The sequence below is a fragment of the Mesorhizobium sp. M1338 genome, from assembly GCF_040318045.1.
Taxonomy (GTDB): domain Bacteria; phylum Pseudomonadota; class Alphaproteobacteria; order Rhizobiales; family Rhizobiaceae; genus Mesorhizobium.
The window spans coordinates 1-55,608 of sequence record NZ_JAMYLL010000026.1 but is presented as its reverse complement, the minus strand read 5'-3'; the positions used below and the strand labels follow the sequence as shown (position 1 = coordinate 55,608).

Sequence of the window (55,608 nt, the reverse complement as noted above, 5' to 3'; positions counted from 1 at the left end):
AGTGCAACTCGATGCGCGGCACGCCGGTATGGTCGACATCGGTCTTCGACAGCTCGACCCGGTTGGAGACCAGCGGCGCCTGTTCCCAGGCGACATAGAGCTGCGCCGCGCAGCGCAGATTCTGGCTAAGCTTTGAAGACATCCATTCGGCCATGTTGGGTGCCGTGCAGGCGAGATCGGCGATCAGGTTCTTGACGCCGGGATACGGCGTTTCGATCAGCCTGATGCCGAAATTCATGATCCGCAGGCGCTCCATGGCGGCAAGCGTCGGCGAGAAGAAGGCCTCGTTGGCGGCATCGACCTCGAACGCACCATAATCGGCCAGGATGGCGTTGCCGCCCTCGAAGGTCGGGTGCTCCATCCAGTAACGGCCAAGCGTGGTCGCATTCGGCACGACGCCGCCGTTCGAGCGCTGGTTCGACCACAAAAGCAGCCGCGAATTCTCCAGTCCGCCCGTGCAGACAATGAAATAATCGGCGCTGAAGAAGCCGGCATCCTGCCCGTTCGACCACAGCCTGGCGCCGGTCACGCGTCGGCCGTTGCCGGCAAGTTCAGTGGCACAGGTGTTGAGCACCACGGCGATGTTGCTGGCTTTGTCGAGTTCGTCGCCGAATTTCTCGGCGAAGCGCACAGCCGGGCTCTTGATCAGCTGCACCCAGCGAATGTCGTCGGAGATCGGCATGTCCGGCCGGAGGGCCGGAAGGTCGAGAATAGCGCGCACTTCCGGCAGATAGGGCTCGATGTCGGCGCGGCGGATCGGCCAGCCCGTATCGGGCACCCAGGCCTTCGGCTCGAAATCCTGTTTGTCGAGCACGCGGCACCAGCCGGCCCAGTGGTTGGAACTGCCACCCATGAACCGCAGCCGGGTGATGTCGAGATCGAAATAGAAATCGCCGACCGTGGTGCCACGGTAGAAATCCTGCGACTCGTCGCTGAACTCACGCGAGCCGGCCTCCATCACCACCACCGGAATGCCGGCGGCGCCGAGCTTGCGAGCAATGGTTGTGCCGGCCGGGCCGGAGCCGAGGATGCAGACCTTGGGGGTGAAGTTCGCGGCGCGATACGCTGCGTAGCTGTCGAAGATCATGCCAGGTCGCTCCGCTTCAGGATCCAGCCATTGACCTCGACGATCTCGTTCGGGTCGGCCCGGGATGGATCGGCGCGGGATGGATCGGCATGCGAAGCATCGGCGTCAGGCAGCTTGCGGAACAGTGACAATGCGGGCAGTGCGATCATCAGCGCCTGCATGAGCGTGCGGCGTGATATTCTTTTGATGAAGAAACTCATGACCGGTCTCTTGGATGGGGGCCTCGGCTACGCATGGACGTTCCGGAACGACAGTTTCCCTGAGCGACACATGCATCGCTGCGGAAGCCAGTATCGTGCCAAGCTTCACTACAAAGCAGCGAAAACCCCGCGTAGACGGTGCAACCGAGTACAAACAGGGTTAGAATTTCCTTAACGGTCCAGCGTATCGGCCGCCTGATCAGGCCGCTTCGGAAATGTCCGTGTCGAGGATCGTCAAGTTGCGGCCCTGGTGCTTGGCCTGGTAGAGGCGCCGGTCGGCGGCGCGCATCAGATCCGATACGCTGACATCCTCGCCACAGACGGTGCCGCCGATGCTGACGGTGAGCGGAATGGTCCGCTCGTCGACGGGCCGGAAGCGGATCAGCTCGACTTCACGGCGAATGCGCTCGGCGATGCGCTTGGCCTCCTGCTCGGTGGCGCCGATCAGGAAGGTACCGAACTCCTCGCCGCCGATGCGGCCGAGCACATCGCCGCTGCGCACGCCGCGCTGGATCGCGCTGGCGATCAAAAGCAGCGCGTCATCGCCGGTCAGGTGGCCAAAATTATCGTTGATTTTCTTGAAGTGGTCGGCGTCGATGATCAGCAGCGCGCCGCGATCGGACTTGCGGCGCGAACTGTCGAGCGCGGCAAAGAAGCTTTCCCGGTTGAGCATGCCGGTCATGTCGTCGCGGCTCGCCTTTTCGGCGAGGCGGCGATGCGCGGCGGCGAGCTGGGCATGCGCGCGAGCTAGCTCGCGATGCGCGTTTTTCAGCCTGTCGCTTTGCCAGAAAGTGCTTGCGCTGGCGGCCCATGTCAGCACCAGCGGACAGAGCGTGGAGGTCAGCCAGATCGTGCGGTTGACCGGAAATCCCATCGCCGGAACGATGATCAGCGTCAAAAGGAGAGAGGCCGCCACAGAGGCGAAAGCAACGGCGGCGGATCTCAGAATTATGCTGTTCATCGCTTGCTCCCACAAGACCGTCTCTGTGCCAGCAAGCCCTGAAGGCCACCTTTCCCGGATGCATAAAATTTGAATCGTGAGGCAATTTACGCAACCTCAGCGAGCAGAAGTTGTGGATAAAGTCTCTTTCAGGCTGCCCGTTTCATGCCATAAGGAGCGCATGACCACGCTCCCCGACCCCGCCCGCTTCGCCCATGTCACCGATTGGGTGTTCGACCTCGACAACACGCTTTATCCGCATCATTCGAACCTGTTCTCGCAGATCGACGTCAAGATGACCGCCTATGTCGGCGAACTCCTGGCGCTGCCGCGCGACGACGCGCGCAAATTGCAGAAGGAACTCTACCGCGAATATGGCACGACGCTGAACGGGCTGATGACGCGCCACGGCATCGACCCCGACGATTTCCTCGAGAAGGTCCATGACATCGATTACTCATGGCTGGTGCCCGATCCCGTCCTCGGCACCGCCATCCGCCAGCTTCCGGGCCGCAAGTTCATCTTCACCAATGGCGACCGCAGGCATGCCGAACGCACCGCGCGCCAGCTCGGCATTCTCGACCATTTCGACGCCATCTTCGATATCGTCGCCGCGGGGCTCAATCCCAAGCCGGCACGCCAGACCTACGAGAAGTTCGCCGAACTTCATTCCGTCATCGGCCACAATGCGGTGATGTTCGAAGACCTTGCCCGCAATCTTGCGGTGCCGAAGTCGCTGGGCATGACCACGGTGCTTGTCGTGCCACGCAATTTCGAGCCGACCTTTTCGGAAATCTGGGAGCGCGACCCGGCCAACGAGGATGATGTCGATTTCGTCACCGACGATCTCGCGACGTTTCTCACGGCGATTGTGGAGGAGGGGGTAGGGAATTGAAGAATTGAAGAACTGACGAATTGGGGAATCGATCCGGAACGCAGAGACCGCAATCCCCCTCATTCCTCAATTCCCCAGTTCTCCGATTCCCAGCCCTATTCCCCTAACTTATAGAAGCGGCTGATGATCCCCCAGGCCTCGTCGGCGGTGTCGACGAAATCGATGATATCCTGGTCGCCGGGGCTGATCGTGCCTTGCTCGGCGAGGAAGTCGAGATCGATCGCCCGTTTCCAGAAGGATTTTCCGAACAGGATCACCGGCACGCGCTCCATGCGTCCGGTCTGGATCAGGGTCAGCGTCTCGAAGAACTCGTCCATCGTGCCGAAGCCGCCGGGGAATACCGCGACAGCCTTGGCGCGCATGACGAAATGCATCTTGCGGATGGCGAAATAGTGGAAGTTGAAGCAGAGCTCCGGCGTCACATAGATGTTCGGCGCCTGCTCGTGCGGCAGGACGATGTTGAGGCCGATCGACGGCGCGCCGACATCGTCGGCGCCGCGGTTTCCCGCTTCCATCACGCCGGGTCCGCCGCCGGTCACCACGACATATTCGCGGTAGTGTGATGTGGCCGAATGCTGCGAGCAGAGGCGGGCGAATTTGCGCGCCTCCTCGTAGTATTTGCTGTTTTCCTCGAGGTTCTTTCTCTGCGTTTCGTTCTTGGCCGCCCAGGCCTCGCCGCCGGGCTCGGGCAGGCGTGCGCCCCCAAACAGGATCACCGTCGAACGGATACCGCGCTCGGCCAGGATCATCTCAGGCTTCAAGAGTTCCAGCTGCAACCTGACCGCGCGCAATTCGCGCCGCGTCATGAAGTCTGGATCGTTCCAGGCGAGCCGGTATGTTTCGGCACGCGTCTGCGGCGTATCCGGCACGCTCTTCGACCGCTCCAGATCCTCGTCCGAATGCGGCAGCGGGGTCCACCCCGCCTTTTCCATAGGAGTCATAATTGCCTTACCCGTCCAAATTTTTCAGTTGCGCCGTCCCATGGCGCAGCCGCGATTGACCCTCATTGAGCCTTAACATAAGCAGGTTCCGCAAAAGTGTCCGACGGTTTGCGACAAGAACCTGCTACAGCAAAGACCCAGGCAGGCAAAGCCTGCCAGCGGTCCGCGCGCCTTTCAAAACAGGTTAAGGCGCAGCCCCTTAACAGCTTGGTAATGGAGCGAATTCATGTCGAAGCCCGATCTTGCGAGCCTCGAAAAGACCATTGAGACGGCCTTCGAGGAACGCGACACGATTTCGACGACGACGCGCGGCGAAGCGCGCGATGCCATCCAGTCGGCGCTCGACCTGCTCGACCGTGGCACCGTCCGCGTCGCCGAGCGGCAGGCCGACGGCAAATGGCATGTCAACCAGTGGCTGAAGAAGGCCGTGCTGTTGTCGTTCCGGCTCAACCCGATGGAAATCATCAAGGGCGGCCCGGGCGAGGCCGTGTGGTGGGACAAGGTGCCGTCGAAGTTCGATGGCTGGGGCGCCGTCGACTTCGAGAAGGCGGGCTTCCGTGCCGTGCCGTCGTCGATCGTGCGCCGTTCGGCCTATGTCGCGCCGGGCGCCGTGCTGATGCCGTCCTTCGTCAATGTCGGCGCCTATGTCGATACCGGCACCATGGTCGACACCTGGGCCTCGGTCGGCTCCTGCGCCCAAATCGGCAAGAACGTGCATCTGTCCGGCGGCGTCGGCATTGGCGGCGTGCTGGAGCCGATGCAGGCCGGCCCGACCATCATCGAGGACAATTGCTTCATCGGCGCGCGCTCTGAAGTGGTCGAGGGCTGCATCGTGCGCGAAGGCTCGGTGCTCGGCATGGGCGTCTTCATCGGCCAGTCGACCAAGATCGTCGACCGCGCCACCGGCGAGATTTTCTATGGCGAAGTGCCTCCGAATTCCGTCGTCGTCGCCGGCTCGCTGCCTGGCAAGCCGTTTCCGAACGGAGAGCCGGGTCCAAGCCTCTACTGCGCCGTCATCGTCAAGCGGGTCGACGCCAGGACCCGTTCCAAGACCTCGATCAACGAATTGCTGCGCGATTGATCTTTGCGCAAAGCGGGCGCACCTTCCGCCGGCGCGACAATCCGTCGCGCTGGTTCAACATGGAGGGGTGACATGGACTGGAAATATCTGCTGACGAGTTTCGACGGCCGCATCAACCGGGGCAAGTTCTGGGCCGCGATTGGAGTTTTCATCGTCATTGGCATCGTTGCCTTTATTCTCGATGCGATGCTTGGCACACGCATCACCACGGCCAGCGGCGCCCAGATCGGCATCGTCGGCATTCTCGTCGCTCTGGCCTCGATCTATTTCGCACTCGCAGTCTACGCCAAGCGCTGGCATGATCGCGGCAAGTCGGGCTGGTGGAGCCTGATCATGCTGGTGCCTTTCATCGGCCCGATCTGGTTTCTGGTGGAATGCGGCATTCTCGAAGGCGCCAGGGGCGCCAATCAATATGGACCGGATCCGCTTGCCTGACAGATCACTCACCTGGCTTTTCTTCAAAATATCGGGCCGCGTCAGCCGCGCGGCCTATTTTCTTGGCGGGTTGCTCGTCGCCATCATCCAGGCCTTCCCGCTCTATCGCTTCACGCTGGTGCCGGAGGGCTCGCCCGAGAGCAACATGTGGTCGTTCATCTTCTTTGTCGCCTTCATCGCCTCGCTGTGGTCGAACATCGCGCTGGCGGTTAAACGGCTGCACGACCTGGACAAGCCGGGAATTGCCGCGCTGATCCTGTTCGTGCCGGTGGTCTCGATCGTCGCCTTCCTTGTGTTGTGCCTGTTTCCAGGGCAGCCTGGGCCCAACCGCTATGGCCGGCGCACCAACGAGCCGGCGCAACACTGAGGACCGATCGGACATGCGCTACCGCACGCTTGATCCGAAACTGATCGTCGGGACCGCCGAGCGGCTGGAAGAGCGGATCGCCGACCGTTTCCCCGATGCGGGATTGCGTGGCGTCGCCGCCGAACTGGTCTCGCTGTCACGCGATCTGGCCAAGGCGGCCAAGGTGCTCGAAGCACCGATCTGGTGGCTGCGCGGGCTCATTGGCGCCGCCTTCGTCGCGGGTGTGCTGGTGTTCCTGTTCGTCGGTACCATATTGCCGATCGACCGCATTTCGGGAACCCACGATGCCCTGCAGTCGGTGCAAGGCATAGAGGCTTCGATCAACACCGTCATACTCGCTGTGTTGGGCTTACTTGCCCTGATCCGCACCGAGGAGCGTATCAAGCGCAAAAGAGTCTTTCGCCAGCTGCACGGCCTGCGTTCGCTGATCCATGTCATCGACATGCACCAGCTGACCAAGGATCCGGCGGCCCTTTCGGCCGATTTCAGGCCGACGGTGCATTCGCCGGCGCGCATCACCAATGCCGCCGACCTGGCGCGCTATCTCGACTATTGCTCCGAAATGCTGTCGATCACCGGCAAGATCGCCGCGCTGTTCGCGCAGTCGGTCAATGACGACATCGTCATCGACGGCGTCAACGACATCGAGAACCTGGCGTCCAACCTGTCGCGTAAAATCTGGCAGAAGATCACGTTGATCGACGGCCGGCCGGCGGTACAACAATCTGTTCCGGCGCCAGGCCCGGCGAGCCAAGCCGCTCCGATTCCGCCGCGCGCACCAGCGCGGTGATCCGCTTGACCATCGGCGCCGGCGTGCCGGCTTTATCCGCCAGCCGCAGGATCGCGCCCTGCAAGTCGTCGATCTCCGTCGGCCGGCCGCGCTGCAAATCGTCCCACATCGACGAGCGCGCCCGCGGGTCGATCGCCAGCATGCGCCGGGCCAGCAGTTTGAACAGCCAGTCCGGCAGCCTGAGCACCTTCGGCAGCAGGGATGGCCGCAAGCCGGCAATCCGCGCCGGCTCGATGCCGGATGCTTTTATCGCCTGCAGCGCCTCGTCGATCTGACGGGCCAGGATCAGCCGCCAGCCCCGATCGGCCAATTCGGTTGCCAGCGGCAAGTCCGACAGCGCCACCAGCGCGTTGTTCAAATTCATCAGCAGCTTGCCCCACAGCACGGCCTTCATGTCGCCATGGGCTTCGACCGCAAACCCTTCGACACCGAGCAGGCCGACCAGGCCGGCGTCGCCGTCTTCGACCATCACCTTGCCGTCGCTGGCGCGGTGAACGCGCAGCGGCAGTTCGCCATCCGGGGACTGCACGACATTGAACGGCACCATGCCGGCCAGCACCGTTCGCCCGGCTAGCCCGGCGCGCAGCCTTTCGGCATTGTCGACGCCATTCTGCAGGCTCACCACCACCGCATCCGGGTGGGCATGGGCCTTGATGAGGGTTGCCATATCCTGCGTCGCGCCGCTCTTGACCGTGACCAGGATCACGTCGGCCTGCGGCAGGGCAGCGGCCGGATCGGCGGTGACGGCAAGCGCCTCCGGCTTGATAGAGCGATCGCGGCCCTGGAGGTCGCTGACCCGCAACCCGCCCTGCCGCAACGCCGCATCGACACGCGGCCGGGCCAGCAGAATCACCCGGCGCCCGGAGAGCGCCAGGCAGCCGCCGGCATAGCAGCCGATGCTGCCGGCGCCGGCAATGACGATTCTTTTGTCCTGGTCTGCCATCCTGTCGCCCGCACCGGGTCGCAGCTATACGACATGAAAACCATAATATCGGCGGTATCGCCAGCCATGAGGCTGGCCCCTATGTCTGGCCGTGACAGGCCCTCCGCTTTCGACTATCGCTTTTGCCATGACGCTGCCGACCGATCCCGCCGAAAACCTCGCCGCCCTTATCCGTTGTGCTTCGGTAACGCCCAACGAGGGCGGCGCGCTGACCGCGCTGGAGGCGATGCTGAAGCCGCTCGGCTTCCTGGTCGATCGGCCGGTGTTTTCCGAAGACGGCACGCCCGATATCGAGAACCTCTATGCGCGACGGTCCGGCAACGGCCCGCATCTGATGTTCGCCGGCCACACCGACGTGGTGCCGGTCGGTGACGAAGCCGCCTGGACGCATCCGCCCTTCGCCGCCGAGATCGCCAATGGCGAGATGTATGGCCGTGGCGCGGTCGACATGAAGGGCGGCATTGCCTGTTTCATCGCCGCCGTGGCACGCCATGTCGAGACCAATGGCGGCCCGAAAGGATCGGTCTCGCTGCTGATCACCGGCGACGAGGAAGGCCCCGCCATCAACGGCACGGTCAAGCTGCTCGAATGGGCGGCTTCCAGGGGCGAGAAATGGGATGCCTCCCTTGTCGGCGAGCCGACCAACCCCGATACGCTCGGCGACATGATCAAGATCGGCCGGCGCGGCTCGATGTCCGGGGCCATATCAGTCAATGGCCGCCAGGGCCATGTCGCCTACCCGCAGCTTGCCGACAATCCGGTGCGCGGCTTGATGAGCCTGGTCGACGCCTTGCTGCATCCTGTGTTCGACAAGGGCACCAGGGATTTCCAGCCGACCAATCTGGAGATTACCTCCATCGATGTCGGCAATCCGGCCACCAATGTCATCGCGGCCAGGGCGACCGCGACCTTCAACATCCGCTTCAACGACACCTGGACGGCCGAGACCCTGCAGGCCGAGATCCACAACCGGCTCGACCAGGCGGCCAGGCGCAAGAAGTACCGGCAGGCCAAGAAGACTCCGGTCGACTATGAGCTCGTCTGGCGCGACAGGCCGAGCCATGTCTTCCTGACCCGCGACGACAAACTGATCGAAACGCTCTGCGGCTCGATCAAGTCGACGGTCGGCAAGGAGCCGACGTTGTCGACTTCCGGCGGCACGTCCGACGCGCGTTTCATCAAGGACTATTGCCCGGTGGTCGAGTTCGGGTTGGTCGGCAAGACCATGCACATGGTCGACGAGCGCGTCGCCATTGCCGATCTCGAAACGCTGACGCAAATCTATCAGCGCTTCATCGAAGACTGGTTCGGACAGGACTGAGCAACATGCTTTCGGCGGACGAAACCCAAGCTTCGCTGACGGGCGCCTGGCGGCTGATGCTCGGCAAGCCCGACGGATTGCGCCTGCTCGACCTGTCGGCCGATGGTTTCTGGAATTCGTTTTTCGCCATTGTCGTTGCGGCACCGGCGCTGATCGTCGGCTGGGTCGGCATCGCCAATGAGATCGGCGATCCCGACGCTTTCGTGGGGCGCTTCAGCATGCTGGTGCGTCTGGCGACGGTCGACATCGGCTCCTGGGTGCTGCCGCTGATCGTTCTGGCCCTGGTTGCGCCGCGCGCCGGGATTGGCGGCCGCTTCGTCCACTATGTCGTCGCCAGCAACTGGGCTTCGGCCATCACCGCCTGGCTGATGCTGCCCTCGGCGCTGATCAGACTCTTCCTCTCGTCCGCGAGCCAGGTTTCGAGCCTTGTGTCGCTGCTTTTGTTTGCCCTGTCGATGGTTCTGACCTGGCGCATGACCAACGCCACAATCGGCAGGGGCGCAGCGACCGGCACCGCCGTTTTCGTCGGCATGTTCATCGCCTCGCTGTTGGTGCTGTTCGGGCTGCAGACGCTGCTCGGCATCACCGTGCCGGACGATGTCGGGGCTCAGAGCCTTTCCGGGTTCGTCTCCGGGTAGTCGACCTCAGGATAATCGACGCCCCGATAATCGACGCCGATGAGAAACAGCCCGTCGGGTGGTGCCACCTGGCCGCAGGCGGCGCGGTCACGCGCCTCGAGCGCCGCTTTCATGTCGGCCGCGGTCCAGCCGCCGTCGCCGACGCGCTTGAGGGAACCGACCATCGAGCGCACCTGATTGTGCAGGAAGGAGCGCGCCGAGGCCCTTACCTCGATCACGTCATCTTGCCGGCTCACATCGAGCCGCTCCAGCGTCCTGATCGGGCTGTTCGCCTGGCACTGGGTCGAGCGGAAGGTGGTGAAGTCATGTCGCCCGAGCAGGACCTTTGCCGCTTCGTGCATGGCGACGGCGTCGAGCCGCTTCGGCACCCACCACACCTTGCCCTTGTCGAGCGCGGCCGGCGCGCGGCGGTTGAGGATGCGGTAGAGATAGTGGCGGCCGGTGGCCGAGAAGCGCGCGTCGAAACCGTCGGAGACGACCGTCGCCTTGAGGACGGCGATGCGCGCGCCGGCCGCCTGCAGATGGGCGTTGACGGCATCGCGCACCTTGTCGGTGGGCCACGCCTTGGCGAGGTCTACATGCGCCACCTGGGCGGTCGCATGCACGCCGGCATCGGTGCGGCCGGCGGCGCGCAGCCTGACCGCTTCGCCGCAGAATTTTTCGATCGCCTGCTCGATCGCCTGCTGCACCGAAGGCTGATCCGCCTGGTGCTGCCAGCCGGCAAACAGGCTGCCGTCATATTCGATGTCGAGGCGAAAACGCGGCAATTTGCACTCGCCTAGGCGGCGAGTGCCGAGCCGAAGGCCGAGGCGTAGACCAGTCTGCCGGCTTCCGGGGCATCGCCCCAGGCCAGTGCCTGCAGTGCCTCGCCCTGATACTCGCTCTCGAACTTTTCGGCGCGTGCATGGCTGTAGCCGAAACGGCTGTAATAGGCCGGATCGCCCAGCACCACGGCCAGCGTCTCGCCGCCATCCCGGAGACGGATATGTGCCTCGCGGATCAGCGCGCCGCCGATGCCGCTGCCATGGAACGAGGGCTCCACCGCCAGCGGTGCCAGCGCCACGGCCGCGAAGTTCTTGCCGCCGCTCTGGACGAACAGCCGGGAAAACAGGATATGGCCGACCACCTGGCCGTCGTCTTCCGCCACCAGTTCGGCAACGGCGTCGCCGCCGGTCACCAGCGCGTCGACCAGCCCGGCCTCCGCCTGCTGGCCGAAAGCGTGCTCCTCGACGAGGCGAATGGCCTCGCGATCTCGCGGCGTCGCCGCGCGTATCGACATCATGCTCATGAGAATTTCATTCCCTTTTCGATCTTGGCCCCGCGCAGGAATTCCGACGCGGCGGCGGGCCTTCCGCCCGCCCGTTGAACTTCGACCAGCCTGATCGCGCCTGTCCCGCAGGCGACAGTCAGCCGGTCATCGAGAATTCCTCCCGACTCGCCCAAATCTTCCGAAAGCGACAGGCCTTGCGGTAGCGTCGAGCGAAGCAGTTTCAGCCGTTCCGGGCGGCCGCCAATTCCTATCTCCGACCAGGCGCCGGGAAAGGGCGACAGGCCACGAATATGATTGTGGACCTCGCTCGCCGAGCGAGTCCAGTCCACGCGCGTCTCGGATTTATCGATTTTCTTGGCGTAGGTCACCCCATCCACAGCTTGTGGGGTAAATGTCAGGGTGTTCCTTTCCAGTCGCGCTAGCGCTTCCACCATCAGGGCTGCGCCGACACTCATCAACCGATCATGCAGATCGCCGGCAGTCATATCGGGTTCGATGGTACATTTTTCAACCATTCCGACCGGGCCAGTGTCCAGGCCCCCTTCCATGCGCATCACCATCATGCCGCTTTCCAAGTCACCGGCCATGATGGCGCGCTGGATCGGCGCGGCGCCGCGCCAGCGCGGCAGAAGCGAGGCATGGCCGTTGATGCAGCCAAGCCGGGTTGCGTCCAGAATCGCCTTCGGCAGCAGCAAGCCATAGGCGACGACCACGGCGACATCGGCGTGCAAGGCACGGAAGGCGGCCTGCTCGGCCTCGCTCTTGAGCGATGTGGGCGTGCGCGTCTCGATGCCCAGCCGCTCCGCCTCGCGCTGCACCGGCGACGGCGTCAGTTCCAGTCCGCGCCGTCCGGCGGCGCGCGGCGGTTGCGTATAGACGGCGGCGACATCGTGACCGGCCTCGGCAATGGCGTGCAGCGTCGGCACCGAAAACTCGGGCGTGCCCATGAAGATGACGCGAAGGGGCATTTTTCTTTCGATATCCTGTCTTCTGCTCGCGCCGTGAGCCGGCTCAGGCACCCGCTTCAAACGGGTTTATGATCTTCAGGTCAAGGCCGTCAAAGTCGCGGGCGACCAAGTTCGCTTTTCCTTTCCGCTTCGATTTTGTCCATGATCTCGGCGTATTCATCGCCAATTGCGCTTTCAGCGACGAAAGCCGAGCGAATTGTGTGCCGCCAGTTCGATTTCGCGTTTCAAAGGCTCGGGAATGTCTCTGATCAGGAAGTCGGCCATCGGCATCTCCATTTGGTGCTGTGCCGCCGACATCAGGCCTGGAGTGGACTCCAGCCCTATCCCACCAGCTTGCCCGGCGCCTTGTCCCTGGCGAGCTTCTTGAATTTCTTCACCACCATGTCGCGCTTCAGCTTCGAGATGTGGTCGATGAACAAGACACCATTGAGGTGGTCGATCTCGTGCTGCAGGCAGGTCGCCATCAGGCCCTCTGCCTCCAACTCCTGCAATTTGCCGTCGCGATCGAGATATTTGACTCGCACGGCGGACGGGCGTTCGACCTCGGCATAATAATCGGGGATCGACAGGCAGCCTTCCTCGTAGACGGACCGCGCATCGGCGCTCTCCAGGATTTCCGGGTTGATGAAGACGTGCGGCGCCGGCTCTTCGTCTTCCTTGGCGAGATCGATCACCAGCATGCGCAGCGGCTCGCCGATCTGGATTGCGGCCAGCCCGATGCCGGGGGCGTCATACATGGTCGCCAACATATCGTCGGCCAATTTGCGCAAAGGTGCGTCGACGCGCTCCACCGGCTTGGAAACCTGGCGCAGGATGGGGTCGGGAAGGATGATGAGCGGCTTGATCGGCATGGCGTTCCACCTAAGACCTCCAGCGAAAAGCGTCAACCGCCGGGCTTGAGGCTCGTTCACGTTTTGATCTGTGTCAGCCGTGCGAATCATCTATGCTGTCCACATGAATGATCTGACCACCATCCTTTCAGAACCTGTCGCCCGGCTTGGCGCCACCACGATCACGCTCGGCCATGCGCTGGCCTTCGGCGCCTTTCTGTTCCTCAGCCTGTTCGTGGCGCTCGTCATCGCGCTATGGCGATCGGCCAAGGCGCGCGCCGTCGCCGCGGCCGAAGCCGCCGACCATGCCCGCGATGCCGAAACAAGGATGGCCGGCATTCTGCAATCGCAGGCCGAGATGCAGGGCCGCATGGGCGCCATCGCCGAAGTGTTCGGGGCACGGCAGGCGGAATTGACGCAGTCGATCGGCCAGCGTCTCGATGCCATGACCGGCCGCCTCGGCCAGACCATGACCGAGCAGACCAAATCGACGCATGAAAGCCTGGCCAAATTGCAGGAGCGGCTGGCGATCATCGATGTCGCGCAAGGTAACATCCAGTCGCTCGCCGGCCAGGTCGTGCAGTTGCAGGCGATCCTCTCCAACAAGCAGACGCGCGGCGCCTTCGGCCAGTCGCGCATGGAGGCGATCGTCGCCGACGGCCTGCCGCATGGCGCCTATGAATTCCAGGCGACGCTGTCGAACGGCAGCCGGCCCGACTGTCTGGTGAAGATGCCGAACGGCGCCCCGTCGCTTGCCATCGACGCGAAGTTTCCGCTGGAAGCCTGGAATGCCATCCGCGCCGCAGACGGCGCCGACTTGCAGAAGGTCGCCTCGCAGGCCTTCCGCCGCGACATCGAGATCCATGTCCGCGATATATCGGAAAAATACCTGATCCAGGGCGAGACCCAGGACACCGCCTTCATGTTCGTGCCGTCGGAATCGGTGTTCGCCGAGATCCACGAGAATTTCGAGGCGATCGTCCACAAGGCGCATCGCGCCCGTGTCGTCATCGTCTCGCCGTCGCTGCTGATGCTGTCGATCCAGGTCATTCAGGCGATCCTCAAGGACGCCCGCATGCGCGAACAGGCGCACCTGATCCAGGGCGAGGTCATCCGGCTGATGGAGGACGTTGCGCGTGTCGACGAGCGTGTGCGCAAGCTGCAGGTCCATTTCGGCCAGTCGGCCAAGGATATCGACGACATCCTGGTTTCGACGTCGAAGGTCACCAAGCGCGGCCAGAAGATCGAGGCGCTGGAATTCGGGGCGCAACCCGACGGCGATGCCGCCGCGGACGCAGCGTCACGGGCTCCCGCTGCGAAGGTCGACGCGGGCCCCCGCGTCGCCGATTCGAAAACCGGACAGCTCAGACTAAGGGTCGTCGAAGGCGACGACTGAGCGACGGCGCCGGATCCGCCCCTACTGCTCTTCCGTGGTCGTCATACCCGGGAATTCCGGCAGCCAGGGCAGCGCCGAGCGATGCCAGCTCTGCCTTCTCGGGACCAACTGTTCACGTTGCCGCGCCGTGCCGACCCGGATGCCATAAACCTTCGGCCCGTCGCCAACCGATGTGGCGTAGAGATGCGAGCCGCACTCGCCGCAAAAGCCCTGCGCGCGCTTGGCGCCGCTCGATCCTGTCTTGATATAGACCTTTGGCGCACCCTTGGTGATCCGGTACTGGCCTTCCGGCGCGCCCACGGTCACGCGAAAAGCCGTTCCGGTCAGTTGCTGGCAATCGATGCAGTGGCAGATTCCGGTGTTCTCCGGGTCGACCTCCGCCTCGTAGGTGATGGCGCCACAATGGCAGCCGCCGTCGATTTTCATCGTCGTTCCTCCAAAGTCTCTTTGATCTTAGCAAGGCAAGACCGTGAGGCAATGGCGCGGCGCTAGTCCAGCGCCGGATCGGACGCGGTCTCGATCAGCTTGCTCCGCTTTTCCCATGTGCCGGTGGTCTGCGGCTTGACGAATAGCCGCGTGATCTCCGGCATCTCCTTTTTCAGCCGCGCCTCCAGGCGCTCGACGCAAGCTTCGATCTCCGGCGCCGTCAGATGATCCTCGAACTCGATACTCAGGCCGGCAACGATCTCCGCCGGCCCCATATGGACGGTCAGGACGCCGTTCGCCTGCCGCACCGCCGGATCCTGCTGGGCGATCGCCAGCACCTGTCTCTGCACTTCGGGCGACGCCGGCTCGCCGATCAGCAGGCCCTTGCTTTCGCGGGCCAGGAAAATCGCCGTCGCGCCAAGGATCAGCCCAATACCGATCGAGGCGGCGCCGTCGAGTTCCGGCTTCTTCAGCAGTTCGGCCGCCAGGATGCCGGCAAAGGCGACGATCAGGCCGAGCAGGGCGGCACTGTCCTCGAACAGCACGGTATAGACGCTCGGATCCTTGCTCGATTGCACTGCCCGCAGCCAGCCCTGCTCGCCCTTCTGCTTGCGGAACTCCTTTAGCGCCACCAGCCATGAGCTGCCTTCGAACAGGAAAGAGAGGCCCAGGACGATATAGTTCACCTTGACGTTGGCGACCGGTTCCGGCGCCATGATGTGGATCACGCCCTCGTAGAACGAGACCCCGGCGCCCACGGCAAAGACGAGAAGTGCGACGATGAAGCTCCAGAAATAGAGTTCGCGCCCGTGACCGAGCGGATGCGTGCGGTCAGCCGGACGGGCGGCGCGATGCATGCCGTAGAGCAGCAAGCCGCCATTGCCGGTATCGACCATCGAATGCACGCCTTCCGACAGCATCGCCGAGCTGCCGGTGAAGAAGGCGGCGGCAAACTTGGTCAACGCGATGGCGAGATTGCCGGCCAGCGCCGCGTAGATCACCCTTTTTGAGCCGCCATGCCCAGCCATGGTGTGTGTCCCGTTAGATAAGCACCCAGCCTAACGGCCAGACGGCAGAAGCTCCACAGGCATCACAACGCACGAACCGCGGGCTCATTCAAGGCTGGCGTCCGTCAAAGACATTGCTGGTTAGAGATTGGCTGGCGGAAGACGGGGCTAGTCGACGATCTCTTCGGTCCACACCTTGAAGGCGGCGAGCGTGCCCGGCCCGAAAATATGGGTCAGCGGCACGTCGGCGGCGTCACGGCCGGAGGCGATCAGGATGCGGCCGATGCGCGGCGCATTGTTGCGCGGGTCGAAGACATGCCAGCGGCCGCCCAGATAAACCTCCATCCAGGCGCAAAAATCCATGCTCGCCCATGGCTTCGGCATGCCGATGTCGCTGATGTAGCCGGTGCAATAGCGCGTCGGGATGTTGAGTGCCCGGCAGAAGGTGACGGCAAGATGGGCGTAGTCGCGGCACACGCCGCTCTGTTCGCGATAGGCCTCCGCGGCGGTGCGTGTCGGCCGCGCGTTGCCGTAGTTGAAGACGATATGATTGTGGACGAAGTCGCAGACCGCCTGGACGCGTGGAATGCCAAGCGGCGTATGCCCAAACAGTCGCCATGCCTCGCTCGCCAGAAGGTCGCTCTCGCAAAACCGGCTGGGCAGCAGAAACAGCAGTGTGTCCGCCGGCAGGTCGCGCACCTCGTGCTGCCAGGCCATCAGGTCGCCCATCTCGAAGGTGCCGGGATCGCGGATCACGGCATCGGTGCCGAAGGTGAAACGCCCGGGCGGCGCAACGAACCGGTTGCACCAGTTGCCGAAACTGTCGCGGTAGCTCTCTATCGGCACCGGCGGTTTGGAGATCAGGAAATCCGGCCGCTCGAGATCGGAGGCACGCGAATAGTGGACATTCAGCATTGCGATGAGCGGCGTTTCCTGAGGAAAGTCGAAGCTCATCTCGCAGCCGATGTGGATTCGCATTGTCGTCCTGACGGCCTGCCTGACGATCACCCGGCGACGGCACGGGTTGATGCTGCAGTGCGAAAATGACCATGGCACGGACCGCCAGGGTTTACGAGCAAATTAGAGCAATTCCAGGAAAAGTGTGAAGCGGTTTTCCCGGGAAAACGCATAGCGTTTTCCCTTGGGAATTGCGTCAAAACAAAGAGTTAGAGCTATTCACCGTTTCCAGGAAACGGTGAATAGTTCTAGAAACCGGTTGAAAGCGATCCGCTGACGGTGACGGCAGTCGCTAACCCCTTGCAGTCGGGCGGTTCTCTTGTTTCACTTCGCTTCCCGCAATCGGAGGAACGAATCATGGCTAAAGGTGCGATGAAGGCAGGCAAGGAAGCCCGCAAGCCGAAGAAGGACGCCAAGAAGCCCGCCCCGGCTCCGGCCCTCAAGGCGCCGCCGGTGAAAGCGATGAAGCTCAAGGACAAGTAGGTCCGGCCAATTCGCTTCGGAATGGGATTTGCGACCGGCAACGGTGTGCCGGTCGTCGTTGATCGAGCGCCCGAAATTCTTATTTTGGCATGGCGGGGACGACCTCGCGCCTTCCCCGAAATCCGGTCGGGACGACCCGTCATTGGTCATCGGACTCCGAAAGATACTTTTCGGTCCGATGCCATGATGGAGCGTTGTCGATGTCTTGGATTTTTCTCTTTCTTGCCGGCCTGTTCGAGATCGGCTGGGCAATCGGCCTCAAATACACCGATGGCTTCTCGAAGCTGGTGCCGACCGTGCTGACCGTTGCCTCGATGATCGTCAGCCTCACGCTGCTCGGCCTGGCGCTGAAGGCACTGCCCGTCGGCACCGCCTATGCGGTATGGACCGGCATCGGCACCGTCGGCACGGCACTGCTCGGCATCTGGCTGCTCGGCGAGCCGGCCACCGCGATCAGGCTGGCCTGCATCGCGCTCATTGTCTGCGGCATCATGGGATTGAAGTTCGCCGCCTGACCATAGCGGCGGACAAGCACGTTCAGGGCCGCTGCGAGGCGACCCTGACCTTGAATTTGATGCTTGCCGCGAGGCTAGCGGGCGGAGAAGCCCGGAGGCGTCCTGCCGGTGCGCTGCTTGCGCGCCGCGTAGCGTGCGTCGCGCTTGGCCTTGCGTTCGGCTTCGTCGGCCAGAAAACGCGCGATGCGCTCGTTCTCTTCGGATTCCCGAATCTTGGCCTCGGCCTGCGCAGCTTCCTCGGCGGCGATACGTGCCGCCTCGGCAGCTGCCTCGCGCTCGGCCTTCTCGACCGCTTCGCGTGCCAGCTTTTCCTGCTTCAGCCGTGCCTTTTCAGCCTCGCGGATTTCGCGGGCCTCGAGGATCGCCTTGCGTTCGGCCTGCCGCGCCAGCACCGCGGGATCATCCGCCGCCGGCTTTGCCTTGAAGCGCTCGAGGAGCGCCTTCTTTGCCTCGTTTGCGGCGTTACGCCGCTCGAAAACGTCTTTTTCCCTGTAGATAGCCAAGTCCACTTCCCTGAAGTCAATTCGCGACGCTTACATACGCGCGAAAACCGAGAGTTCAAGCGCCAAAACGGCATGGCAGCCATGAAATTGTTGGCTGTTGCAGCCGGGAGACGCCTTTTCGGCCGAAACCGACATGCACTGTTCACCGTCCGCCCCTCTGGCGGCGAGGCCGGTCGGTCGCTACGTCTAGCGCCAAAACCCAACATCAGGATGACATTTAATGGAACTCGGTCTCTACACCTTCGCCGACGTCAGCCCGCACCCGGGCCCTGGCGCCATCGGTCCGCATGAGCGGCTGCGCAACCTGATCGAGGAGGTCGAACTGGCCGATCAGGTCGGTCTCGACGTCTTTGGCCTTGGCGAGCATCACCGGCCCGATTATGCCGCCTCCGCGCCGGTCGTGGCCCTGGCCGCGGCCGCCGAGCGCTCGAAGCGCATCAAGCTGACCAGCGCCGTCACCGTCCTGTCTTCCGATGATCCGGTGCGCGTCTTCCAACAGTTCGCCACGCTCGACCTTCTGTCGGGCGGCCGCGCCGAGATCATGGCCGGGCGCGGCTCGTTCATCGAATCCTTCCCGTTGTTCGGCTACAACCTCGAGGACTATGACGAGCTGTTCGCCGAAAAGCTCGACCTCCTGCTTGCCATCCGCGATAGCGTGACGGTGACCTGGTCCGGTAATCTGCGCGCACCGATCAACGATCGCGGCGTTTATCCGAGGCCTTTCCAGGACAGGCTGCCAGTCTGGATCGCCATTGGTGGCACGCCACAGTCTGCCGCCCGCGCGGGCGCGCTCGGGCTGCCGCTGGCGCTCGCCATCATTGGCGGTGAGCCGGCGCGTTTCGCGCCGCTGTTCGATCTCTACCGCGAGGCCGCCAAGCGCGCCGGCAGCGATCCGGCGGGCCTTGCCACCAGCATCAACGTGCACGGCTTCATCGCCGAAACGACCGAGCAGGCGGCCGACGATTTTTACGGCCCGCAGGCGGAGGTGATGAACCGCATCGGCCGCGAGCGCGGCTGGGGCCCGACATCGCGGGCGCATTTCGACCAGTCGCGCGGCCCGGACGGCGCCCTGTTCGTCGGCAGCCCCGAGCAGGTGGCCGAGAAGATCGTCGCCCAGCACAAGATCTTCGGCAATGACCGCTTCCTGCTGCAGATGGCGATCGGCACCATGCCGCATGCCAAGATCATGAAGGCGATCGAACTCTACGGCACCAGGGTGGCGCCGATCGTGCGCAAGGAAACGGCCAAGGCCGCACCGGCGCTGGCAGCGCCCGTCGCCTAAAGCCAATCGCAAGGCCCAATCACGGGCCTTGCCTGCAATGCCGGCTAACGGAACCTTGAGCCTGCGGAGGCGTTTTCGTCAGCGGAATGCACCAATTGCGGTGCGCCGCTGAGGGATCGTGATGAAAGCCGAACCCGCTGCGTTGGGCGCAGGCGTTGCCGATGAGCCGGATTCGCGCGTCGCGGCTCGCGCCGACACCCGTCTGACGCGCTCGCTGCTCGTCGGCATCTTCCTGTTCATGGCCATCTACGCGCTCTACTTCGCCCGCGCCTTCTTCATGCCGGTCATCCTGGCTTTCCTGCTGACGCTGACGCTGACGCCGATCGTCCGGCTGCTGCGCAAGCGCGGCATCCCTGAAGTGATTTCGGCAACCGTGCTGGTGCTGCTGTCGCTCTTCGTTTTCGCCAGTGCCGGCTATTTGCTCAGCGGTCCGGTCATCGATCTCATCAACAACACCTCGTCGATCGGCCAGCGGCTCACCGAACGGCTGGCGCAATTGCGGCGTCCGCTCGAGAAGATCATGCAGATTTCGCATCAGGTCGAACAGCTGACCGAGACCTCGCAGGAGCCGGGCATCCAGAAGGTGGCGGTGGCGCAGTCCGGCATTCTGTCGGCGGCGGCCAGCAACATCCTGTCGGCGGGAACAAGCCTCACCATAATTTTCGTGCTGTCGCTGTTCCTGCTCGCCTCCGGCACGATGTTCTACGAGAAGATCATCCAGTCCTTCGCTCGTCTCAGCGAAAAAAAGCGGGCCCTGCGCGTCGTCTATGACGTGGAACGGGAAATCTCGCACTATCTGCTCACTGTCACCATCATCAATGCCGGTCTCGGCACCGTCATCGGTCTTGGCCTGTGGGCACTCGGCGTGCCCAACCCGCAAGTCTGGGGCATCGCTGCCGCGATGCTCAACTTCCTGCCCTATGTCGGCGCCCTGTTGACCATCATACTTGTTACGATCATGTCGCTGATCAGCTTCGACACCATCTCCTACGCGCTACTTGCGCCGGCCTTCGTGCTGTTGTGCGATATCGTCGAAGGCCAATTCGTGACGCCGACAGTGGTCGGCCGCCGCCTCGAGATCAATGCCGTGGCGATCCTCATCGCCATCGCCTTCTGGTCGTGGCTGTGGGGCTTCGTCGGAGCCTTGATGGCGGTGCCGCTGCTGGTCGTCATCAAAGTGTTCTGCGATCATTTCGACGGGCTGAGCCATGTCGGCAATTTTCTCGCCGCACAGCACACGGCTGTCATCGAGGACGAGGACGTCGCCGACACCGAAACTGCAAAAGGCTGATCAATATTTTTGAATTTGCGGCGTCACCGGACGCTTCCTACATGCGGTCCTGACACAGGATACCGTTCATGACCGACCTTTCCGTCCTCGACCTGTCGCCGATCATCGAAGGCAGCGATGCCTCGCAATCGCTGGCCAATTCGCTTGATCTTGCCCGTCATGCCGAGCGGCTGGGCTACAAGCGCTTCTGGCTGGCCGAGCATCACAACATGCCGGGCATCGCCAGCGCCGCCACCGCGGTCGTCATCGCCCATGTCGCCGGCGGCACCAAGACCATTCGCGTCGGTGCCGGCGGTATCATGCTGCCCAACCATTCGCCCTTGGTGATTGCCGAGCAGTTCGGCACGTTGGCCGCCTTGCATCCGGGCCGCATCGATCTCGGCATCGGTCGGGCGCCCGGCACCGACATGGGCACGGCCCGCGCCTTGCGCCGCAACCTCGAGGCCGGGGTCGATAATTTTCCGCAGGATGTCGTCGAGTTGATGGGCTATTTCCAGCCGGCCGAGGAAGGCCAGCGCATCCGCGCCGTGCCGGGCGAGGGCCAGAACGTGCCGGTCTGGATCCTCGGCTCCAGCCTCTACGGCGCGCAGCTCGCCGCCATGCTCGGCCTGCCCTACGCCTTCGCCTCGCATTTCGCGCCGGCGGAGCTTGACCACGCGCTGGATGTCTATCGTTCGCGCTTCCAGCCGTCGGAGCAGCTCGACAAACCGCATGTCATGCTCGGCCTCAACGTCTTTGCCGCGCCCACCGACGCCGAGGCACGTTTGTTGTTCACCTCGTTGCAACAGGCTTTCGTCAATCTGCGCACCGGTCGGGCCGGCCGGCTGCCGCCACCTGTCGAGAACTATGACCGCGATCTCGATCCGATGGCCAAGACCATGCTCAGCCAGGCATTGTCCTGTGCCGTCGTCGGCTCCCCGGAAACGGTCAGGCAAGGCATCGACGCCTTCGTGCGCCGCACCGGCGCCGACGAGCTGATGGTCACCGCGCAGATATCAGACCATGCGGCGCGGGTGCGGTCGTTCGAGATCCTGGCCGAGGCGCACAAATCGCTGTCGCAAGCGGCCTGACAGTCCTGCTACGAGATACCCTTGGAAAGTGGCGTCCGCCTCGGTTAGAAGCGGTACACCTTTCGCAAGATCGAGCGCCCGCCAACGGGCGAAAACTACGCGCTCACGCTCTGCGCCATCGCTCCCAGCGGGCGGCATGAATTGCGGATCATCAGCCGGCCCTTGAGCACCAGCTTGCGCGGCGGCGCGTCCCTGTTGCCGGCGAGACGGTCGAGCAAGAGATTGGCGGCCTGCTCGCCGATCGCCTGCACCGGCTGGGCGACCGTGGTCAATTGCGGCTGGAACACATCGGACCACGGAAAATCGTCGAAACAGGCGACCGAAATGTCTTCCGGGCAGGACAGGCCGATGTCGCGGATCGCCTTCATGGTGCCGATCACCATCGGGTTGTTGGCCGAGAAGATCGCGCTTGGCCGATCGTGCGAGGAAAGCATCTGCATGGTGGCATTGTAGCCGTCGATCTCGTGGAAATTGCCGAAGCGGATCAACTCCGCGGCGATCGGCAGGCCGGCGGCGTGAAGCGCCTCGCGATATCCCGTCATGCGGTCATGCATCGGCGAAATGTCCGACGTGCCGGTGATGTAACCGATGCGCCGATGGCCGAGATTGATCAGATAGGTGATGGCGTCGAACACCGCGCGCTGGTTGTCGAGTACCACGGCATCGGTATCGACACCTTCGCAGAGACGGTCGAGCAGCACGACCGGCACATTGGCGTCGTCGACGATCCGTTTGAGGATCGCGCCGTCGCCGACGCGCGCCACAATCAGCCCGTCGACCATGCGGTCGAGCAGCAGCCTGATCTGGTCGTCCTGGGTGTTCAGGTCCTCGTCCGTGCAGCAAAGCATGACGGCGTAGCCGGCCCGGTCGAAGGCCTGCTGGATGACCGAGACGACATCCGTGAAGAACGGGTTGGTGATGTGCGGCACGGTCAAGCCGATAGTGCGGGTGGTGCCCATCTTCAGGCTGCGGGCGATCGCGTTGCGCTTGTAGCCGATATCGCGGATCGCCTGTTCGATGCGCTGGCTGAGCTCCGGGCTGACCGTTGCCGTGCCGTTGATCAGCGCCGACACCGTGGCGACCGATACACGCGCCGCTTCGGCGACGTGGAGCATGGTCGGCGCCGTGGATTTTCGGTTCCTAGTCCGCTTGGATGCTGCCATTTCGAAACGTTTCGCCGCCCCTCTATGTGCTATACCTACGGAATCTTGCAGTTTTTCGCAAGAATTGAAATAGGTCGGTTCAACATTATCAGATATCGGCTTGACATGATCGAAACGTTTAGATTAGCGTTTGGATGAGATTTGACGAGGACGGAAGGGAGGCCGCCATTGTCATGGAGCACGCGAGTTCCCTTTCCCCTGAGCACAACGCGGCGGATCGGTCAGACACCGTTCTGAGCGCCGAGCGCATCTCCAAGAGCTTCGGCGGCATCGCCGCCCTGGTCGATGTCGGCTTCGAGTTGCGGCGCGGCGAGGTTCATGCCCTGATGGGCGAGAATGGCGCCGGCAAGTCGACGCTGATGAAGATCCTCTCCGGCGTCTACACCGGCTATGAAGGCACGGTCAGCGTCGATGGCCGTCCCGTCAGCTTCGCCGGCGTGCGCGACGCCGAGGATGCCGGCATCGCCATCATTCACCAGGAACTCAATCTCGTTCCCGAACTCAGCGTCGCCGACAACATCTTCCTCGGCCGCGAGAAGCTGATCGCCGGGCTGATCGTCGACCGCAAGGCGAGCGGCCGCGCGGCGGGTGCTTTGTTGCAGCGGCTTGGCATCGAACTCGATCCGCAAGCCCGCGTCGGCGCCTTGCGCGTCGGCGAGCAGCAACTGGTCGAGATCGCCAAGGCGCTGTCGATGTCGGCACGCATCCTGATCATGGATGAGCCGACCTCGGCGCTGTCTCCGGCCGAATGCCAGCGGTTGTTCCGCATCGTCCGCCAGCTTGCCGACAGCGGTGTCGCCATCGTCTACATCTCGCACCGCATCGACGAGGTCATGCATCTGGCCAGCCGCGTCACCGTGTTTCGCGACGGGCGCCACGTCCTGACCAAGCCGATGGCCAGGCTCGACGAGGATGCGATCATTTCGGCGATGGTCGGCCGCAACCTGCTCGCGTCCTCCCAGGAAGAGCGCAACCCCAGTGGCAAGATCGTGCTTTCGGTCGAGAACCTGTCGCTGTCGAAGCCCGATGCCCATGGCTGGCGCACGGTGATCGACGGCGTCGGCTTCGATCTTGCCGCCGGAGAAATCCTCGGCATTGGCGGGCTGCTCGGCTCGGGCCGCACCGAGATCATGGAAGCGATCTTCGGCTCGAGCGATGGCCGCACCGGTGGCGAAATCCAGGTCGATGGCCTGCCCGTGGATATCCGTTCGCCCCGCGACGCAAGGCGGCTGGGCATCGCGCTGGTGACCGAAGACCGCAAGACGCAAGGCCTGCATCTGCAGGCATCGATATCGGACAATGTCGCGCTGCCGCTGGTCGGTTCGCTGGCGCGCTTCGGCATCCGCTCGCTGGCCGGCGAGCAGGGGTTGGCGCGGCAGGCGGTCAAGGCGCTCGGCATCCGCTGCCAGGACATCGACCAGCCCGCCGGCACGCTGTCGGGCGGCAACCAGCAGAAGGTCGTCATCGGCAAGTGGCTGGCGACGAAGCCAAGGGTGCTGTTGTTGGACGAGCCGACGCGCGGCATCGATGTCGGCGCCAAGCGCGAGATCTACGACCTCATCTTCAAGCTGGCGCGCGACGGCCTCGCCATCGCCGTCATAAGTTCGGAACTGCCGGAGCTTTTGCATCTCTCCGACCGCATCCTGGTGATGGCCGATGGCCGCCAGACAGGCATTCTTTCCCGCGCCGCGGCAAGCGAGGAGGCCATCATGCGCCTCGCCGCGCCGCGCCGGAGCATATCGAGACCAGCCGCATGACTGCCCTGAAACTCCTGTCCCAAACCAAGCTCTATTGGGGCCTGATCGCCATCTTCCTGATCGGCGTGCTGGGCTCGCCGATGAGTTCGAAAGGCAACAACATCTTCCTGTCCTACGGCAACCTGCTCGATGTGCTGCGCCAGGTCTCGACCACCGGCCTGATCGCCACCGGCATGACGGCGGTCATCATCACCGGCGGCATCGATCTCTCCGTCGGCTCGCTGATGGCCATCTGTTCGGTGGTCTGCGCCATGCTGCTGACGGTTCCAGGCGTGACGCCGGGCGTCGTGCTGGGCGTGCCGACTGTCGCCTTGGTGGCGCTTTGCCTCGGCTTCGTCGTCACCCGCTTCATCTTCCAGAACCTCGCAAAGTCCCGTGCCGGGGCCGATGTTGCCCGAGAGGTCAGGCTTGACGGCATTCGTGGCCTGGTCACGCCCGCTGTCGTCGGCGTGGTCCTGTGCTGCCTGTCCCTGTGGTACCTGCTGCCGCAGATCGATTCGAAATTCGGCGTGCTCGGCGTGCTGCTGGTGGCGCCGTGCGTCGGATTGCTGTTCGGCGCGCTCAACGGCTTCATCATCGTTGCCGGACGCCTGCAGCCCTTCATCGTCACCCTGGCGATGATGGTGACGGCGCTCGGCATCGCCCGGCTGACCGCCGGCCAGAACAATGCGGTGCTGCCGGTCTATACCAGCTCGAACGCCACCGCCGATTTCGAAATCCTGCGCTCGCTGGTGTTCGGCATCATCCCGATGCCCGGCCTGTTCTTCCTCGGCGCCATCCTGATCTATGGCGCGGTGCTGCGCTTCACGCCGTTCGGCCGCTATGTCTATGCCATCGGTGGCAATGAGGAAGCGGCGCGCCTCTCCGGCATCGCCGCCGGCCGCGTCAAGATCGCCACCTATGCCGTCTCCGGGCTGCTCGCCGGCATCGCTGCCGTGCTTTATGTCGCGCAATACCGGCAAGGCAAGCCGGATGCCGGCGCCGGGCTGGAGCTCGACGCCATCGCCGCCGTCGTCATTGGCGGCACCAGCCTGATGGGCGGGCGCGGCAGCCTCACAGGCACGTTCTGCGGCGTGCTGATCTTCGGGCTGCTCTCCAACATCCTGCAGCTCCACAACATCAATTCGAACCTTCAGCTGGTGCTGAAGGGGATGATCATCATCGGCACCGTGCTCGTGCAGGAGCGCAACGCCGGTGATCTCCTGGCCTATCTGCGCCTGCCAGGCGGGCAAACGGCGCGCAAGGAAACGGCCGCGGCAAAGCGGCCGTCGCAAGAGACACCGTCTCTCAATCTCGGAGGAAACAAAAATGAAACGACGTGACATGCTGAAGCTTGCCGCCATGACCGCGGCACTGCTGACCACCACCGCGCTGCTGACCACCGGCAATGCATATGCCCAGGACAAGAAGTGGAAGATCGGCTTCTCCCAGGTGACGACCATCGAGCCCTGGCGCGCGCAGTTCAACAAGGACATCCTGGCCGAAGCCGCCAAGCATCCCGAGGTCGAGCTGATCATCACCGACGGCGAGGACAAGACCGAAAAGCAGGTCGCCGATGTCGAGAACCTGATCCGTCAGGAGGTCGACGCGCTGCTGGTGTCACCGAAGGAATCCGCCGGCCTGACCGGCGTCGTGCAGCAGGCGATCGATGCCAAGATCCCGGTCTTCGTGCTTGATCGCAATGTCGACACCAAGGACTATACCCAGTTCGTCGGCGGCGACAACGCGCTGATCGGCCGCGCGGCCGGCGAATATGCCGTCGAACTGCTTGGCGGCAAGGGCAAGGCATCAGGCAATGTCGTCGAGATCTGGGGCGGCATGGGCACCCAGCCGGCGCATGATCGCCATGACGGCTTCCATGAATTCACCGACAAGGAGCCTGGCATCAAATATCTGCTCGACCAGCAATCGGGCGACTGGAAGCAGGACCAGGCCTACAATCTGATGGCCAACGCGCTGAAGAGCAACGAGAAGATCGATCTCGTCTACGGCCACAACGACCCGATGGCCTATGGTGCCTATCTCGCCGCCAAGGACGTCGGCCGCGAGAAGGACATCAAGTTCATCGGCATCGACGGTCTGCCAAACGAAGGCGTGCAGATGGTGAACAAGGGCGAGCTGACGGCGACCTTCACCTATGTCACCCCCGGCGCCGAAGGCCTGCGCCAGTCGATCAAGTTCCTCAACGGCGAGAAGGTCGAAAAGACCATCACTCTGCCGACCGAGAAGATCACCAAGGAAAACGCCGCCCAGGTGCTGAAGGACAACGGCCTCTGAGCAACAGAACGTGAGGGCATAACTCAGCGCTGCCCCTCATCCGCCTGCCGGCACCTTCTCCCCGTATAAGTGACGGGGAGAAGGGAACTGTCGCAAACGCCAGCTCCTTTTTGCAACGCTGGTGATTGGTCAAATCATCTGTGACGGCGTCTCCCCGTCACTATACAGTCACTATACGGGGAGAAGTGCCCGGCAGGGCGATGAGGGCAGCGCAGACCGACAAAGTTTGCCAACCCAGTCTCGAAAATGCCAGCCCCTACATCAATGGGGCAGCGCTTACGCCAGCTTGGCCAGCAGTTTCATGAAGGTGGCGATCTCCTTGACCGAGAGCGGCGCCAGCGTTTCCCTTGTGATCTCGCGGGCCAGGGGAATCAGGCGCTCGATCGCATCGCGACCTTCCGCGGTCAGGTTAACCAGCAGCCGTCGCTTGTCAATCTCGTGCTTGGAGAGCTCGACAAGGCCGCGCGCCTTCAGCCGGTCGATGACACCCTTCACCGTCGCCGCGTCCATGGCGATCAGCGTGCCGAGCTGGTTCTGCGAGGTCTCGCCGACATCGCGCAGCTTGGCGAGTGCGGCGAATTGCGGCGGCGTCAGGTCGCCGATATGCGCGGCGAAGATCGAGACATGGCGCTGGTGCGCCTTGCGCAGGATGAAGCCGACCTGCTCCTGCAGGTGGTAATCCTGGTCGTCGGGCTCTTCGACCTCGACCAGCTTGAGCAGATTGTCCTCGGCGCTCACCGCAGCCCATCCCAGGCCTTGATGTCCTCGGCTGCCAGCCCGCCCATGCGGTCGTGCACGCGCGGGCCGCAGGTCATGGCGAGGCAAAACAGGATTTCGTCAGCGCGTGGCCCGTCATTGATGCCGACTTCCATGGCGTCGAAATGGCTGCGCACATAGGCGGCGTTGATGTGGCCGAGCGGCACGTCGAGCCTTGAACCGAAAGCGCCGACCTTCTTCGCCGACGGCACGATCGCCTTGGCGTCGCCGAGCCGCTCGCGCATGGCGTAGCCGCCGGGCACATGCCAGAGCGCGCCATGTTCCAGCTCACCCGCCGTGCCGACAATGGCGCCCTTGCCATAGCCGTCGATTTGCTTGACGTCGCCGCCGAGCGCGGCGATCAGCCGGTCGGCGAGCAGCAGGCCGAGCGGCTTCAGATCATCCATGGCGCTTTGCAAGTCCTCGACATAGCGCCCGGCGAACGGGTTCTTCACCAGCGCCATGGCAGCGGCGCGGCGGCGCGGCACTTGGGCCACCGGCCCGCCCTCGTGAAAGATCTCCTCGGTCAGAACCGCGATCTTGCGGATCGGAAACTCAGGCATGCGCAACTTCCTTCCCTGGACTTTTGTTGGGCGCGGCAAGCGCCATGGAACCATCGATGCGGGTCTGGCCGGCAAGGAAGAGCGCCGATGCGGCGATCAATCCCCTGCGGCGGAAATCTTCGGCGACGGCAAGCCCGCTGTCCAGCGCCATGGCGATCTCCGCTGGAGAAAGCCGGCCGACTTCTTGCGTGACAAGCCTGTCGCCAAGGTCGCTGTCAGGCGCCAGATCGCGCGCCGGCACACGCCGGACGGCTGGATGGCCGGGAAGATCGACGGCGTTGGCGATCAACGTCGCGGCGGCATCGGCATCGGCTCCGGTCTTCGCGAGCACGGTGACGGCGTCGGCAATGCCCAGCGAGAACGAGCGCCCGCGCCACCCGCTGGTGGCAACGCCGCGCACGCCATCCTCGGCGCGAATGACGATGCGGTCGGCCAGACCGTGTCCGGTGCCGGCAATCGCAAGCGTCATCGATTGGCCGGCGCCGAGATGAATCGCACTGTCGCCGCCATTGTTGACATAGGCGCGATCGAGCCGACGGTCCGCCAGCAGTGCGCCAAGTATTTCGTCGGCTACTGAACCGGCAACGGCCGCCATCGGAGTGATGAAGCTTTCGGCCAACGGCACCACAGCCGCTTCCATACGCCGCGCTGTCGGACCGACGAAGGCGCGCGGCCGCAACGCGGCTGGGCGGCGCAGTTCGGGTAGCTCATCAACCAGCTCGGTCAAAATGGCCTGGAAGCGCGCCGCTGCCTGCTCATAGGCCAGGCGGCGTTCGCCTGCCTCGCCAAAGGCTTTGACGATCAGGTCGATCGGCCCGTGGTTGAGATGCAGCCGCTTGCCGTCCTGCAGCCAATGCACTTGTGGGCCGTCCATCACCCGGTCTCGTTCGACGCAGCGCGGCGCAATTGCGCCAGCGGCGGCCATGGATTGCCGGCCGCAGCACCAGTGCCGCGGCGCGGATTGAGGTATTCGCCACCCTTGGCGACGATGTCCTCGACACTGCGGATCTCGGCCTCGTAGCCGCCCAACCTGATGTAGTCGTCGCGACGCAGGGTGAATTCGATCGGCGCGACCAGCGCCGGGGTCGGCACATAGCCGAAGGCACCTTCCGGCACCCTTGTGACATCGACCATCAGCGTGATGCCGCCGCCTGGCCAGACATAGACCGGCGCGCCGCCGACCGTGACATAGGTGGTCAGGCCTTGCACGGAACGGGTCAGGTTGACCGGGTTTTCGGTGACGCCGGCGCGCAGCGAACCGCCGGCGCCGCCGATGAACAGCACGGTGCACAAAGCCGGCTCGCAATTATCCTCGATCAACTCGACGGACTTTTGCAGCCGTTCGGGAAACGGCTTTTGCACCGGCTTCAGCTCGTCGTCGAGCTCGTAATAGGCGAACTGCTCGCCGGTGGTCGAAACCATCAGCAGCGACAGGCCGGGCCGCGCGCCCTTCTTGGCATTCCATTCGCCGAGGATCGACAGCGGGTCGGATATGCTGGTGCCGCCCCAGCCGAGGCCGGGTTCGGAAACCTTGAAATAGCGGCCCGGCGTCGAGCGGCGGCCGATGATTTTTATGCCGGTGTCCTGCCAGCCCAACACCTTGCCGGCCTGATGCTCCGAGACGACGCCGGTGATGTGGTCGTCGACCACCACCACCTCGTCGACCAGGCCGCGCCATTGCGTGGCGAACATGCCGATGGTGGCCGAGCCGCACCCGACACGCATGCGGTGTTCCTGCTTGCCGTCGATAACAGGCGGTTTGCCGGCTTCGACTGTGATGGTGGCGCCGCCGTCGATGGCCAGTTCCACCGGCTTGCGGTTGCACAGATTGAGCAGCGCGTCACAGGTGGCGCGGCCCTCGGCCTTGGAGCCGCCCGTCAGATGATGAACGCCGCCCAGCGACAGCATCTGCGAGCCATATTCGCCCGTGGTGACATGACCGATCGCTTCGCCTGCCGCGCGGACAATGGCGGTCTCCGGGCCTAGGTGGCGGTCAGTGTCGATCTTCACCTTGACGCCACAGTAGGAGAAGATGCCCTCGGTGACGACGGTGACAAGATCGACGCCCTCGACCTCCTGGCTGACGATGAAGGGGGCCGGCTTGTAGTCGGGGTAGGTGGTGCCGGCACCGATGGCGGTGACGAAGCGGCGGCCGGTGTTGACCAGTTCGCCGTCCCATGCCTCGCCCTCGGCAACGAACGGCACGATTGCCGCGCCGGTCTCCGCCGCATGGTCGAGGATGGTCAGCGGATCCATCCGCACGATTCTGCCGCCGACATTGCCGTAGCGGTCGCAGGCGCCGGTGCGACCATCGGCGATGTAGCACATCACCGGACAGGCATCGCAGCGGATCTTTTCCGCCACCAGCTTCTCGCCGGGATCGTGGGTTTCGAAGCGCTCGGCAAGCTCGCTCATCGGCGTGCCTCCTTTTCGCGAATGGCGGCGCGGATACGCGTCGGCGTCGCCGGAACCTTGGTGACCAGCACGCCGGTTGCGTGCCTGATGGCATTGAGGATCGCCGGCGCCGTCGGGATCAGCACATGCTCGCCCAACCCCTTGGCGCCAAACGGTCCTTCCGGATCCGGAACTTCTATCAGGATGGACTCGATCGGTGGCACATCACCGATCGTCGGAATGAGATAGTCGTGCAGATTCTCGGTGCGGCCGGGGATATACTCCTCCATCAGCGCCATGCCGATGCCTTGCGCGATGCCGCCTTCGATCTGGCCCTCGACCAGCAGCGGGTTGATCGCCTTGCCGACATCGTGCGCGGCGGTGATTTTCAGCAGCTTCACCGTGCCAAGCTTGAGATCGACCTCGAGCTCGGCGATCTGCGCGCCATAGCCATAGACCGCATAGGGCTTGCCCTGGCCCTTGGCGTCAAGCGGCAGCGTCGGCGGGTCGTAGGTCTCCTCGGCGCGGAAGACGAAGCCTTCGGCATCCACGTCGAGCGAGGCGAGGTCGATACGGCGAGTGGCTTCACCTTCGCGGATGGCGATCGCCGGGCCGTCGAGTTGCAGCGACGCCTTTTCGGACACATTGGCGAAACGCAGGATCTGTTCGCGCAAGGCGCGGCCGGCCTTTTCGGCTGCCTTACCGGTGACGAAGGTCTGGCGCGAGGCCGATGTCTTGCCGGCGTCGGGGCTGATGGCCGTATCGGCGCTCCTCAGCTGGAATTTCTCCAACGGCAGGCCAAGCGCATCGGCGCAGATCTGGGTGATGACCGTGTTCGAACCCTGGCCGATATCGACGGCGCCCTGGTGCAGGATGACCGCGCCGTTCGCCGCGATGCCGACCCGGATGGTCGATGGATTGGGCAGCGAAGTGTTGCCGCAGCCGTACCAGCAGGACGCGATGCCAACGCCGCGCTTTCTATCCCGGTTGGCACTGTTGAACGCATCCGCATCGGCCGTCGCGCGCGCCCAATGCGGCCGCAGCGATTCGAGGCATTCGGCGATGCCGACGCCTGAGTCCAGCCGCTGCCCGGTAACTGTTTCGGAGCCGTTCCGAAGGCAGTTCTTCAGGCGAAAATCTAGTCGGTCCATGCCGAGCTTGCCGGCCAGCTCGTCGTAGAGCGTCTCCTGCATAATCGTCGCCTGCGGCACGCCGAAGCCGCGGAAGGCGCCGGAAATCGGACCATGGGTATGGATGGCGCGGCCCTCGGCGCGATAGTTCGGCGTCGCATAGGGTCCGGAGGCATGCACCGGCACGCGGTTGGCGACCGTCGGCCCCCAGCTGGCATAGGCGCCGGTGTTGAAATCGCCTTCGAAGATCATGCCGGTGACAAGGCCATCGGCATCGGTGCCGATCGTCGCCTTCATCTCGGCTGGATGGCGCTTGGTGGTCGACATCATCGATTCGTTGCGGGTGTAGGCAAGGGCCGCCGGTCGGCCGGTCTTTAGCGCCACGAGGCCGATCAGCGGCTGCAGCGAGACATCGAGCTTTGAGCCGAAGCCGCCGCCGGTCGCCGTCGGCACGATGCGCACCTTGTCGACGGGGAGACCGAGCACCTTCGCCGTCTCGTCGCGGTCCATATACGGCGCCTGGGTGCAGGCGACGACCACCAGCGTGTCGCCGTCCATATAGGCGTGGCCGGCTTCCGGCTCGATATAGGCATGCTCGACATAGGAGGTGTCGATGGCACCGGAAACCGTGACGGCGGCACTGGCAAGAGCAGCCTCCGGATCGCCGCGCTCGACGAAGCCGGAGGTCAGCAGGTTGGAAGGGCGGTTCTGATGGATCGGCGCGGCACCCTCGGCCTGGGCCTCGCAAGGCTGCAGGACATGCGGCAGTTCGGTCCAGCGGACAGGGAAATCCGACAAATCGAGATCGAGCATCGCCTCGCGCTCGCCGGCGACCAGCGCCACCGCCTCGCCGCGAAACCGCGCAAACCCTTCGGCGAGCGCCGGCTGGTCGGCGAACGGCCCGATGACGCCGAAACAATTCTTGCCGGGAATGTCGGCGGCGGTGAAAACAGCGACGATGCCGGGATGTGCCTTCGCCCAGCCGTCGAGGTGACCGAAGGCGAAGCCGGCGTGATAATGCGGCGAGCGGACCACCAGCACGGCCAGCGCGTCGGCAGGGAAAGAATCGCCGCCGAATTTTTCACCGCCGGTGACTTTTGGCACGCCGTCGAGCCTGACAGGGGAGGAGCCAATCGCTTGGCCGGATCGAGGCAAGCGGAAATCGAGATTTGCTGGTTGCAGCGACGCATCCATCACCGCCGCGATGATCTTCCGGTAGCCGGTGCAGCGGCACAGAATTCCGCCCAGCGCATCCTGCACCTCGGCTTCGGTCGGGCTGGGCTGCTTGTCAAGCAATGCGGTTGCCGCGACCAGCAGCGCCGGCGTGCAGATGCCGCACTGCGCCGCGCCATGGGCAAGGAACGAGGCTTGCAGCGCCGACAGCCGGCCATTGGCGAGGCCTTCAATGGTTGTAACCGACGTTCCGGCAGCGGAGGCAGCCGACATCAGGCAGGCGCAGACGGGATCGCCGTCGACCAGCACCGTGCAGGCGCCGCAGTCGCCGGCGTCGCAGCCGACCTTGGTGCCGGTCAGCAGCAGTTCGTCGCGCAATACCGAGGACAGCCGGCGCAGCGGCGGTACGTTGACCGAAATGGCGTCGCCATTGACCTCGAAGGCGATATCGGACCGTGCAGCGCCGAAGCCAGGCAGGACGTTGCCTGGAACGGGCAGGGCTTCATTCATTTCAGGTCGAATCTGGCTCATGCCGCCACCTCGTCGCCGGTCGTCCGCCCCACAGCCGCAAGCACGGCGCGGGCAACGATCTCGCGCACCGCATCGAGCCGATACTCGGCACTGCCGCGCACATCGGCTATCGGCGACAGTTCGCCCATCGGCGCGGACAGGACCGCATCGGCGAGCGCTTGGCCGGCGGGCAGCCCGCGCAGAGCAGCCTCGACGCCGGCAAGCCGCTCGGCCACCACCGAGCAGGAGCCGGCGGCGACCGCCGCTTCCGCAACAATGCCATTCTCGACAACCAGACGCGCCGCCACCATGGCAATGGAGATCACAAGGTAGCGCCGCGCGCCGAGCTTGACGAAAGCCGATGTGCCAGTGGCGGATCGTTTCGGCACGCGGATGGCCGTCACCATCTCGCCGGGCAGCAGAGCCGTGCGGCGGTTGCCGAGGATGAAGTCCTGTAGTGGCAGATGACGTGTCGCCGCCACGGACCGCAGCTCGACCTCGGCATCGAGGACGAGCAAGGCAGGCACGCCGTCAGCGGCAGGCGAGGCGTTGCAGAGGTTGCCGGCGACCGAGGCGACGTTCTGGATCTGCGCCGAGCCGACCTCGCGCGCCGCCTGCTTCAGCGCGTCGAAGGATGGCGGCAAGGAATGGCGGACGATGTCGGTCCAGGTCGTGCGCGCGCCGATGACGAAGTGGCCGCCCGTCTCGGCAATGCCGCGCAGCGCCGCCAGGCCATTGATGTCGAGAACATTGTCGCGGAAGGGTTTGCTGCCCTGTGCCGGATAGAAATCGGTGCCGCCGGCAAGGATGCGCCAGGCGCCCTCGCCAAGCAAAGCGAGCGCTTCGTCGACCGAGGTGGGTTTCGCGTAACGGATCACGCTTTGCCTTCCAGAAAAGAGGTCTTCCAGAAACCGGTATTTCGAAAGACCCCGCCGGCATCGGCGGCCGGGTAAATTCATTCGTATGCAAATGATATCAAGCCGGCAGGATTTGTCAAAGCCGGAGTTTGCGGCGGCTCGGCCGGCACGCATTTGTTATGCGGCCAGAGGTTGACGCGGCCGGCCATCTGGTCAAGTTTCTGCCTCGGGTCGCGACAGCGGCATCGAGGCAGAGAGAAGGAAGCCGCATGGCCGACGAAGCGCTTGTCGTCATCGACCTGCAGAACGACTTTTGCCCGGGCGGCGCGCTGGCGGTCGCTGGTGGCGACGAGATCGTGCCGCTGGTCAACGACCTGATTCGGCACGCCGATCACGTCGTGCTGACGCAGGACTGGCACCCCGCCGGCCATTCCAGCTTTGCTTCCAGCCATCCCGGCGCGCAGCCTTTCACAATGATCGAAATGCCCTATGGCCAGCAGACGCTGTGGCCGGACCATTGCATCCAGGGCAGCCTGGGCTCTGACTTCCATTCCGGCCTTGCCTGGACCAAGGCCGAACTCGTCATCCGCAAGGGATTTCGGCCCGATATCGACAGCTATTCGGCCTTTTTCGAGAATGATCGCAAGACGCAGACCGGCCTTGCCGGCTATCTCCGGGAACGCGGCATCGACACGCTGACCCTGGTCGGGCTGGCGACCGATTTCTGCGTTGCCTTCTCGGCGCTGGACGCCGTCAGCCAGGGCTTCAAGACGACCGTCAGGCTTGATGCCTGCCGTGGCATCGATCTCAACGGTTCGCTCGATACAATGCTGCACCGCATGCGCGACGCCGGAGTGACGCTCGAAGATCCCTTGTCGGATTGATCGGACCGTGGGGCGCAAGAGGGGCTTTTTACCGACCGCGGCGGGTGTGATGGCGGGTGCCGCAATCGCTGCCGCGATGCTCTTCCCGGCGCAGGCCTTGGCGGCGGAGGAACACGGTCTGCCCGGCGCCGTGATGTCGCTGTGGTGGGCGCTGCCCTTTGCCGGGCTGCTGTTGTCGATCGCCACTGGTCCTCTGCTCTTCCACCATGTCTGGGAGCATCACTACGGCAAGATCGCAGCCCTGTGGGCCGCTCTGGTGATCGTGCCGCTGGCCCTTGCCTTCGGCGTCCCCTCGGCGACCGAGGCGGTGTTGCATGCGGTGCTCACCGAATACATGTCGTTCATCATCCTGCTGTTTGCGCTGTTCACCATTTCGGGCGGCATTCTCGTCGCCGGCAACATTCACGGCACGCCGCTGGTCAATGCCGGGCTGTTGCTGGTCGGCGCACTACTCGCCTCGGTCATCGGCACGACCGGCGCCTCGATGATCCTGATCCGGCCGATCCTGCGCGCCAACGACAACCGCCCGTTCAACGCCCATGTCGTGATCTTCTTCATCTTCCTGGTCTCCAACATCGGCGGCTCGCTGACCCCTTTGGGCGATCCGCCACTGTTCGTCGGTTTTCTCAGAGGCATCGACTTCTTCTGGACGACCGCCAACCTCTATCGCGAGACGCTGTTCGTCGGCGGTGTCGTGCTGGCCGTCTTCCTAGGCATCGACATCGTCCTGCACCGGCGCGAGGCTGGCGCGCCGAAGATCAAGGATCCGACACCGGATACGAAGGTGCGCCTGCGCGGCCTGGCCAACGTTCCACTGCTGGCCGGCGTGATCGGTGCCATTCTGCTGTCGGCGGCCTGGAAGCCGGGCGTGAGCTTTTCCGTCCTCGGCGTGAGTCTCGAGCTGCAGAACCTGGCGCGTGACGCCATCATCCTGGCGCTCGCCTTCCTTTCGCTCGCCGTCTCTTACAAGAGCCACCGCGAGGCGAACGGCTTCAATTGGGGACCGATCGCGGAAGTCGCAAAGCTGTTCGCCAGCATCTTCATCTGCATCGTGCCGGTCGTCGCCATCTTGAGAGCCGGACATGACGGCGCGCTGGCGCCCTTGGTCGCCCTCGTCTCCTCGCCCTCGGGCGCGCCCAGCGACATCGCCTATTTCTGGCTGACCGGGGCGCTGTCGTCTTTCCTCGACAATGCGCCGACCTATCTGGTGTTCTTCGAGCTTGCCGGCGGCGATCCACGGCACCTGATGACGGAATTCGCCTCGACCTTGGCGGCGATCTCGGCCGGCGCGGTGTTCATGGGCGCCAACACCTATATCGGCAATGCGCCGAACTTCATGGTCTACGCCATAGCCCGCCATCGCGGCGTCAGGATGCCGGGCTTTTTCGGCTATATGGCATGGTCCGGCCTTGTGCTGATCCCGACATTCCTGATCGCGGGTTTTCTGTTTTTCGGCTGATCAACCGACACCGACGTAGCGGCGCACCGCCGACGGATCGGCGCGCAGCTCCTCGACATCGACCGTCTCGCGATTGCGGCCGTTTTCGATGAACGCAACGCGGTCGGCGACGGACAGCACGGCATCGACCCGTTGCTCGACCAAAATGGTCGAAACGTCCATGTCACGCAGCTTCGACACCGTCTCGCGGATCTTGGCGATCATCGACGGCATCAGGCCCTCGGTCGGCTCGTCGAGCAGCAGCACCCCCGGCTCCAGGCAAAGCGCGCGCGCCATCGCCAGCATCTGCTGCTCGCCGCCGGACAGCGTGCCGGAGCGTTGCCGCAGCCGCTGGCGCAGCAGCGGGAACAGGTCGAGCACGTTTTCGCGCGTCGCCTTGCCCTTGCCGCGCGCCATCAGCCCGATCTCGATGTTTTCCGCCACCGTCATCTCGGCGAACAGCCGCCTTCCCTGCGGTACATAGGCGACCCCGGCCCTGGGCACCTCGTGCGCCGGCAGTCCTGTCAATTCCTGGCCGTCGAGCCTTATCGAGCCGGCGCTTGAGGGAACCAGCCCCATGATGGCCTTGAGCGTCGTCGTCTTGCCGGCGCCATTGCGGCCGAACAGGCACAGCACCTCGCCTTTGTTCAGCGTGAGGTCGAGGCCATAGAGCACCTGCACTTCGCCATAGAAGCAGTCGAGCCCCGAGATGCTGAGTGCTTTAGACTTAGGTTCAGCCTTGTTTGTTTCGGTCATGGGGCGGTCCCCAGATAGGCTTCCTGCACCGCGGCATTCTCGCGGATCGCCTCGGGCGTGCCTTCGGCCAAGATCTTGCCGGCATTGAAGACGGTGATGCGGTCGGCCAGTTGCATGACGACAGGCATGTTGTGCTCGATCAGAAGCACGGTGGCGTTTTCAGCGATCTCGCGCACCAGAGTGATGAAATTGTCGATCTCGCTGTCAGCAAGGCCTTGCGTTGGCTCATCGAGAATCAGCAGGCGCGGCTTCAGCGCCAGGCCCATCGCCACTTCCAGCAGGCGCTGATGGCCGTAGGACAATTGCCCGGCCGGCATGTGGGCGCGATCGGCCAGCCCCGTGCGTTCGAGCGCCGCCATGACGCCGGCCCGCACCGCACCCTTCGAGCGGCCGTCGCTCAAAGTCCGCTGCACCGGCAGCGCGACATTGTCGTAGGCGGAAAGATTGGCAAAGACGCTGGTGATCTGGAACGTGTAGGCAATGCCCTTGCGGACCCTGATATAGGCCGGCTGGCTGGTGATGTCGGTGCCATCGAAGACGATCATGCCGGAAGACGGCTGGATGCGGCCGCTGACCAGGCTGACGAAAGTGGTCTTCCCCGCCCCGTTGGGGCCGATGACGGCGCGGATTTCGCCCGGCATCAGCTCGAAATCGACGCCGTCGACGGCACGCAGGCCGCCGAAGTTGCGCGACAGACCCTTGGTGGTCAGAAGCGGCATCATGGCAGCCATCCGAGCCAACGCTGGCGGATGCTGCCCAGAATGCCTTTCGGGAAAAACAGCACCAGCAGGATCAGCGCGATGCCGACGATCAGCAGATAGGCCGAGGTGTAGCCGCTGGTGATGTCGATGACATAATACATGAACAGCGTGCCGACCAGCGGCCCGAGCGTCGTGGCCGCACCCCCGAGCAGCACCCACAGCAGCGGCAGGATCGAATACTGCACAGAGGAGAAGCTCGATCCGACATAGCCGAACAGCAGCGCATAGGCGGCGCCCGAGGCAGCGCAGATGGTGCCGGAGATGACGACGGCGGCAAGCTTGTTCGAAAACGTATCGTAGCCGAGCATCTTCGTCCGCTCCTCGTTTTCGCGGATGGCGACCAGCACGCGCCCATATCTGGAGCGGACGATGGCGAGAGTGACGAGTAGCACGAGCGAAAACAGGCCGAGCGCCGTCATGTAGCGCACGGTCGGATTGGTGAGATCGAGCGACGTCGCGCCGAAGCTGAGCACCCGCGCCGGCTGCGGCACGACCATGCCCTGGTCGCCGCCGGTCCATGCCGCGAAATAGAGGATGAGGAGATAAAAGACCTGGGCGAACATCATGGTGACGATCATGAAGGCGACACCCGTGGTGCGCAGTGCCAGCAGGCCGATCGCCAGTGCCAGGACAGCACCGCTGGCAATTCCGCCTAGGAAAGCCAATGGTACGCTCCAGCCGAGCTGGATGACGGCAAGGCCGGCGCCATAGAGCCCGGCGGCAAAGAACATGGCGTGGCCGAGGCTGAGCAGGCCGACATAGCCGAACAGCATGTTGTAGCCCATGGTGAAGACCGCCAGCACCATGATGCGGGCGAGCAGGCCGTGATAATAGTCCGGTAAAAGGAAGCTCAGCACGAAGAGCAGCGCGATGACGCCGAGATGCAGTGCGTAGGCTTTTGCCGGCGAGGCTTCGCTCATCGCGATGCCGTCCCGAACAGGCCTTGCGGCCGGAACACCAGCACCATGGCCACCAGCAGCGTGGCGATGATCCTGGCCAGCGTCGGCGAGAAGAACATCGAGATGATGCCGTCGGACAGGCCGATCAGCACGGCGGCGACGACGGTGCCGCGCAGCGAACCGAGGCCACCGATGATGACGACGATGAAGGACAGCAGCAGCGGGTCCTGCCCCATCAGATAATGCGCCTGGCTGATCGGCACGATCAGCACCGCGGCGATAGCCGCCAGCATGGCTCCAAGCGCGAAGACGCCGCCATAGACGCGGCCGACGGGAATGCCGAAGGCCTGCGCCGTCTCGCTGTCATACTGCGTGGCGCGCATGACGAGGCCGATCTTGGTGCGCGTCAGCACCAGCCATGTCGCGAGCAGCAGCAGCGCCGAAGCGGCGATGATCGATAGCTTGTAGCCGGAGTAGCCGAACCAGGGCAAAAGGATGCGGTAGCTGAACGGCGGCTCCACCGGCCGCGCCTCCGGCCCGTAGAAGGTCAGCGCCAGCTGCTGGATGATATAGAGCATGCCGATGGTGGCGACGATGGTGGCTTCCGGATTGTAGTTGAGCCGGCGCAGCACCAGCCGTTCGGCGACCAGCGCTATGGCGCCGACGATCAGCGGCGCAATCACCAGTGCCGCCAGGAAGCCGAGCGCCGGATGGCCCCCGATCGCCGTGGTGATCGCCCAGGCGAGCACGGCGCCGAGCATGAAAAACTCGCCATGCGCGACATTGACCACCCGCATGACGCCGAACACCAGCGACAGCCCAAGCGCGGTCAGCGCCAGCACCGCCGACGTGACGAGGCCTTCGAGGGCGGCGAGGAGGAGATGGGGACCAAAGTGCATCGGCTACACCCCAATGGGTGCGCGAGGCACCCCCCTCTGCCCTGCCGGGGATCTCCCCCACAAGGGGGGAGATTGGCAGTACCTGCGACGGCGCCTTAGGGCCGTCGTCGGTAGTTGGCGAAACCCGCCGTGACATCCAATCTCCCCCCTTGAGGGGGAGATGTCCGGCAGGACAGAGGGGGGTGGGCCGAAGGGCACTGCGCTTAAAGGACCAAGCCTACAGCGCCTGCGTCGTATAGTCCCCCTCGGCTTCGTAAAGCCCGTCCTCGATCTTGGTCTTGTGCACGACCTTCAACTTGCCGCCTTCGACCTTGGAGATGTTCTGGATGCCAAAGCACTGGTGGATCTTGCCATTGAAAGTTTTGGGTCCCTGCGGATGCTCGGGGCCCTCGGCGAATTCGGTCAGGGCCTCGGTGGCCTCGACCAGCTTGGCGCGGTCTTCCGGTCCCTTGTAGCCGGCATCTTCCATCGCCTTCTTGACGACGTAGAGCGTTTCCCAGCAGCCGAACATGTGCGCGGCGGTCGAGACGTCCTTTGGGTCGCCGACGGCGGCACCATTGTCGTCGATGCCGACGGCGGCGCGATAGGCTTTCTGCGCCTCGGAATCGTCTGGCTGCGCATAGCGCGGCGAGCCTTCCCAGAAATGGCTGCCGTCGAGGAATTCGAGGCCGGGGCTGTTGATGTCGGTGGCTTCGAGCGAATCGATGAAGCCGAACAGTTGCGGCCGGTTGGAGCCGTAGAACTCGCCGAGCTCCTTGACGAAGGTGAGCACGGCCGGGCCGACCATGACGTGGTAGATCACCTCGGTCTCGGCCGGGATCTGCGGAAAGTACTTGGTGAAGGACGATTCCGTCGGCGGAATAGCGATCTGCGCGATGACCTCGGCGCCTTGCGCCTTCAGCGCCGGCGGCAGGTAGTCGCGATGGTCGTAGCCGAAGGCGAAATCGGGGAAGATCTGCGTCACCTTCTTGCCGGCATTGGCCGCGATCCACGGCGCCATCGACTGGATCTGGCTCTTCACATCGGTGATGCCGGGCTGGAAGACGTAACGGTTCAGCTTGGTCGAGGCGACGTGGTGGCCTTCGCTGACGACGAAATAGGGCATCTTGTTTTCGCCGGCGGCGGGCGCCGAGCCGATGACGACATGCGAGAACAGCGTGCCGAAGACGATGTCGGTCTTGTGCTGGGTGGCGAACTTGCCGACCACCTCGGCGCCACGGCCGGGATCGGTGCCGTCATCCTCGATAATCACCTCGACCTGACGGCCATTGATGCCGCCGGCGGCGTTGATCGCCTTGACCGCGGCGGCGGTGGTCTTCTCGTACCAGCGGCCATAGGCGGCGCCGATGCCGGTGCGGTGCGACTGGAAGCCGATCTTGATCGGCGCCGAACTCTGCGCCTGGGAATAGCGGACGAAGCCCGGTGCGACGGCGAGGCCGGCGCCCGCGGCCAGACCCTTCAGCGCCGTGCGGCGGCTGAGGGCGGTCTTGGAGAGGTCGAAAAATCCGTTCTTGTCAGCCATGTTCGTTCCCCTGTTTTTTTAGTGTTGACCAACGATTAAGGCGCTTCGGCATCCTCGCTCAGAGGACGTAAAAAATTGCATGTGTACAAACTAAATCACCAAAGCCTTGATGTGGCAAGCGAGCTTCTCCAGCGACATTCGAGGCCGCCTTTTTCTCATCCGACGGTCGGCGTGGCAAGCAACCAGAGGCCGAAGACGGTATAGGCGATCATCAGCAGGGTAAGCGGGAACTGGCTGAGTGCCGCAAGGGAGGGCTGCGGGTGCAGGCGCCAGGCGAAGCCGTGGGCGACGAGGACGGCGAGCACATGGCCTGATATGATGGTGCCGGCCTGGACATTCCACAGCCACCACGCCGAGTCCGCCCCGGCAACGATGCCGGCCTCGATCCGCATGTCGGCGGTGCCGAACAGGTTCCAGTCCTGCGCGAACGGGTCGGAAAGTGCCGCAAGCGCATATTGGCTGTCGACGAGCAGCGCCGTCAGATAGTGCGCGACATGATAGGCAAGCGCGATCGGCACGATCGACCACACCAGCAGGCCAGCCGCCTGTCCAAGAGTTTGATCGCTGCCGGCGAGACGCTGGCCGAGCCAGACGGCAAGCAGGAACACCGCCGCCAGCAGCACGAATGTCAGGACGAGCCCGAGAGTGCCGCTGCCGATAACCGCGGTGCGGCCGGGAAATTCGAGCGGGTTGATGCCGAACAGGCCGAGCCAAAAGAAGGTTTTCGACAGGCCGTCGAAGGAAACGGATGACAGGGCCAGCAGCAGGAAGGCAATGCCGCTGGTCGGCAACGGCTCGGCGGCCAGTAGCTTGGCGCCCGGCCAGCACAGGCCAAGCCGGCCGTTCTCGTCGCGCTCGACGATAGCGAAGCGTGCCACTAGCGAAAAGAAGACCGTCAGGAATTCGCCGCCGCGGCTCCAGGCGCGATAGCCGAATGCCAGCATCGCAAGGAAAGAGAACAGCCAGTAAAGGCCCACGATCCAAGCCAGCCGCGCCGGATCGTCAGGCGCCGGATCGATGAGTTCGAACCAGGCAAAGGCGACAAACAGTATCACTGCCGGCCAGTAGCCAAGCCATCGCGGGAGTCGCCACCTTCCCCCGTCGTCCCCGCCCAACAGGTGCGAGACGAGGCGCCACGGACCGTACCACGGGTTAAGCCATGACCAGAGATCGCCGAAGACGCCCTGCAGCAGCGTGGTGCCAGCCCATAGAAGGGTCCAGATCACCAGTGGCAGCGGGTTGGAGAGCGGGTCTCGACTGCCGAACAAGCCGGCGGTGACGGGGATTGCAAAGCCGGCAAAGGATATCAGGCTGACGGCAGTGCGGGCGCTGTCACTGAAGGTGAATAGCGGCAGGCGCCGGCGCCAGAAACGTCCAAGCGAATCCGCTGGCAGCAGTGCCAGGACGAGGAAGCTGACGGCAACGGCAAAGGCGCCGCCGGCCAGATAGTAGCCGGTTGGCAGGAGCAGGACGTGGCCGCGATCGGAGGCGTGGGCGAAGGCCGGGGTGGGTGAGATGAACCACAGGGCCGCAAGCAACAAGGCAAACGACCGACGATGGCGTTCGGTGGCGAAGGAACTCATCCTATCCAAGACTGCCATCTTGGCTGCCGCGGCCACCCCTCACACCTTGACCAGTTGCTCCACGCGGTCCTTTTCACCGAAGATGCGCAAATACCGCTCGATCTCGTCCTCGTCGCCGGTTGCCTTGGCCGGGTTGTCCGACAGCTTGACCGCCGGCCTTCCATTGGCTTCGGTGACCTTGCAGACCAGCGAGATGGCGTCGAGCCTGTTGGTTTCGGTCGGCGCGCAGCCTTCGAAATCATTGGTCAAATTGGTGCCCCAGCCGAAGGACATGCGCACCTTGCCCTTGAAGTGGCGGTAGGTCTCTTCGATTGTCTCGACCTCAAGCCCGTCGGAGAAGATCAGCAGCTTCTGGCGGGGATCCTTGCCCTTGTCGCGCCACCACGACAGGATCTTCTCGCCGCCCTCGATAGGCGGCGCGCTGTCGGGGCGGAAGCCGGTCCAGTCGGCCACCCAGTCCGGCGCGTCGCGCAGGAACGACGCGGTGCCGAAGGCGTCGGGCAGCACGATCAGCAGATTGCCGCCATAGTAGCGCTGCCAGTCCTGCAGCACCTTGTAGGGCGACTGTTTCAGCTCTTTTTCCGAATTGGCCAGCGCCGCGAACACCATCGGCAGCTCATGCGCGTTGGTGCCAAGCGCTTCGAGGTCGTTGTCCACCGCCAGAAGCACGTTGGAGGTGCCGGTGAATGCCTCGCCGATGCCTTCCTTCAGCGCTTCGACGCACCAGCGCTGCCACAGGAAGGAATGGCGCCGGCGCGTGCCGAAGTCTGAGATGCGGATGCCGGGCAGCGCTTTCAGCCGCTCGGTCTTGGCCCACATCTTGGCCTTGGCGCGCGCATAGAGCACATCGAGCGCGAACGGCCCGAACGCCCGCATGGCCGCGCGAGATCGGAGTTCGTTGATGATCGCCAGCGCCGGGATCTCCCACAGCGTGGTGTACATCCACGGCCCGCTGAAGGTCAGTTCATATTGCCTGTCCCGCTTCGACAGCTCGTATTCGGGCAGCCGGAAGCCTTCCAGCCAGGCGAGAAACTCCGGCTCGAAGATCTGCTTGCGGCCGTAGAAATTGTTACCGGCGAGCCAGATCATCTCCTTCTTGGAGAAGCGCAAGGTGCGGGCATGATCGAGCTGTTCGCGCAATTCGCCTTCATCGATCTCGTCGGCCAGCCGCACAGAGGTGGTGCGGTTGATCAGCGAGAAGGTGGTCTCGACCTTGGGGTACATGCCCCAGATCATCTGCAGCATCAAAAGCTTGTAGAAATCCGTGTCGAGCAGGCTGCGCACGATCGGATCGAGCTTCCAGGTGTGGTTGTAGACCCGCCGCGCAATATCGGTCTTAGCCATGTTTCAACACCGCCTTTGCTGCCTGCAATCCACAACCGCGACAGGCCTCATAGCATCGAATTGGCAAAAACGCTGCCCGGTTTCAGGCTGGCCCGACAAAAAGAGAACCCTGCGGAGACGGAACATCACCGACGGCCACCGCAAGCCGTTGTCAGGTCCCGGTCTTGGCACCGATGACCCTGAGCGCCGGACGCTTGCGGCGGCTGACGATGCGGCCCGCCACCGGTGCGTCGGCGCGGCCGTCATCTTGCGCCTTCTCGGCGAACAGCCAATCGATGAACAGCTGAACGATCGGCGTCGCCCTCATCTCGTTGCGGCAGACGACATAGAAATCGTCGACCGCCGGCACCGACAGACTGAACGGCGCAACCAGCATACCCCTGGCCAGCAGCGCACTTGCCGTCACCGAATCGCCCAACGCCACGCCATGGCCATGCACCGCCGCCTCGGTCGCCACGCGTGCATCGCCAAGGTGATGGCGGCGGCCCCGCTCCAGGTCCAGCGCATCGGCGGCCGCCAGCCATGTGTGCCATTCGCGGCCATCGTCGCCATGCAGGAAGACATGGTCGGCGAGATCCCTGACGCCGCGGATCGGACGGTTGTTGATCAAGGTCGGGCTGACCACGGGAAACAGTTCGAGGCCCGACCATTTGCGCATCCAGCAGTCGGCCCAGCTGCCGTCGCCATAATGCACGCAGACGTCGATATTCGGCGCCCGCAGATCCTTAGGGTCGTTGGAGGGGATAAGCGTCAGCCTTATGTCGGGATATTGCGCCATGAAACCGCCGAGCCGCGGTGTCATCCACAGCAACAGCAGCGCCGGCACGCAGGAGACTGAAAGTGTGCCGCTGCTCGCCGGCCTTGTCATGCGCTGGGTGGCGGCCGCGATGCTGTCGAAGGCCGTCGAGACCGCAGGCAAGAGTTCGGCGCCGTGTGGAGTCAGTTTGACCCGCTGACCGACCCGCTCGAACAGCTTGACGCCGAGCGACTGCTCGAGTGCCTTGATCTGGTGGCTGATGGCGCCATGCGTGACGTTCAGTTCACCCGCCGCCTTGGTCAGCGAGCCATGGCGAGCCGTTGCCTCGAAGGCACGCAGTGGATTGAGAGGCGGCAGCCGGTTGGCCATGAGCATCCATTTCAGCACGATCCCGAAAAGTGGAGGCCGGTTTTCGGACGGGATCGTGCTCAGGGTTGATTGTGAGATTTTCTCACAGAGAGCAGCCTAACATTATCATTTGATTTTTCAATGCGGCTGCCAGACACTTGAGCTCGGAACAGCTTCAAGACGTGAAATCTGCAGGCAGCCAGCGCGACAGCGACCCGGCCGGATGATGGTCGGCTCGCCAGGCATCGCCAACGGTCGCACTGCATCAGCCCGGCAGGAGGAGCGGATATGGGATACGATCGCGGCAAGCTCGACGCGTTGCGTCGCAAATATGGCGAAAGCCATGGCGGCGAAATGTTCGACCCGAAATTCCGCAAGGTCGCCGACAAGATCTTTTCCAAGAGCGGTACACGGCTGGCGCCCTATTCCGGCATCCCGACCTTCCTCGCCGCGCCCTACCGCGAAATAGCGGCCGACAATCCGGATTTCGGCGATTTGCAGGTGGCCATGATCGGCGTGCCGATGGATCTCGGCGTCACCAACCGGCCGGGCTCGCGCTTCGGGCCAAGGGCGCTGCGCGCCATCGAGCGCATCGGCCCCTACAATCACGTGCTGGAATGCGCGCCTACGCATGAGCTCAGGGTCGCCGACATCGGCGATACGCCGTTCCGCAGCCGCTATCGGCTGGAGGTCAGCCATGAGGATATCGAGCGCCGCACCAACCAGATCGTCGATGCCGGCGTCATTCCATTGTCTGTGGGCGGCGACCATTCGATCAGCCATCCGATCCTGAAGGCCGTCGGCAAGAAGGCTCCGGTCGGGCTGATCCACATCGATGCCCATTGTGACACCAGTGGCCTGTTCGACATGACCAAATTCCACCATGGCGGGCCGTTCCGCAACGCCGTGCTCGACGGCGTGCTCGATCCGACGCGCACGATCCAGATCGGCATTCGCGGCTCGGCCGAATATCTGTGGGAGTTCACCTACGAGTCCGGCATGACCGTCGTCCATGCCGAGGAGGTGACCGGTCTCGGCATTCCCGCCATCATCGAGAAGGCGCGCAAGATCGTCGGCGACGGGCCGACCTACGTTTCCTTCGATATAGATAGCATCGATCCTGCCTTCGCGCCCGGCACCGGCACGCCGGAAGTCGGCGGGCTGACGACACGCGAAGTGCTCGAACTGCTGCGCGGCCTGAAAGGTCTCAACATCGTCGGCGGCGACGTCGTCGAGGTGGCGCCGCAATACGACGCCACCACCAACACGGCGCATGCCGCCGCACAGGTGCTGTTCGAGATCCTGAGCCTGATGGTGTTCAGCCCAGCGATAACAGGCAAGGCAGCCTGACGTTCAGAAAAAGCAAAGGCGGCCGCCGTGCTGGAGCCGGCGGCCGTATCAAACAAACAAAGCGTCCAGACAGGGGAATGACAATGACGATCCGAAAGACATTTACCTCAATCGCCGCCGTGCTGATGCTTGGCACGACCGGTTTCGGCCTTGCAATTCAGGCGGCCAACGCCGATGCGCTGGCGGATATCACCAAGGCCGGCAGCATCAATGTCGGCGTCTTCGCCGATTTCCCGCCCTTCTCCTCGGCCAGCGCCGATATGAGTCTCAAGGGCTATGACATGGACGTCGCGCAATACATCGCCGACACGCTCAAGGTGAAGCTCAACCCCGTCGCCGTCACCGGCCAGAACCGCATTCCTTATTTGAACGACCATCGCGTCGACCTCTTGATGAGCGTCGGCTATTCGAAGGAACGCGAGCAGGTCATCGACTTCGCAGTCGCCTACGCGCCCTACTATATCGCCGTGATCGGTCCGGCGGCACTTTCGGTCAAGGGCAAGGAAGACCTCGCCGACAAGTCGATCGCCGTCAACCGAGGTACGCTGGAAGACACCTCGCTCACCGAGGCGGCGCCGGCGTCCGCCGACATCAAGCGCTTCGACAACTATAATTCGGTGATCCAGGCCTTCATCTCCGGCCAGACCCAGCTGATGGTCGTCGGCAACGATGTCGGCGCGCAGGTGCTGGCCAAGCAGGACGCGCTGAAGCCGGAGCAGAAGTTCCAGCTCCTGACCTCGCCCTCGCATATCGGCCTCAACAAGAATGAGGACAGCCTGAAAAAGGCGGTCAACGACGCCGTCGTCAAGATGCTGGCGGACGGCAAGCTGGACGAAAGCTCGAAAGCCTGGCTGAAGACGTCGCTCAATCCCGACAATCTCAAGGATTGAGTTTCCGTGGCCTTCGCCTGGCTTCCAGGTGCTGTCGGCGATATCGCGCGCGGCGCGGCCACGACGATCCTGTTGATCGCCGTAACCACGCTGGCGGGAACGTTCCTCAGCATCCTGGGTGCCGCGGGACGCCGCAACGGCCCGGTGCTGCTCAAGCGGGCTATCGCCTGGTATGTCGAGATCATCCGCAACACGCCGTTCCTGGTGCAGCTGTTCTTCATCTTCTTCGGCTTGCCCAGCCTCGGCATCAGGCTCGATCCGGTGCTTGCCGCCATGTTGGCGATGACGCTCAACATGGCGGCCTACACCATCGAGATCGTCGGCGCCGGGCTTGACGCCGTGCCCGGCGGACAGACGGAAGCAGCGCTCGCGCTGGGCTTGAGGCCACGCCAGGTCTTCATCAAGATCGTGCTGCCGCAGGCGCTCAAGGTGATCTTCCCGGCGCTGACCAGCCAGATCGTCATCATGATGCTGGAGTCCGCCGTGGTGTCGCAGATCGCGGTGCGTGAACTGACCTACGAAGCCGACATGCTGCAGGCGCGCACCTTCCGCTCCTTCGAGACCTATCTTGTCGTGACGATGGTCTATCTCTTGATGTCGATGGCCTTGCGCCGGCTGCTGGTCACCGGCGGACGCCGCGTCCTGGGGGCCGGCGTGTCATGATCGAATTCACCTTCTGGGACATCGTGCGCAACCTGCTGCTCGCCGCCCGCTGGACGGTGCTGCTGTCGCTGGGTGCCTTCATCGGCGGCGGCATCGTCGGCCTGATCGTGCTGTTCTTCAGGATCGCTGAGAACAAGTGGAGCCGGCGCATTGCGTCCGGCTACATCGCCCTGTTCCAGGGGACGCCGCTCTTGATGCAGCTGTTCCTGATGTTCTTTGGCCTGCCGATGCTGGGCCTGCGCATCGAGCCATGGACGGCGGCGGTGCTCGGCCTCACCTTCTTCGCCAGTGCCTACCTCGCCGAAATCTGGCGCTCCGGCGTCGCCGCGCTGCCGTTAGGCCAATGGGACGCCGGAGCCAGCCTCGGCCTGCACTACCTGCAGGAGCTCAGACTGATCATCCTGCCGCAGGCGTTTTCGATCACCCGCGCGCCGACTGTCGGCTTCCTGGTGCAGCTGATCAAATCAACCGCGCTTACCTCTATCATCGGCTTCGAGGAGTTGGTGCGAACCTCCAACGCCATCAACAACGCCACCTTCGAACCGTTCAAGGTCTACGGGCTGGTGGCGCTGATCTTTTTCGTCATGTGCTTTCCGCTGACACAATACGCGCGCAAGCTCGAGAAGCGGGCGGCATTACACTGAGCGGAAGGCATGTTGTGTTGACCACCACCTGCGGGACGACAGGATTCGTCAGCTTTTGACCCAAGTGGTCTCTCACAAGTGAAGGCGCGCACGATATGGACGAGGCGACCTTCGCGAACGGCGACATCTACAAAGTGCCACGGACCCGATGGTGACCTTGGCCTCAAATCCCAGCTTGACTAGAGTTGGCAGTATGCTGAACGCCATTCACCACGTCGCGTTGATCTGCACCGACTACGACCGGTCGCGACGGTTCTACGTCGAACTCCTCGGCCTCGATCTGATCCGGGAGGTCTATCGGGAGGAGCGGCGGTCATGGAAGGCGGATCTGCGGATCGGGTCGGTCCAACTGGAATTGTTCTCCTTCCCCGCACCAGCGATGCGGCCGTCCCATCCAGAGGCGACAGGCCTGAGACATCTGGCATTTGCCGTGGCGAGCCTTGATCCCGTAATTATGCGCCTGGAAGCCGCGGGCGTTGCCGTTGAGCCAATCCGGATCGACCCATATACAGACCAACGGTTTACCTTTTTCAGGGACCCGGATGGATTGCCGCTGGAACTCTACGAAGCCCCATAAGGAACGGTTCGCCTTCGCGACGGGCGCCGTGTACTGACGGTCTCATCGGTATCGGCGGAGCCGCGAATCTGTGCTAAGCCGCCGCCCAAACCAACCAAAGGACGACACCAGTGAGCGAACCAACCGTGGCCGAGGCGACCGAGAGCATCTATGCCTCGCTCCGGGCGGACAATGCCGACATCGACGCACATATCGCGACGCTTAAGGCGGCGCTGACACGAGAGGGGATAAAACAGGCGGTGTTCGATCCGACCAAGTTGGCGCAGAACAACCGTTCGGGCCGCAAATTGATGCAGGCTTATTTTCGGCAGCGTGGCGTGAGCGTGAGGTTTTCGGACCAGTAGAACCGCGCGCATGTCGGATGTTCGAGGCGGCGACAGACATTCTCAGAAATCGACGTTCGTTCAGCTTCGCCAGCAGTATCCGTTACGAATCGTACACTGAAGGTCGGTATAGCGCGTGGATGACCGAGGCTGGATTCCGGGATATCTCCGACGCTTCGGGCCTTCACATTTGACCGGCTCAATAACAGCTATCTGCCGCCGCAAGTGCTTCGGCACGGTGAGCTTCGTCCAATGCGCCAATCCGTCGGACCGACGCATAGAACCTGATATAGTCGCCCGAACACAAGTCGAACAGGCGGAGAAACGCCGGAACCTGTTCCCCGTACACGGCAGTCGCGGCGAGCTTCGCGTTGTTGATTGGGGAAGCGAACCAGGCATCGTATCCCCGGTATCGGCCCCAGCGCCTGTCGCGCATGTATCGGTAGCGCATCCGCAGCCGTTCAATCGCGGCCGTCTTTGCGGCCAGCTTTTGCTCCGAGGTGCCGGAGTTGGAATAGACTTGCGTTAACTCGTCCCGGGTCTGCGAGACAAGCGCAAGAAATCCGGTCTTGCGCCTCCGGGCAGCTTCGTAACGGCGCAATGCGGCGGTATCACCAGCCGCGTGCAGCCATTTTTTCACGCCGGTTGTTTCGACGGCGACAGCGAACGCCTCGTTGAATGCGGAATCGTCGTGCACGTAGACGCGCTGGTGGGCCAGTTCATGGAAAACCAGCCCTGCAAGATAGGTTTCATCCTCGCCGAACATCGTGCTTAGCAGCGGGTCACTTGACCAGCCAAGCGTGGAATATGCAGTGATGCCAGTCACATAGACGTCCATGCCCTGTTCTCGAAGTTCGACTGCGATTTCAGTCGCGGACTTCTTGGAAAAATATCCTCGGTAGGGCACGCAGCCGAAAACGGGAAAACACCATGTTCGCGGCGTCAGCGAGAATTCCGGCGCGGCGAAGACAGCCCATGTCACCGAGTCCCGACCGATATCAACATAGCTGCGGTAGCTATTGTTGTCGGGCAGCGCCAGTTCATCTGTTGTAAACTGTCGTATGGCACTCGCCGATGCCATTCGGGCGCGCAATGCCTTCGGCGTCGAAGGTTCCTCGATCAGTCTCCCGACATCCTTGCGCGCCGTCATGATCCGCAGATGACCGTTCACGGATTGCGCATAGTAGGAAATGCCGGTGCAGCCGGTTACGACGGACACCAGGATCATCGAAGCAACCAATCGAAAAAATGCGCGCTTCACGGCTTGCCCCTAGCACTGGTCACACGTTCCTAGAGCAGATGTCGCGCTTGCCGCCTGTCTCACGCAGTCACACCAGTCCATCCATGTCCGAGATGAGGGTGTAGGTTAGACCTTCGTCCTCGGCAAGATTGGCATGATACGTCATTGGCCATTGAAGGAGGGAACCGCCCATATCCCCGCGGGTAGCAGAACGCCAGCTTTCTGCTCCCCGATGTTAGGACAAACAGCCGCCGAGCCGGCGGCCGTCCGTTTCAATGACCAAAGGCGAGCGGCGGTGCCAGGCGATCCCGCCGCAGCCAGCGCGCCAGAAGCAGCGCCGCCACCACGGCAAGCCCCGACGACAGGCCGATCCAGATGCCGACGCCGTGGAAGCCGAAATGGAAGGCGAGCAGCACGCCGAGCGGCAGGCCGACGCCCCAATATCCGATCGCGGCATAGATCATCGGCACCTTGGTGTCGTGCAGGCCGCGCAGCATGCCGGCGGCCACGGCCTGCGCGCCATCGAAGACCTGGAACAGTGCTGCGAAGGCGAGAAACGACACGGCAAGCCCGATCACCCTGGCATTGGCCGGATTGCCCAGATCGATGAAGGCGCTGATCAGCGGATGCGGCCACAGGATCATCACCAGCCCCATCAGCGCCATGAACGAGACGCCGATGACGAAGGCGGTCCAGCCGGCGCGGGAAACGCCTTCCGGATTGCCGGCGCCGTGCGCAAGCCCGACGCGCACCGTTACCGCCTGGTTGAGGCCAAGCGGCACCATGAAGCTGATCGAGGCGATCTGGATGGCGATGGCGTGCGCGGCCAGCGAATCCGCGTCGATCAGACCCATCAGCAGCGCTGCCGCATTGAAGATCGTCACCTCGAAGGCGAGGAGGCCGGCAATCGGCAGGCCGAGCCGCAGAAGGCCCCTGAAGCGCGGCCAGTCGGCGCGCCAGAAGCGCCCGAACAGACGGTAGCGCCGGAACTTCTTCTCCAGCATCACCACGACAGCCATGCCGACGAACATCAGCGTGCTGGACAGCGAGGTGGCAAGGCCCGAGCCGGCAATGCCCATCGAAAGCACACCGAGATTGCCGAACATGAACACCCAGTTGAAGAAGACGTTGCAGGCGACGGCGACGAAGACGATGACCAGCGCCCAGCCCGGCCGTTCCAGCGCCGAGATGAACGAGCGCAGCACGATATAGCCATAGAAGGGCAGCACCGCCCATTCGAGCCAGCGCAGATAGACACCCGCCTCATGGGCGAGCGCCGGATCCTGGCCCATCGCCAGCAGAATGGCCTCACCGTGCCAAAGCACGAGCCAGATCGGGATCGAGATCAAAATCGCCAGCCACAGGCCCTGGCGCACGGTGCGGCGCAGGTCGCGCACCGAATGGCCGCGGCGGCCGAGCTCGGTCGCGATCATCGGCGAGGTCGCCAGCATCAGGCCAAGCCCGAAGATCAGCGGCATGAAATAAAGGTTGGCGCCAAGCGCGCCGCTGGCCAGCGTACCAGGCCCCAGACGACCCATCATCATGACGTCGGTGGCCGTCATCGCGGTCTGGCCGAGATTGGTCAGCACCATCGGCCAGGCGAGCGCCAGCGTCGCCATGATTTCCTGACGCCAAAGATTTTCCGGCACGCGAGCGCCGGCTTCGAACGCAGACATTGTCCTGCTCTTTCCAGTTGCGGCGCGTCGGCAAAGAGCCGGAAGCCGCATTCAAACGGCAAAACCTTCGGTTTCGCGGCGTTTGCGCCAGCTTTTGGACGAAACGCGACATGAAGGCAAGAGAGGAGGAGCGGGAACAGATTGAGCCAGCCGGAATACTCGGACCACCATTGGTTGCCGCCGAGATGCATTTCACATGCGGGCAATCGGCTGCTACGGATTGCATGGACGGTGCGACGGCAGATTCCCGATTTTTCAGGAGGCAGGATGCAGTTCAGGCGCAGGAAGAACACGGCCGCGATCCCGCGGACAGCGCCGTCCTTCGAACACATCGTCACCGAGGCGAGCGAAAGTTTCCTGTGGCGGCTCGACGACTATCCCTGGGAGCGCAATGTCTGGAACTTCCATCCGGAATACGAGATCCACCTGCTGCGAAAATCCTCCGGCGTGGTTCTGGTCGGCGATCATATCGGCGAATTCGGGCCGGGCTACCTGACCATCGTCGGTGGCGGCCTGCCGCATGACTGGGTGACCGCGGTGCAACCGGGAGAACTGATCGAAGGCCGCGACATCGTCCTGCAGTTCGATGCGCAGAGGTTGCGCGGGTCGGCAGGCCTGTTGCCGGAATTGCGCGAACTGGAACCGTTCCTCGAACGCTCGCTGCGCGGCATGGTCTTTCACGGCCGCACCGCGCTGGACGGTGCCGACATCATGGAGCGGATGGGTGAGGTTAGCGGGCTGAACAGGTTCTGTCTTTTCCTGAATCTCGTCGATCTTCTCGCTCGCACCGACGAATACGAATTGCTGTCGTCGCCGGATTTCTCGCCGGTTCTCGATGCCGCCTCGCTGGACATCATCCAGCGCACGTTGACCTATCTGTTCCAGCATTTCGCCGAGGATCTGAAGCTGCCTGAGGTTGCGGAACTGGCCGGAATGACGGAGAGCACGTTTTCGCGGTTCTTCCAGAAGAACACCGGCAACAGCTTCAGCGACCACCTTGCCAAGCTCAGGCTCTGGCAGGCCTGCAAGCTTTTGGCGGACACCGATATTGCGATCACCGACATCTGTTTTCAGGTCGGTTACATGAACATCTCGAACTTCAACCGCGCCTTCATGCGCAAGCACAAGATGACGCCGTCATCTTATCGCCGGCTGTCGAGGCAGCGGCTGACAATGCGCGCATAAGCGCGTCCTGAAATATCCTTTCAGACCAAATCGATACTCATGTGACAGGCTTCGTATCGCGGCGCCGGTTTTTGCATCGCACAATGCATAAAAGTACAGGTCTGCTGCAACGAGGCTTCTAGCAAGCCTCCTCGCAACTCCGCATTTTAGCGACGGGTGGCATTGTCACTCGGGCGATGGTGAGGATCGCGTAGCCCGAGGACTTCCGCTTCCTGCGAATTGTTCCTGGAGGAGAAAAGATCATGAAACCAGTTCGGCTTGCTGCCAGCCTTGGCGCAGCTTTTATGCTTTCCACTACCGTTTCCACCATCGCCTTGGCGCAGGCGCCGGTCTGCTCGGCGCCGGTCAAGGTGCTGGCGCAGCCACGTGACGGCCTGACGCTTCTGGAGGACTCCAAGGACGAGTTCCAGAAGTTGAGCGGCGCCAGCTTCCAGATCGATTATCTGAACGAGAACGACCGCCGGGCGAAATCGCGCGCCGATGCGTCCACCGTCGGCAATTACAACGTCTACTATGTCGACGAAGCCAACGTCGCCTTGTTCGCTTCGTCGAAATGGATCGTGCCGCTCACCGACTATTATCCGGCGGACTACGACTACGCCGATTTCGATCCGGGCCGCCAGAAGGTCGCCACCTATGACGGCAAGGCCTGGTTCGCGCCGCTGACCGGCGGCGGCGACCTGATGGTTTACCGCAAGGATATTCTGGAGGCGGCCGGCATCCAGCCGCCGAAGACGCTGGACGAACTGATCGCCGACGTGCCGAAGCTGACCAATCCGGACAAGGGCATATATGGCATCGCATTGCGCGGCGCACGCGGTTCGGGCGCCAATGTCTGGCGCTGGATGCCGTTCTTCAAGGCCTATGGCGGCCAGTGGTTCGACGGCGACAAGCCAGCCTTCAACTCGGATGCCGCCGTGAAGGCAACCGAAACCTACCTGAAGCTGTTCAAGGATTCGGCGCCCGGCACGCAGACCGGCAGCTGGGATGAATCGACCGGCGCGTTCCTGTCTGGCCAGGTTGCCATTCTCGTCGAATCGACGCCGCTGTCGGGCATGGCTGTCGATCCCAAGACCTCGCAAGTGGTCGGCAAGATCGGCTTCCTGCCGCCGCCGTCGCCGCTCACCGGTGGTGGCTACGGCCATGGCCTCGCCATCGCGGCAAAAGCCAATGCCGATGATGCGTCGAAGAAATGCGCGGGCCTGTTCATCGCCTGGGCGACGTCGAAGGAAAACGAGAAGCGCCGGCTCGACGCGCACCAGTTCGGTGAACTGAACCGCACCAGCGTCCTGTCCAGCAAGGAATTCGCCCACATCTACGGCGCCGATCTCGGTCAGGCGCTGGCCGAGACAGGCAAGGTCACGGCGGTCAACTTCTGGCAGGATCCGCGCTGGCCGGATCTTGGCGATCGCTGGGGCATCATCCTCGAGGAACTGGTCACCGGCACCCGTACCGACGTCAAGGGCGGCCTCAGCGAGCTTGAAGCCTATGCCAACGAGCTGGTGAAGAAATAAGCCATCCTCCCCCCCGGGGGGCCGCCCGGGAGGGGTGGCAAGCAAATAAGGTGGGCGTGGCGGCCGGGGGGTCGGCCAGGGCAACACCCCGGAAACCAGGCCGGATGAGACAAAGATCGCAGCCCGAGATTAAACCGCG

Annotated in this window: 56 protein-coding genes (1 of these 56 only partly in view); 26 read left to right on the top strand and 30 right to left on the bottom strand. The window is 63.5% G+C overall.

What is annotated here, in order from left to right:
- The 3 genes from NKH19_RS21340 to NKH19_RS21330 all read right to left on the bottom strand — a co-directional run.
- Positions 1-1,087: the 5' portion of a GMC oxidoreductase gene (locus NKH19_RS21340; RefSeq protein ID WP_352870116.1), read on the bottom strand. Its footprint begins 353 nt before the window's first position; 1,087 of the gene's 1,440 nt are visible here — the first part of the coding sequence; the start codon lies at positions 1,085-1,087; the stop codon falls past the left edge of the window.
- The gene (locus tag NKH19_RS21335; RefSeq protein ID WP_352870115.1) at positions 1,084-1,287 is read right to left on the bottom strand and encodes a hypothetical protein; all 204 of its coding nucleotides are present in this window, start codon (positions 1,285-1,287) and stop codon (positions 1,084-1,086) included. Before NKH19_RS21335 ends, NKH19_RS21340 begins: the two co-directional genes overlap by 4 nt.
- Before the next feature lie 199 nt (positions 1,288-1,486).
- A complete protein-coding gene (locus NKH19_RS21330) occupies positions 1,487-2,248 on the bottom strand; it encodes a GGDEF domain-containing protein (RefSeq protein WP_352870114.1) in 762 nt (253 codons plus the stop codon).
- A gap of 160 nt (positions 2,249-2,408) precedes the next feature.
- Here NKH19_RS21330 and NKH19_RS21325 point away from each other — a divergent pair, with 160 nt between their 5' ends.
- Complete coding sequence (locus NKH19_RS21325; RefSeq protein ID WP_352870113.1) at positions 2,409-3,122, top strand: pyrimidine 5'-nucleotidase; 714 nt, start codon at positions 2,409-2,411, stop codon at positions 3,120-3,122.
- Positions 3,123-3,217: 95 nt separating this feature from the next.
- On the opposite strand, the gene NKH19_RS21320 is transcribed toward NKH19_RS21325, so the two are convergent.
- Positions 3,218-4,063, bottom strand: coding sequence for an LOG family protein (locus NKH19_RS21320; RefSeq protein WP_352870112.1), 846 nt, complete (start codon positions 4,061-4,063; stop codon positions 3,218-3,220).
- 226 nt (positions 4,064-4,289) lie between these two features.
- Between NKH19_RS21320 and dapD the strand changes: the two genes are divergently transcribed.
- The 4 genes from dapD to NKH19_RS21300 all read left to right on the top strand — a co-directional run bounded on the left by dapD (position 4,290) and on the right by NKH19_RS21300 (position 6,736).
- Complete coding sequence (dapD, locus tag NKH19_RS21315) at positions 4,290-5,144, top strand: 2,3,4,5-tetrahydropyridine-2,6-dicarboxylate N-succinyltransferase (protein ID WP_352870111.1); 855 nt, start codon at positions 4,290-4,292, stop codon at positions 5,142-5,144.
- Positions 5,145-5,216: 72 nt separating this feature from the next.
- Complete coding sequence (locus NKH19_RS21310) at positions 5,217-5,579, top strand: DUF805 domain-containing protein (RefSeq protein WP_352870110.1); 363 nt, start codon at positions 5,217-5,219, stop codon at positions 5,577-5,579.
- Entirely contained in the window at positions 5,572-5,946 is a 375-nt protein-coding gene (locus NKH19_RS21305) for a DUF805 domain-containing protein (RefSeq protein ID WP_352870109.1), read from the top strand. Before NKH19_RS21310 ends, NKH19_RS21305 begins: the two co-directional genes overlap by 8 nt.
- A gap of 13 nt (positions 5,947-5,959) precedes the next feature.
- Positions 5,960-6,736 carry a hypothetical protein gene (locus NKH19_RS21300; protein ID WP_352870108.1) on the top strand — a complete coding sequence of 259 codons (777 nt, stop codon included), beginning with the start codon at positions 5,960-5,962 and terminating at the stop codon, positions 6,734-6,736.
- Here NKH19_RS21300 and NKH19_RS21295 read toward each other — a convergent pair.
- Positions 6,636-7,679 (bottom strand): 2-dehydropantoate 2-reductase, encoded by a 1,044-nt coding sequence (locus tag NKH19_RS21295; protein ID WP_352870107.1) that lies wholly within the window; start codon positions 7,677-7,679, stop codon positions 6,636-6,638. The two genes, NKH19_RS21300 and NKH19_RS21295, sit on opposite strands and share 101 nt — an antisense overlap.
- 127 nt (positions 7,680-7,806) lie before the next feature.
- Between NKH19_RS21295 and dapE the strand changes: the two genes are divergently transcribed.
- A complete protein-coding gene (gene dapE, locus NKH19_RS21290; protein WP_352870106.1) occupies positions 7,807-9,000 on the top strand; it encodes a succinyl-diaminopimelate desuccinylase in 1,194 nt (397 codons plus the stop codon).
- A gap of 5 nt (positions 9,001-9,005) precedes the next feature.
- Entirely contained in the window at positions 9,006-9,638 is a 633-nt protein-coding gene (locus tag NKH19_RS21285; RefSeq protein ID WP_352870105.1) for a transporter, read from the top strand.
- On the opposite strand, the gene truA is transcribed toward NKH19_RS21285, so the two are convergent.
- The 4 genes from truA to def form a co-directional block, all read right to left on the bottom strand.
- Positions 9,608-10,405 (bottom strand): tRNA pseudouridine(38-40) synthase TruA, encoded by a 798-nt coding sequence (truA, locus tag NKH19_RS21280; protein WP_352870104.1) that lies wholly within the window; start codon positions 10,403-10,405, stop codon positions 9,608-9,610. The genes NKH19_RS21285 and truA overlap by 31 nt on opposite strands.
- A gap of 11 nt (positions 10,406-10,416) precedes the next feature.
- Complete coding sequence (locus NKH19_RS21275) at positions 10,417-10,926, bottom strand: GNAT family N-acetyltransferase (RefSeq protein WP_352870103.1); 510 nt, start codon at positions 10,924-10,926, stop codon at positions 10,417-10,419.
- The gene (gene fmt / locus NKH19_RS21270; RefSeq protein WP_352870102.1) at positions 10,923-11,876 is read right to left on the bottom strand and encodes a methionyl-tRNA formyltransferase; all 954 of its coding nucleotides are present in this window, start codon (positions 11,874-11,876) and stop codon (positions 10,923-10,925) included. The genes NKH19_RS21275 and fmt overlap by 4 nt, the downstream gene beginning before the upstream one ends.
- 320 nt (positions 11,877-12,196) lie before the next feature.
- Positions 12,197-12,727, bottom strand: a complete 531-nt coding sequence (gene def / locus NKH19_RS21265; protein ID WP_352870101.1) for a peptide deformylase — start codon at positions 12,725-12,727, stop codon at positions 12,197-12,199.
- Positions 12,728-12,830: 103 nt separating this feature from the next.
- Between def and NKH19_RS21260 the strand changes: the two genes are divergently transcribed.
- Positions 12,831-14,102, top strand: a complete 1,272-nt coding sequence (locus NKH19_RS21260; RefSeq protein WP_352870100.1) for a DNA recombination protein RmuC — start codon at positions 12,831-12,833, stop codon at positions 14,100-14,102.
- A gap of 21 nt (positions 14,103-14,123) precedes the next feature.
- Here NKH19_RS21260 and NKH19_RS21255 read toward each other — a convergent pair whose 3' ends face one another.
- The 3 genes from NKH19_RS21255 to NKH19_RS21245 form a co-directional block, all read right to left on the bottom strand.
- Positions 14,124-14,528, bottom strand: coding sequence for a GFA family protein (locus NKH19_RS21255; RefSeq protein WP_352870099.1), 405 nt, complete (start codon positions 14,526-14,528; stop codon positions 14,124-14,126).
- Between the two features lie 62 nt (positions 14,529-14,590).
- Positions 14,591-15,556, bottom strand: coding sequence for a cation diffusion facilitator family transporter (locus NKH19_RS21250; protein ID WP_352870098.1), 966 nt, complete (start codon positions 15,554-15,556; stop codon positions 14,591-14,593).
- 147 nt (positions 15,557-15,703) lie between these two features.
- Positions 15,704-16,513: a transglutaminase-like domain-containing protein gene (locus NKH19_RS21245; RefSeq protein ID WP_352870097.1), complete on the bottom strand. Its 810-nt coding sequence runs from the start codon at positions 16,511-16,513 to the stop codon at positions 15,704-15,706.
- A 336-nt stretch (positions 16,514-16,849) separates the two neighbouring features.
- Between NKH19_RS21245 and NKH19_RS21240 the strand changes: the two genes are divergently transcribed.
- Both NKH19_RS21240 and sugE read left to right on the top strand, forming a co-directional pair.
- Positions 16,850-16,975, top strand: coding sequence for a hypothetical protein (locus tag NKH19_RS21240; protein ID WP_013528464.1), 126 nt, complete (start codon positions 16,850-16,852; stop codon positions 16,973-16,975).
- A gap of 200 nt (positions 16,976-17,175) precedes the next feature.
- Positions 17,176-17,490, top strand: coding sequence for a quaternary ammonium compound efflux SMR transporter SugE (gene sugE, locus NKH19_RS21235; RefSeq protein WP_352870096.1), 315 nt, complete (start codon positions 17,176-17,178; stop codon positions 17,488-17,490).
- A 74-nt stretch (positions 17,491-17,564) separates the two neighbouring features.
- Here the strand turns inward: sugE and NKH19_RS21230 are convergent, their stop codons facing one another.
- Positions 17,565-17,993 (bottom strand): DUF6481 family protein, encoded by a 429-nt coding sequence (locus NKH19_RS21230; RefSeq protein WP_109667244.1) that lies wholly within the window; start codon positions 17,991-17,993, stop codon positions 17,565-17,567.
- A gap of 220 nt (positions 17,994-18,213) precedes the next feature.
- Here NKH19_RS21230 and NKH19_RS21225 point away from each other — a divergent pair, with 220 nt between their 5' ends.
- The 3 genes from NKH19_RS21225 to NKH19_RS21215 all read left to right on the top strand — a co-directional run bounded on the left by NKH19_RS21225 (position 18,214) and on the right by NKH19_RS21215 (position 21,636).
- Positions 18,214-19,275: an LLM class flavin-dependent oxidoreductase gene (locus NKH19_RS21225; RefSeq protein WP_352870095.1), complete on the top strand. Its 1,062-nt coding sequence runs from the start codon at positions 18,214-18,216 to the stop codon at positions 19,273-19,275.
- A gap of 121 nt (positions 19,276-19,396) precedes the next feature.
- Positions 19,397-20,566, top strand: a complete 1,170-nt coding sequence (locus NKH19_RS21220) for an AI-2E family transporter (RefSeq protein WP_352870094.1) — start codon at positions 19,397-19,399, stop codon at positions 20,564-20,566.
- Positions 20,567-20,634: 68 nt separating this feature from the next.
- Positions 20,635-21,636 (top strand): LLM class flavin-dependent oxidoreductase, encoded by a 1,002-nt coding sequence (locus NKH19_RS21215; protein WP_352870093.1) that lies wholly within the window; start codon positions 20,635-20,637, stop codon positions 21,634-21,636.
- Between the two features lie 95 nt (positions 21,637-21,731).
- On the opposite strand, the gene NKH19_RS21210 is transcribed toward NKH19_RS21215, so the two are convergent.
- Positions 21,732-22,751 (bottom strand): LacI family DNA-binding transcriptional regulator, encoded by a 1,020-nt coding sequence (locus tag NKH19_RS21210; RefSeq protein WP_352870092.1) that lies wholly within the window; start codon positions 22,749-22,751, stop codon positions 21,732-21,734.
- Positions 22,752-22,972: 221 nt separating this feature from the next.
- On the opposite strand from NKH19_RS21210, the gene NKH19_RS21205 reads away from it, so the two are divergent.
- From NKH19_RS21205 to NKH19_RS21195, 3 genes are read left to right on the top strand one after another with little or no spacing between them, the layout of a single operon-like run.
- On the top strand, positions 22,973-24,556 hold the full coding sequence (locus tag NKH19_RS21205) for a sugar ABC transporter ATP-binding protein (protein ID WP_352870091.1): 1,584 nt from the start codon (positions 22,973-22,975) through the stop codon (positions 24,554-24,556).
- Positions 24,553-25,878, top strand: a complete 1,326-nt coding sequence (locus NKH19_RS21200; protein WP_352870090.1) for an ABC transporter permease — start codon at positions 24,553-24,555, stop codon at positions 25,876-25,878. Before NKH19_RS21205 ends, NKH19_RS21200 begins: the two co-directional genes overlap by 4 nt.
- Positions 25,865-26,833 (top strand): substrate-binding domain-containing protein, encoded by a 969-nt coding sequence (locus tag NKH19_RS21195; RefSeq protein ID WP_352870089.1) that lies wholly within the window; start codon positions 25,865-25,867, stop codon positions 26,831-26,833. The genes NKH19_RS21200 and NKH19_RS21195 overlap by 14 nt, the downstream gene beginning before the upstream one ends.
- 276 nt (positions 26,834-27,109) lie before the next feature.
- On the opposite strand, the gene NKH19_RS21190 is transcribed toward NKH19_RS21195, so the two are convergent.
- From NKH19_RS21190 to NKH19_RS21165, 6 genes are read right to left on the bottom strand one after another with little or no spacing between them, the layout of a single operon-like run.
- Positions 27,110-27,571, bottom strand: coding sequence for a MarR family winged helix-turn-helix transcriptional regulator (locus tag NKH19_RS21190; RefSeq protein WP_352870088.1), 462 nt, complete (start codon positions 27,569-27,571; stop codon positions 27,110-27,112).
- Entirely contained in the window at positions 27,568-28,152 is a 585-nt protein-coding gene (locus tag NKH19_RS21185; protein WP_352870087.1) for an amino acid synthesis family protein, read from the bottom strand. The genes NKH19_RS21190 and NKH19_RS21185 overlap by 4 nt, the downstream gene beginning before the upstream one ends.
- Positions 28,145-29,026, bottom strand: coding sequence for a UPF0280 family protein (locus NKH19_RS21180; RefSeq protein ID WP_352870086.1), 882 nt, complete (start codon positions 29,024-29,026; stop codon positions 28,145-28,147). The genes NKH19_RS21185 and NKH19_RS21180 overlap by 8 nt, the downstream gene beginning before the upstream one ends.
- Positions 29,026-30,567, bottom strand: coding sequence for a 6-hydroxynicotinate reductase (locus NKH19_RS21175; RefSeq protein ID WP_352870085.1), 1,542 nt, complete (start codon positions 30,565-30,567; stop codon positions 29,026-29,028). The genes NKH19_RS21180 and NKH19_RS21175 overlap by 1 nt, the downstream gene beginning before the upstream one ends.
- Positions 30,564-33,359 (bottom strand): molybdopterin-dependent oxidoreductase, encoded by a 2,796-nt coding sequence (locus NKH19_RS21170; protein WP_502910994.1) that lies wholly within the window; start codon positions 33,357-33,359, stop codon positions 30,564-30,566. Before NKH19_RS21170 ends, NKH19_RS21175 begins: the two co-directional genes overlap by 4 nt.
- 17 nt (positions 33,360-33,376) lie before the next feature.
- Positions 33,377-34,237 carry an FAD binding domain-containing protein gene (locus NKH19_RS21165; RefSeq protein WP_352870083.1) on the bottom strand — a complete coding sequence of 287 codons (861 nt, stop codon included), beginning with the start codon at positions 34,235-34,237 and terminating at the stop codon, positions 33,377-33,379.
- Positions 34,238-34,485: 248 nt separating this feature from the next.
- On the opposite strand from NKH19_RS21165, the gene pncA reads away from it, so the two are divergent.
- Together pncA and NKH19_RS21155 are read left to right on the top strand one after the other, a co-directional pair.
- Entirely contained in the window at positions 34,486-35,100 is a 615-nt protein-coding gene (gene pncA, locus NKH19_RS21160; RefSeq protein WP_352870082.1) for a bifunctional nicotinamidase/pyrazinamidase, read from the top strand.
- 49 nt (positions 35,101-35,149) lie between these two features.
- Entirely contained in the window at positions 35,150-36,559 is a 1,410-nt protein-coding gene (locus NKH19_RS21155) for a sodium:proton antiporter (protein WP_352870081.1), read from the top strand.
- On the opposite strand, the gene NKH19_RS21150 is transcribed toward NKH19_RS21155, so the two are convergent.
- The 8 genes from NKH19_RS21150 to gcvA all read right to left on the bottom strand — a co-directional run bounded on the left by NKH19_RS21150 (position 36,560) and on the right by gcvA (position 45,428).
- Complete coding sequence (locus NKH19_RS21150; RefSeq protein WP_352870080.1) at positions 36,560-37,294, bottom strand: ABC transporter ATP-binding protein; 735 nt, start codon at positions 37,292-37,294, stop codon at positions 36,560-36,562. It abuts the gene before it with no gap.
- Positions 37,291-38,016, bottom strand: coding sequence for an ABC transporter ATP-binding protein (locus NKH19_RS21145; protein ID WP_352870079.1), 726 nt, complete (start codon positions 38,014-38,016; stop codon positions 37,291-37,293). Before NKH19_RS21145 ends, NKH19_RS21150 begins: the two co-directional genes overlap by 4 nt.
- Complete coding sequence (locus NKH19_RS21140) at positions 38,013-38,975, bottom strand: branched-chain amino acid ABC transporter permease (RefSeq protein WP_352870078.1); 963 nt, start codon at positions 38,973-38,975, stop codon at positions 38,013-38,015. Before NKH19_RS21140 ends, NKH19_RS21145 begins: the two co-directional genes overlap by 4 nt.
- Positions 38,972-39,853, bottom strand: a complete 882-nt coding sequence (locus NKH19_RS21135; protein ID WP_352870077.1) for a branched-chain amino acid ABC transporter permease — start codon at positions 39,851-39,853, stop codon at positions 38,972-38,974. Before NKH19_RS21135 ends, NKH19_RS21140 begins: the two co-directional genes overlap by 4 nt.
- Positions 39,854-40,070: 217 nt before the next feature.
- The gene (locus NKH19_RS21130; protein WP_352870076.1) at positions 40,071-41,375 is read right to left on the bottom strand and encodes an ABC transporter substrate-binding protein; all 1,305 of its coding nucleotides are present in this window, start codon (positions 41,373-41,375) and stop codon (positions 40,071-40,073) included.
- Between the two features lie 155 nt (positions 41,376-41,530).
- Complete coding sequence (locus NKH19_RS21125; RefSeq protein WP_352870075.1) at positions 41,531-42,958, bottom strand: hypothetical protein; 1,428 nt, start codon at positions 42,956-42,958, stop codon at positions 41,531-41,533.
- Between the two features lie 39 nt (positions 42,959-42,997).
- A complete protein-coding gene (gene pncB, locus NKH19_RS21120; RefSeq protein ID WP_352982751.1) occupies positions 42,998-44,302 on the bottom strand; it encodes a nicotinate phosphoribosyltransferase in 1,305 nt (434 codons plus the stop codon).
- Between the two features lie 151 nt (positions 44,303-44,453).
- Positions 44,454-45,428, bottom strand: coding sequence for a transcriptional regulator GcvA (gene gcvA / locus NKH19_RS21115; RefSeq protein WP_352870073.1), 975 nt, complete (start codon positions 45,426-45,428; stop codon positions 44,454-44,456).
- Positions 45,429-45,695: 267 nt separating this feature from the next.
- Between gcvA and speB the strand changes: the two genes are divergently transcribed.
- The 6 genes from speB to NKH19_RS21085 all read left to right on the top strand — a co-directional run bounded on the left by speB (position 45,696) and on the right by NKH19_RS21085 (position 49,875).
- Positions 45,696-46,757 (top strand): agmatinase, encoded by a 1,062-nt coding sequence (gene speB / locus NKH19_RS21110; protein ID WP_352870072.1) that lies wholly within the window; start codon positions 45,696-45,698, stop codon positions 46,755-46,757.
- Positions 46,758-46,840: 83 nt separating this feature from the next.
- Entirely contained in the window at positions 46,841-47,647 is an 807-nt protein-coding gene (locus tag NKH19_RS21105; RefSeq protein ID WP_352870071.1) for a transporter substrate-binding domain-containing protein, read from the top strand.
- Positions 47,648-47,653: 6 nt separating this feature from the next.
- Positions 47,654-48,310 (top strand): amino acid ABC transporter permease, encoded by a 657-nt coding sequence (locus NKH19_RS21100; protein ID WP_352870070.1) that lies wholly within the window; start codon positions 47,654-47,656, stop codon positions 48,308-48,310.
- Positions 48,307-48,954 (top strand): amino acid ABC transporter permease, encoded by a 648-nt coding sequence (locus NKH19_RS21095; protein WP_352870069.1) that lies wholly within the window; start codon positions 48,307-48,309, stop codon positions 48,952-48,954. The genes NKH19_RS21100 and NKH19_RS21095 overlap by 4 nt, the downstream gene beginning before the upstream one ends.
- Positions 48,955-49,147: 193 nt before the next feature.
- Positions 49,148-49,531, top strand: a complete 384-nt coding sequence (gene gloA2, locus NKH19_RS21090) for an SMU1112c/YaeR family gloxylase I-like metalloprotein (RefSeq protein WP_352870068.1) — start codon at positions 49,148-49,150, stop codon at positions 49,529-49,531.
- Between the two features lie 110 nt (positions 49,532-49,641).
- Positions 49,642-49,875, top strand: a complete 234-nt coding sequence (locus NKH19_RS21085) for a hypothetical protein (RefSeq protein WP_352870067.1) — start codon at positions 49,642-49,644, stop codon at positions 49,873-49,875.
- Positions 49,876-50,053: 178 nt separating this feature from the next.
- Here NKH19_RS21085 and NKH19_RS21080 read toward each other — a convergent pair whose 3' ends face one another.
- Together NKH19_RS21080 and NKH19_RS21075 are read right to left on the bottom strand one after the other, a co-directional pair.
- The gene (locus NKH19_RS21080; RefSeq protein ID WP_352870134.1) at positions 50,054-51,082 is read right to left on the bottom strand and encodes an aminopeptidase; all 1,029 of its coding nucleotides are present in this window, start codon (positions 51,080-51,082) and stop codon (positions 50,054-50,056) included.
- Positions 51,083-51,366: 284 nt separating this feature from the next.
- Positions 51,367-52,770, bottom strand: coding sequence for an MATE family efflux transporter (locus NKH19_RS21075; RefSeq protein WP_352870066.1), 1,404 nt, complete (start codon positions 52,768-52,770; stop codon positions 51,367-51,369).
- Positions 52,771-53,037: 267 nt separating this feature from the next.
- Here NKH19_RS21075 and NKH19_RS21070 point away from each other — a divergent pair, with 267 nt between their 5' ends.
- Both NKH19_RS21070 and NKH19_RS21065 read left to right on the top strand, forming a co-directional pair.
- Positions 53,038-53,955 carry an AraC family transcriptional regulator gene (locus NKH19_RS21070; RefSeq protein WP_352870065.1) on the top strand — a complete coding sequence of 306 codons (918 nt, stop codon included), beginning with the start codon at positions 53,038-53,040 and terminating at the stop codon, positions 53,953-53,955.
- A gap of 242 nt (positions 53,956-54,197) precedes the next feature.
- Positions 54,198-55,469 carry an ABC transporter substrate-binding protein gene (locus NKH19_RS21065; RefSeq protein ID WP_352870064.1) on the top strand — a complete coding sequence of 424 codons (1,272 nt, stop codon included), beginning with the start codon at positions 54,198-54,200 and terminating at the stop codon, positions 55,467-55,469.
- Positions 55,470-55,608: the final 139 nt, after the last annotated feature.

Excerpts from the sequence above, each read along its gene's own strand:
- NKH19_RS21285 (WP_352870105.1), top strand. The coding sequence starts at position 9,006 with ATGCTTTCGGCGGACGAAACCCAAGCTTCGCTGACGGGCGCCTGGCGG.
- NKH19_RS21125 (WP_352870075.1), bottom strand. The coding sequence starts at position 42,958 with ATGAGTTCCTTCGCCACCGAACGCCATCGTCGGTCGTTTGCCTTGTTG.
- NKH19_RS21155 (WP_352870081.1), top strand. The coding sequence starts at position 35,150 with ATGGCGGGTGCCGCAATCGCTGCCGCGATGCTCTTCCCGGCGCAGGCC.
- NKH19_RS21205 (WP_352870091.1), top strand. The coding sequence starts at position 22,973 with ATGGAGCACGCGAGTTCCCTTTCCCCTGAGCACAACGCGGCGGATCGG.
- NKH19_RS21145 (WP_352870079.1), bottom strand. The coding sequence starts at position 38,016 with ATGATGCCGCTTCTGACCACCAAGGGTCTGTCGCGCAACTTCGGCGGC.
- NKH19_RS21335 (WP_352870115.1), bottom strand. The coding sequence starts at position 1,287 with ATGAGTTTCTTCATCAAAAGAATATCACGCCGCACGCTCATGCAGGCG.
- NKH19_RS21245 (WP_352870097.1), bottom strand. The coding sequence starts at position 16,513 with ATGCGAATCCACATCGGCTGCGAGATGAGCTTCGACTTTCCTCAGGAA.
- NKH19_RS21215 (WP_352870093.1), top strand. The coding sequence starts at position 20,635 with ATGACCGACCTTTCCGTCCTCGACCTGTCGCCGATCATCGAAGGCAGC.
- sugE (WP_352870096.1), top strand. The coding sequence starts at position 17,176 with ATGTCTTGGATTTTTCTCTTTCTTGCCGGCCTGTTCGAGATCGGCTGG.
- NKH19_RS21300 (WP_352870108.1), top strand. The coding sequence starts at position 5,960 with ATGCGCTACCGCACGCTTGATCCGAAACTGATCGTCGGGACCGCCGAG.
- NKH19_RS21105 (WP_352870071.1), top strand. The coding sequence starts at position 46,841 with ATGACGATCCGAAAGACATTTACCTCAATCGCCGCCGTGCTGATGCTT.
- NKH19_RS21200 (WP_352870090.1), top strand. The coding sequence starts at position 24,553 with ATGACTGCCCTGAAACTCCTGTCCCAAACCAAGCTCTATTGGGGCCTG.
- NKH19_RS21275 (WP_352870103.1), bottom strand. The coding sequence starts at position 10,926 with ATGAGCATGATGTCGATACGCGCGGCGACGCCGCGAGATCGCGAGGCC.
- speB (WP_352870072.1), top strand. The coding sequence starts at position 45,696 with ATGGGATACGATCGCGGCAAGCTCGACGCGTTGCGTCGCAAATATGGC.
- NKH19_RS21310 (WP_352870110.1), top strand. The coding sequence starts at position 5,217 with ATGGACTGGAAATATCTGCTGACGAGTTTCGACGGCCGCATCAACCGG.
- gloA2 (WP_352870068.1), top strand. The coding sequence starts at position 49,148 with ATGCTGAACGCCATTCACCACGTCGCGTTGATCTGCACCGACTACGAC.
- NKH19_RS21225 (WP_352870095.1), top strand. The coding sequence starts at position 18,214 with ATGGAACTCGGTCTCTACACCTTCGCCGACGTCAGCCCGCACCCGGGC.
- NKH19_RS21255 (WP_352870099.1), bottom strand. The coding sequence starts at position 14,528 with ATGAAAATCGACGGCGGCTGCCATTGTGGCGCCATCACCTACGAGGCG.
- pncB (WP_352982751.1), bottom strand. The coding sequence starts at position 44,302 with ATGGCTAAGACCGATATTGCGCGGCGGGTCTACAACCACACCTGGAAG.
- NKH19_RS21260 (WP_352870100.1), top strand. The coding sequence starts at position 12,831 with ATGAATGATCTGACCACCATCCTTTCAGAACCTGTCGCCCGGCTTGGC.
- NKH19_RS21075 (WP_352870066.1), bottom strand. The coding sequence starts at position 52,770 with ATGTCTGCGTTCGAAGCCGGCGCTCGCGTGCCGGAAAATCTTTGGCGT.
- NKH19_RS21210 (WP_352870092.1), bottom strand. The coding sequence starts at position 22,751 with ATGCTCCACGTCGCCGAAGCGGCGCGTGTATCGGTCGCCACGGTGTCG.
- NKH19_RS21150 (WP_352870080.1), bottom strand. The coding sequence starts at position 37,294 with ATGACCGAAACAAACAAGGCTGAACCTAAGTCTAAAGCACTCAGCATC.
- NKH19_RS21175 (WP_352870085.1), bottom strand. The coding sequence starts at position 30,567 with ATGAGCGAGCTTGCCGAGCGCTTCGAAACCCACGATCCCGGCGAGAAG.
- NKH19_RS21330 (WP_352870114.1), bottom strand. The coding sequence starts at position 2,248 with ATGAACAGCATAATTCTGAGATCCGCCGCCGTTGCTTTCGCCTCTGTG.
- dapD (WP_352870111.1), top strand. The coding sequence starts at position 4,290 with ATGTCGAAGCCCGATCTTGCGAGCCTCGAAAAGACCATTGAGACGGCC.
- NKH19_RS21130 (WP_352870076.1), bottom strand. The coding sequence starts at position 41,375 with ATGGCTGACAAGAACGGATTTTTCGACCTCTCCAAGACCGCCCTCAGC.
- pncA (WP_352870082.1), top strand. The coding sequence starts at position 34,486 with ATGGCCGACGAAGCGCTTGTCGTCATCGACCTGCAGAACGACTTTTGC.
- NKH19_RS21065 (WP_352870064.1), top strand. The coding sequence starts at position 54,198 with ATGAAACCAGTTCGGCTTGCTGCCAGCCTTGGCGCAGCTTTTATGCTT.
- NKH19_RS21140 (WP_352870078.1), bottom strand. The coding sequence starts at position 38,975 with ATGAGCGAAGCCTCGCCGGCAAAAGCCTACGCACTGCATCTCGGCGTC.
- NKH19_RS21320 (WP_352870112.1), bottom strand. The coding sequence starts at position 4,063 with ATGACTCCTATGGAAAAGGCGGGGTGGACCCCGCTGCCGCATTCGGAC.
- NKH19_RS21220 (WP_352870094.1), top strand. The coding sequence starts at position 19,397 with ATGAAAGCCGAACCCGCTGCGTTGGGCGCAGGCGTTGCCGATGAGCCG.
- NKH19_RS21070 (WP_352870065.1), top strand. The coding sequence starts at position 53,038 with ATGCAGTTCAGGCGCAGGAAGAACACGGCCGCGATCCCGCGGACAGCG.
- NKH19_RS21080 (WP_352870134.1), bottom strand. The coding sequence starts at position 51,082 with ATGATCCTGGTGTCCGTCGTAACCGGCTGCACCGGCATTTCCTACTAT.
- gcvA (WP_352870073.1), bottom strand. The coding sequence starts at position 45,428 with ATGGCCAACCGGCTGCCGCCTCTCAATCCACTGCGTGCCTTCGAGGCA.
- NKH19_RS21170 (WP_502910994.1), bottom strand. The coding sequence starts at position 33,359 with ATGAATGAAGCCCTGCCCGTTCCAGGCAACGTCCTGCCTGGCTTCGGC.
- NKH19_RS21095 (WP_352870069.1), top strand. The coding sequence starts at position 48,307 with ATGATCGAATTCACCTTCTGGGACATCGTGCGCAACCTGCTGCTCGCC.
- def (WP_352870101.1), bottom strand. The coding sequence starts at position 12,727 with ATGCCGATCAAGCCGCTCATCATCCTTCCCGACCCCATCCTGCGCCAG.
- NKH19_RS21135 (WP_352870077.1), bottom strand. The coding sequence starts at position 39,853 with ATGCACTTTGGTCCCCATCTCCTCCTCGCCGCCCTCGAAGGCCTCGTC.
- NKH19_RS21180 (WP_352870086.1), bottom strand. The coding sequence starts at position 29,026 with ATGGACGGCCCACAAGTGCATTGGCTGCAGGACGGCAAGCGGCTGCAT.
- NKH19_RS21195 (WP_352870089.1), top strand. The coding sequence starts at position 25,865 with ATGAAACGACGTGACATGCTGAAGCTTGCCGCCATGACCGCGGCACTG.
- NKH19_RS21325 (WP_352870113.1), top strand. The coding sequence starts at position 2,409 with ATGACCACGCTCCCCGACCCCGCCCGCTTCGCCCATGTCACCGATTGG.
- fmt (WP_352870102.1), bottom strand. The coding sequence starts at position 11,876 with ATGCCCCTTCGCGTCATCTTCATGGGCACGCCCGAGTTTTCGGTGCCG.
- NKH19_RS21295 (WP_352870107.1), bottom strand. The coding sequence starts at position 7,679 with ATGGCAGACCAGGACAAAAGAATCGTCATTGCCGGCGCCGGCAGCATC.
- NKH19_RS21185 (WP_352870087.1), bottom strand. The coding sequence starts at position 28,152 with ATGCCTGAGTTTCCGATCCGCAAGATCGCGGTTCTGACCGAGGAGATC.
- NKH19_RS21240 (WP_013528464.1), top strand. The coding sequence starts at position 16,850 with ATGGCTAAAGGTGCGATGAAGGCAGGCAAGGAAGCCCGCAAGCCGAAG.
- dapE (WP_352870106.1), top strand. The coding sequence starts at position 7,807 with ATGACGCTGCCGACCGATCCCGCCGAAAACCTCGCCGCCCTTATCCGT.
- NKH19_RS21250 (WP_352870098.1), bottom strand. The coding sequence starts at position 15,556 with ATGGCTGGGCATGGCGGCTCAAAAAGGGTGATCTACGCGGCGCTGGCC.